This window comes from Marinobacter sp., from assembly GCF_034669625.1.
GTDB lineage: Bacteria > Pseudomonadota > Gammaproteobacteria > Pseudomonadales > Oleiphilaceae > Marinobacter.
The window spans coordinates 57,672-114,785 of the sequence record NZ_JAXMOY010000012.1 but is presented as its reverse complement, the minus strand read 5'-3'; the positions used below and the strand labels follow the sequence as shown (position 1 = coordinate 114,785).

49 protein-coding genes and 1 tRNA gene (1 of these 50 cut by a window edge) are annotated in these 57,114 nt (G+C 54.8%); 31 read left to right on the top strand and 19 right to left on the bottom strand.

From position 1 onward, the window contains the following. Window positions 1-243: 243 nt before the first annotated feature. A complete protein-coding gene (tyrS, locus tag VOI14_RS11715) occupies window positions 244-1,446 on the bottom strand; it encodes a tyrosine--tRNA ligase (RefSeq protein ID WP_323752232.1) in 1,203 nt (400 codons plus the stop codon). Between the two features lie 311 nt (window positions 1,447-1,757). Here tyrS and VOI14_RS11710 point away from each other — a divergent pair, with 311 nt between their 5' ends. Both VOI14_RS11710 and VOI14_RS11705 read left to right on the top strand, forming a co-directional pair. Next, window positions 1,758-3,164 (top strand): OapA family protein, encoded by a 1,407-nt coding sequence (locus VOI14_RS11710; protein ID WP_323752231.1) that lies wholly within the window; start codon window positions 1,758-1,760, stop codon window positions 3,162-3,164. Window positions 3,165-3,166: 2 nt separating this feature from the next. Continuing rightward, complete coding sequence (locus tag VOI14_RS11705) at window positions 3,167-4,267, top strand: anhydro-N-acetylmuramic acid kinase (protein ID WP_323752230.1); 1,101 nt, start codon at window positions 3,167-3,169, stop codon at window positions 4,265-4,267. A 3-nt stretch (window positions 4,268-4,270) separates the two neighbouring features. On the opposite strand, the gene erpA is transcribed toward VOI14_RS11705, so the two are convergent. The 4 genes from erpA to argC form a co-directional block, all read right to left on the bottom strand. Continuing rightward, window positions 4,271-4,603, bottom strand: a complete 333-nt coding sequence (erpA, locus tag VOI14_RS11700; protein WP_323752236.1) for an iron-sulfur cluster insertion protein ErpA — start codon at window positions 4,601-4,603, stop codon at window positions 4,271-4,273. Window positions 4,604-4,686: 83 nt separating this feature from the next. Then, the gene (locus VOI14_RS11695) at window positions 4,687-5,130 is read right to left on the bottom strand and encodes a polymer-forming cytoskeletal protein (protein ID WP_323752229.1); all 444 of its coding nucleotides are present in this window, start codon (window positions 5,128-5,130) and stop codon (window positions 4,687-4,689) included. A 1-nt stretch (window position 5,131) separates the two neighbouring features. Further along, entirely contained in the window at window positions 5,132-5,872 is a 741-nt protein-coding gene (locus VOI14_RS11690; protein ID WP_323752228.1) for a DUF6776 family protein, read from the bottom strand. Between the two features lie 9 nt (window positions 5,873-5,881). Beyond that, entirely contained in the window at window positions 5,882-6,919 is a 1,038-nt protein-coding gene (argC, locus tag VOI14_RS11685; RefSeq protein WP_323752227.1) for an N-acetyl-gamma-glutamyl-phosphate reductase, read from the bottom strand. Between the two features lie 144 nt (window positions 6,920-7,063). Here argC and VOI14_RS11680 point away from each other — a divergent pair, with 144 nt between their 5' ends. From VOI14_RS11680 to VOI14_RS11655, 6 genes are all read left to right on the top strand, one after another. Further along, window positions 7,064-8,839, top strand: coding sequence for a chloride channel protein (locus VOI14_RS11680; protein WP_323752226.1), 1,776 nt, complete (start codon window positions 7,064-7,066; stop codon window positions 8,837-8,839). A 3-nt stretch (window positions 8,840-8,842) separates the two neighbouring features. Continuing rightward, a complete protein-coding gene (hemJ, locus tag VOI14_RS11675) occupies window positions 8,843-9,265 on the top strand; it encodes a protoporphyrinogen oxidase HemJ (RefSeq protein ID WP_323752225.1) in 423 nt (140 codons plus the stop codon). Window positions 9,266-9,306: 41 nt separating this feature from the next. Beyond that, a complete protein-coding gene (locus tag VOI14_RS11670; protein ID WP_323752224.1) occupies window positions 9,307-10,068 on the top strand; it encodes a hydroxymethylpyrimidine/phosphomethylpyrimidine kinase in 762 nt (253 codons plus the stop codon). Next, window positions 10,056-10,724: a thiamine phosphate synthase gene (thiE, locus tag VOI14_RS11665; protein ID WP_323752223.1), complete on the top strand. Its 669-nt coding sequence runs from the start codon at window positions 10,056-10,058 to the stop codon at window positions 10,722-10,724. Before VOI14_RS11670 ends, thiE begins: the two co-directional genes overlap by 13 nt. Window positions 10,725-10,736: 12 nt before the next feature. Next, complete coding sequence (hemL, locus tag VOI14_RS11660; protein ID WP_323752222.1) at window positions 10,737-12,017, top strand: glutamate-1-semialdehyde 2,1-aminomutase; 1,281 nt, start codon at window positions 10,737-10,739, stop codon at window positions 12,015-12,017. Between the two features lie 220 nt (window positions 12,018-12,237). Further along, a complete protein-coding gene (locus VOI14_RS11655; RefSeq protein WP_323752221.1) occupies window positions 12,238-13,155 on the top strand; it encodes a DUF4382 domain-containing protein in 918 nt (305 codons plus the stop codon). 47 nt (window positions 13,156-13,202) lie between these two features. Here the strand turns inward: VOI14_RS11655 and VOI14_RS11650 are convergent, their stop codons facing one another. Then, window positions 13,203-13,781 (bottom strand): tetratricopeptide repeat protein, encoded by a 579-nt coding sequence (locus VOI14_RS11650; RefSeq protein WP_323752220.1) that lies wholly within the window; start codon window positions 13,779-13,781, stop codon window positions 13,203-13,205. Continuing rightward, a complete protein-coding gene (mrcB, locus tag VOI14_RS11645; protein ID WP_323752219.1) occupies window positions 13,778-16,087 on the bottom strand; it encodes a penicillin-binding protein 1B in 2,310 nt (769 codons plus the stop codon). The genes VOI14_RS11650 and mrcB overlap by 4 nt, the downstream gene beginning before the upstream one ends. A 120-nt stretch (window positions 16,088-16,207) precedes the next feature. Here mrcB and VOI14_RS11640 point away from each other — a divergent pair, with 120 nt between their 5' ends. Together VOI14_RS11640 and VOI14_RS11635 are read left to right on the top strand one after the other, a co-directional pair. Beyond that, entirely contained in the window at window positions 16,208-17,794 is a 1,587-nt protein-coding gene (locus VOI14_RS11640; protein ID WP_323752218.1) for an AAA family ATPase, read from the top strand. Further along, on the top strand, window positions 17,794-18,165 hold the full coding sequence (locus VOI14_RS11635; protein ID WP_323752217.1) for a Rieske (2Fe-2S) protein: 372 nt from the start codon (window positions 17,794-17,796) through the stop codon (window positions 18,163-18,165). The genes VOI14_RS11640 and VOI14_RS11635 overlap by 1 nt, the downstream gene beginning before the upstream one ends. Here the strand turns inward: VOI14_RS11635 and sfsA are convergent. Next, the gene (sfsA, locus tag VOI14_RS11630) at window positions 18,149-18,880 is read right to left on the bottom strand and encodes a DNA/RNA nuclease SfsA (protein WP_323752216.1); all 732 of its coding nucleotides are present in this window, start codon (window positions 18,878-18,880) and stop codon (window positions 18,149-18,151) included. The genes VOI14_RS11635 and sfsA overlap by 17 nt on opposite strands. 166 nt (window positions 18,881-19,046) lie before the next feature. On the opposite strand from sfsA, the gene dksA reads away from it, so the two are divergent. The 10 genes from dksA to pgi all read left to right on the top strand — a co-directional run bounded on the left by dksA (window position 19,047) and on the right by pgi (window position 31,062). After that, a complete protein-coding gene (gene dksA / locus VOI14_RS11625; RefSeq protein WP_114334772.1) occupies window positions 19,047-19,490 on the top strand; it encodes an RNA polymerase-binding protein DksA in 444 nt (147 codons plus the stop codon). A 52-nt stretch (window positions 19,491-19,542) separates the two neighbouring features. After that, window positions 19,543-20,460, top strand: coding sequence for a tRNA glutamyl-Q(34) synthetase GluQRS (gene gluQRS / locus VOI14_RS11620; RefSeq protein WP_323752215.1), 918 nt, complete (start codon window positions 19,543-19,545; stop codon window positions 20,458-20,460). A 4-nt stretch (window positions 20,461-20,464) separates the two neighbouring features. Beyond that, window positions 20,465-20,641, top strand: a complete 177-nt coding sequence (locus tag VOI14_RS11615; RefSeq protein ID WP_323752214.1) for a hypothetical protein — start codon at window positions 20,465-20,467, stop codon at window positions 20,639-20,641. Then, window positions 20,631-23,591: an ATP-binding protein gene (locus VOI14_RS11610; RefSeq protein WP_323752213.1), complete on the top strand. Its 2,961-nt coding sequence runs from the start codon at window positions 20,631-20,633 to the stop codon at window positions 23,589-23,591. The genes VOI14_RS11615 and VOI14_RS11610 overlap by 11 nt, the downstream gene beginning before the upstream one ends. A gap of 7 nt (window positions 23,592-23,598) precedes the next feature. Next, window positions 23,599-24,993: a sigma-54 dependent transcriptional regulator gene (locus VOI14_RS11605; protein ID WP_323752235.1), complete on the top strand. Its 1,395-nt coding sequence runs from the start codon at window positions 23,599-23,601 to the stop codon at window positions 24,991-24,993. Between the two features lie 721 nt (window positions 24,994-25,714). Beyond that, complete coding sequence (pcnB, locus tag VOI14_RS11600) at window positions 25,715-27,085, top strand: polynucleotide adenylyltransferase PcnB (RefSeq protein ID WP_323752212.1); 1,371 nt, start codon at window positions 25,715-25,717, stop codon at window positions 27,083-27,085. Then, window positions 27,082-27,582: a 2-amino-4-hydroxy-6-hydroxymethyldihydropteridine diphosphokinase gene (gene folK / locus VOI14_RS11595; RefSeq protein ID WP_323752211.1), complete on the top strand. Its 501-nt coding sequence runs from the start codon at window positions 27,082-27,084 to the stop codon at window positions 27,580-27,582. The genes pcnB and folK (VOI14_RS11595) overlap by 4 nt, the downstream gene beginning before the upstream one ends. Window positions 27,583-27,706: 124 nt before the next feature. Then, the gene (gene panB, locus VOI14_RS11590) at window positions 27,707-28,501 is read left to right on the top strand and encodes a 3-methyl-2-oxobutanoate hydroxymethyltransferase (RefSeq protein ID WP_323752210.1); all 795 of its coding nucleotides are present in this window, start codon (window positions 27,707-27,709) and stop codon (window positions 28,499-28,501) included. Then, the gene (panC, locus tag VOI14_RS11585) at window positions 28,498-29,346 is read left to right on the top strand and encodes a pantoate--beta-alanine ligase (protein ID WP_323752209.1); all 849 of its coding nucleotides are present in this window, start codon (window positions 28,498-28,500) and stop codon (window positions 29,344-29,346) included. The genes panB and panC overlap by 4 nt, the downstream gene beginning before the upstream one ends. A 54-nt stretch (window positions 29,347-29,400) precedes the next feature. After that, window positions 29,401-31,062 (top strand): glucose-6-phosphate isomerase, encoded by a 1,662-nt coding sequence (gene pgi / locus VOI14_RS11580; protein WP_323752208.1) that lies wholly within the window; start codon window positions 29,401-29,403, stop codon window positions 31,060-31,062. Here the strand turns inward: pgi and folK (VOI14_RS11575) are convergent. Together folK (VOI14_RS11575) and folB are read right to left on the bottom strand one after the other, a co-directional pair. Then, the gene (gene folK / locus VOI14_RS11575; RefSeq protein ID WP_323752207.1) at window positions 31,045-31,560 is read right to left on the bottom strand and encodes a 2-amino-4-hydroxy-6-hydroxymethyldihydropteridine diphosphokinase; all 516 of its coding nucleotides are present in this window, start codon (window positions 31,558-31,560) and stop codon (window positions 31,045-31,047) included. The two genes, pgi and folK (VOI14_RS11575), sit on opposite strands and share 18 nt — an antisense overlap. Beyond that, a complete protein-coding gene (folB, locus tag VOI14_RS11570; RefSeq protein ID WP_323752206.1) occupies window positions 31,560-31,916 on the bottom strand; it encodes a dihydroneopterin aldolase in 357 nt (118 codons plus the stop codon). The genes folK (VOI14_RS11575) and folB overlap by 1 nt, the downstream gene beginning before the upstream one ends. A gap of 145 nt (window positions 31,917-32,061) precedes the next feature. Here folB and plsY point away from each other — a divergent pair, with 145 nt between their 5' ends. Beyond that, window positions 32,062-32,655 (top strand): glycerol-3-phosphate 1-O-acyltransferase PlsY, encoded by a 594-nt coding sequence (gene plsY, locus VOI14_RS11565; protein WP_323752205.1) that lies wholly within the window; start codon window positions 32,062-32,064, stop codon window positions 32,653-32,655. Between the two features lie 5 nt (window positions 32,656-32,660). On the opposite strand, the gene tsaD is transcribed toward plsY, so the two are convergent. After that, window positions 32,661-33,716, bottom strand: a complete 1,056-nt coding sequence (gene tsaD, locus VOI14_RS11560; protein WP_323752204.1) for a tRNA (adenosine(37)-N6)-threonylcarbamoyltransferase complex transferase subunit TsaD — start codon at window positions 33,714-33,716, stop codon at window positions 32,661-32,663. A 235-nt stretch (window positions 33,717-33,951) separates the two neighbouring features. On the opposite strand from tsaD, the gene rpsU reads away from it, so the two are divergent. The 9 genes from rpsU (at window position 33,952) to VOI14_RS11515 (ending at window position 47,059) form a co-directional block, all read left to right on the top strand. Continuing rightward, the gene (rpsU, locus tag VOI14_RS11555) at window positions 33,952-34,167 is read left to right on the top strand and encodes a 30S ribosomal protein S21 (protein ID WP_096278179.1); all 216 of its coding nucleotides are present in this window, start codon (window positions 33,952-33,954) and stop codon (window positions 34,165-34,167) included. A gap of 152 nt (window positions 34,168-34,319) precedes the next feature. Beyond that, window positions 34,320-36,074, top strand: coding sequence for a DNA primase (dnaG, locus tag VOI14_RS11550; protein WP_305897106.1), 1,755 nt, complete (start codon window positions 34,320-34,322; stop codon window positions 36,072-36,074). A 118-nt stretch (window positions 36,075-36,192) separates the two neighbouring features. Then, a complete protein-coding gene (gene rpoD, locus VOI14_RS11545) occupies window positions 36,193-38,034 on the top strand; it encodes an RNA polymerase sigma factor RpoD (RefSeq protein ID WP_323752203.1) in 1,842 nt (613 codons plus the stop codon). Between the two features lie 62 nt (window positions 38,035-38,096). After that, window positions 38,097-38,173: transfer RNA gene (locus VOI14_RS11540), tRNA-Ile, on the top strand. Window positions 38,174-38,401: 228 nt separating this feature from the next. Beyond that, a complete protein-coding gene (locus VOI14_RS11535) occupies window positions 38,402-39,544 on the top strand; it encodes a hypothetical protein (RefSeq protein WP_323752202.1) in 1,143 nt (380 codons plus the stop codon). 216 nt (window positions 39,545-39,760) lie between these two features. Next, window positions 39,761-41,467 carry a hypothetical protein gene (locus VOI14_RS11530; RefSeq protein WP_323752201.1) on the top strand — a complete coding sequence of 569 codons (1,707 nt, stop codon included), beginning with the start codon at window positions 39,761-39,763 and terminating at the stop codon, window positions 41,465-41,467. A 278-nt stretch (window positions 41,468-41,745) separates the two neighbouring features. After that, window positions 41,746-43,083, top strand: coding sequence for an alkane uptake protein AupA (gene aupA, locus VOI14_RS11525; protein ID WP_323752200.1), 1,338 nt, complete (start codon window positions 41,746-41,748; stop codon window positions 43,081-43,083). 13 nt (window positions 43,084-43,096) lie between these two features. Further along, window positions 43,097-46,420, top strand: a complete 3,324-nt coding sequence (locus VOI14_RS11520) for an Ig-like domain-containing protein (RefSeq protein ID WP_323752199.1) — start codon at window positions 43,097-43,099, stop codon at window positions 46,418-46,420. A gap of 180 nt (window positions 46,421-46,600) precedes the next feature. Then, the gene (locus VOI14_RS11515; protein ID WP_323752198.1) at window positions 46,601-47,059 is read left to right on the top strand and encodes a DUF2489 domain-containing protein; all 459 of its coding nucleotides are present in this window, start codon (window positions 46,601-46,603) and stop codon (window positions 47,057-47,059) included. Between the two features lie 280 nt (window positions 47,060-47,339). Here VOI14_RS11515 and VOI14_RS11510 read toward each other — a convergent pair whose 3' ends face one another. From VOI14_RS11510 to VOI14_RS11500, 3 genes are all read right to left on the bottom strand, one after another. Continuing rightward, window positions 47,340-48,707, bottom strand: a complete 1,368-nt coding sequence (locus tag VOI14_RS11510; RefSeq protein ID WP_323752197.1) for an aminoacyl-tRNA deacylase and HDOD domain-containing protein — start codon at window positions 48,705-48,707, stop codon at window positions 47,340-47,342. A gap of 116 nt (window positions 48,708-48,823) precedes the next feature. Then, the gene (gene recG / locus VOI14_RS11505; protein WP_323752196.1) at window positions 48,824-50,899 is read right to left on the bottom strand and encodes an ATP-dependent DNA helicase RecG; all 2,076 of its coding nucleotides are present in this window, start codon (window positions 50,897-50,899) and stop codon (window positions 48,824-48,826) included. A 7-nt stretch (window positions 50,900-50,906) separates the two neighbouring features. Continuing rightward, window positions 50,907-51,866 (bottom strand): hydrogen peroxide-inducible genes activator, encoded by a 960-nt coding sequence (locus VOI14_RS11500; protein ID WP_323752195.1) that lies wholly within the window; start codon window positions 51,864-51,866, stop codon window positions 50,907-50,909. Between the two features lie 76 nt (window positions 51,867-51,942). Here VOI14_RS11500 and VOI14_RS11495 point away from each other — a divergent pair, with 76 nt between their 5' ends. Then, window positions 51,943-52,815, top strand: a complete 873-nt coding sequence (locus VOI14_RS11495) for an NAD-dependent epimerase/dehydratase family protein (RefSeq protein WP_323752194.1) — start codon at window positions 51,943-51,945, stop codon at window positions 52,813-52,815. Here VOI14_RS11495 and VOI14_RS11490 read toward each other — a convergent pair. From VOI14_RS11490 to VOI14_RS11470, 5 genes are all read right to left on the bottom strand, one after another. After that, a complete protein-coding gene (locus tag VOI14_RS11490; RefSeq protein ID WP_323752193.1) occupies window positions 52,808-53,194 on the bottom strand; it encodes a RidA family protein in 387 nt (128 codons plus the stop codon). The two genes, VOI14_RS11495 and VOI14_RS11490, sit on opposite strands and share 8 nt — an antisense overlap. Window positions 53,195-53,273: 79 nt before the next feature. Next, entirely contained in the window at window positions 53,274-55,415 is a 2,142-nt protein-coding gene (locus tag VOI14_RS11485) for a RelA/SpoT family protein (protein ID WP_323752192.1), read from the bottom strand. A gap of 174 nt (window positions 55,416-55,589) precedes the next feature. Further along, entirely contained in the window at window positions 55,590-55,802 is a 213-nt protein-coding gene (gene rpoZ / locus VOI14_RS11480; RefSeq protein WP_133006603.1) for a DNA-directed RNA polymerase subunit omega, read from the bottom strand. Between the two features lie 91 nt (window positions 55,803-55,893). Then, on the bottom strand, window positions 55,894-56,544 hold the full coding sequence (gmk, locus tag VOI14_RS11475; protein WP_323752191.1) for a guanylate kinase: 651 nt from the start codon (window positions 56,542-56,544) through the stop codon (window positions 55,894-55,896). Between the two features lie 101 nt (window positions 56,545-56,645). Next, on the bottom strand, window positions 56,646-57,114 hold the 3' portion of the coding sequence (locus tag VOI14_RS11470) for a YicC/YloC family endoribonuclease (protein ID WP_323752190.1). It continues 398 nt past the right edge of the window; only the last 469 of its 867 coding nucleotides appear in the window; its start codon lies beyond the right edge, outside the window; its stop codon occupies window positions 56,646-56,648.

Below are 57,114 nucleotides of genomic sequence, written 5' to 3'. Positions count from 1 at the left end.
CGAAAAACTCACCGGCGTTACTGCTAAATCGTGGGGCGCATTCTACACTGAACCGCCACCTTGTCAACTGCTTTTTGAAGAATCTTTAAAACGTTTTCTTCAGAACTTTCAAGCAGTTACCGCTTCGTTGCTGACCGTGTTTAGCGGCTAGCCCCTCAAGCGAGATGCGCATTCTACAGACCTCGCCGAAGGAGTCAACGGCCAATTTGAAAAAAGTTCGAATTGGTCGTTTTAAGGTGCAAATCAAGCGACAACCAATACGCGCGCTATCTTCTTCTTACCGGCTTGGATAACGCAGTCGTCACCCTCTACCAGCATCCGATCACCCTCAAACTTCTGCCCGTCCAGATAGACAGCGCCGCGCCCCAACACATCGCGAGCCGCTGCACCATTCTTCACAAGACCAGCCAACCGAAGCACCGAAGCCATCGGCATTTCGGCCTGCCCTTCCAAAGACACTTCTACCGTCGGTACGTTTTCGGGGATTTCGCCGAGCGCTACACGATTGCCTGCAGACTTATGCGCAGACTTTGCCGCTTCCTCATTATGGAAACGAGTGATCAACTCTTCCGCCAGCATCTTTTTATAGTCTTGCGGGTTCGCTCCGGTTTCTACCGCCGCACGATACTCTTCGACTTCAGCCATCGGCCGAAAGCTGAGCAACTCAAAATAACGCCATAACAACTCATCAGGCACCGACAACAGCTTGGTGTACATTTCACCCGGCGCGTCATTTACACCAACATAGTTACCCAGGGACTTGGACATCTTCTGCACGCCATCCAACCCTTCAAGGATCGGAACCGTCAAAATCGCCTGCGGCTTCTGGCCGTAATGCTTCTGCAGCACGCGCCCCATGAGCAAGTTAAATTTCTGATCCGTTCCACCCAACTCAACGTCAGCCTCTAGCGCTACAGAATCGTAACCCTGTATCAACGGATAAAGGAACTCGTGAATCGCTATCGATTGCTCTGCCCGGAAACGCTTTGTGAAATCGTCACGCTCAAGCATACGGGCTACCGTGTACTGCCCTGCAAGCTTGATCATTTCGGATGCGCCCATCTTGCCCATCCACTCGGAGTTGAACACCACCCGAGTTTTAGCCGGATCCAGAATTTTGAACACCTGCTCTTTATAGGTGACGGCATTCTGCATCACTTGCTCTTCGTTCAGCGGCGGCCGAGTTGCACTCTTACCACTGGGATCACCGATCATTCCGGTAAAGTCGCCGATCAAAAAGATGACCTCGTGCCCCAGATCCTGAAACTGCCGCAACTTGTTAATAAGGACGGTGTGTCCCAGATGCAAATCCGGAGCCGTTGGATCAAAGCCCGCCTTTATTCTTAAAGGACGACCTTCTTTTAACTTTGCGATCAGATCTTCTTCTGGAATCAGCTCATCTATTCCGCGCTTTATGATGGCTAATGCTTCATCTAGTGATGCCATGAACCCTATATCCCCAGTTTTGACTGCAAAACGGCAGCAGCGACCATTTACACAGCTCTACAAAAGAAAGCTGCGAATTACGAGCGCTACTTGGTAAAGTGTGCGTGATTAGTTTTTGACCAAACCCTGTATATCAGGGCCGACATTATATCAGCGGGCGCGCACTTTGTACGCCCGCCCATATCAGTATCCGTAATGTTCGGCACTGTCCTGATTCTTCTATATACGGTAATCTGGTGGTCTATACTTGATCAGGCGCTTTAATTAGCGGACACAACTACCCGGAATTTCGATCATAATGGGTGAGCACCGTGCTTAAAACTTTCCCCAAATCACATTTAACGCTCGCCGCCGCTGCAACTGTTGTAGTCACTGCGGCCGTGCTTATGAGCCCCAGCGCAGACGTTGAAGCCAGACGCATGTCCTATCCGGTTGACCTTAGCCAAGGCACTGCATCGGGAGCCGGCGAACCTGTCATTTCCGCGCCAACAAGCCAAAACACTGCCGATAACATTACAGAAGTTGCCATACCGGTTAACTCAGTCGAGCAAGCTCTTGCGGCTACACAAGCACCACCGGCAGCCATCGCGGCCCCTGAAGCGCCAAAGCTTCAATGGAAAGCCTTTCGCATTAAATCCGGCGACACCCTGTCTTCTTTGTTCAAGAAAGCCGGCTTTAATGATGGCGTAATGCTGTCCGTTATTCACGGTGAGGGCGAGACCGACAAGCTCCAACGCCTCTATGCTGGCGAAGACATCCGGTTTGGCCTGGACGATGAAGGCGACCTCGTAGCCATAGAGCTTCAGCGCAGCCAGCTGGAGTCACTCAAGATTGAGAAAACTGAAAACGGCTATGCGGGAGAAACCAAGCTTCGGGAACCGGAAATCCGCCCGGCCTTCGCCTCAGGCGTTATCGACGGTTCACTGTACCTCGCTGCACGTGATGCTGGCATGGACGACCGACTCACGATGGAACTGGCCGGCATTTTCGGCTGGGACATCGATTTTGTTTACGACGTTCGCAAAGGTGACCGTTTTGAGGTGGTTTACGAACAACTGTACATCGATGGTGAAGAATTCAATACTGGCCGGATTCTATCTGCCAAATTCACCAATCGCGGCGATGAGAACATTGCGCTGCTTTACACTGATTCCAACGGCGAGAGCGACTATTACACGCCAGAAGGGCAAAGTATGCGAAAAGCGTTCTTGCGCGTTCCGATCAACGCTCGCCTATCGTCTCCCTTCAATCTACAGCGGCGCCATCCGGTACTTGATATCGTTCGGCCGCACGAGGGTACAGACTACGCCGCCCCTCCCGGCACTCCCATCAAAGCCGCGGGCAATGGCCGGGTTAAGTTTGCCGGCTGGAAAGGCGGATACGGCCGCACAGTGGTTCTTCAACATGGTGACAACATAACCACGCTTTACGCGCACATGAGCCGACTGGGCAAAGGGATCAAAAATGGAATTCGCGTCAAGCAAGGCCAAACCATCGGTCATGTGGGCTCTTCCGGCATGGTAACCGGCCCGCACCTGCATTATGAATTCCGGGTAAATGGTGTCGCGAAGAACTCCCGCACCGTCAAACTGCCGGATGCACAGCCTATTCCCAAATCCGAAATAGCTCGATTCAAGCAGGTTACCAACCAAAGTCTGGCTCAGCTCAATGTATTTCTTGAGAGCCAACATCAGCTGGCTCTTGCCACGGACAATTGAAAATGAGCTACTGGCTCGGCCTCATGTCAGGCACCAGCATGGACGCAGTCGATGCCGTGCTGGTGTCTTTCAACCCCCAAAGCCTGACTATTCGTGCCACTCACTCTCTCGCCTATCCGGATAACCTCAGACAGCGCCTAATCTCGGCGACCCGAGACCACGGCAGGCCGGATGAATTGGGCGAACTGGGCTCTTTGGTGGGACAGCATTTCGCGCGAACCGCCTCAGAACTGATTGCGCAGTCCGGCCTTGCCGCCAGCGACATTTCCGGGATTGGCAGCCACGGACAAACCGTGCGCCATCAACCGTCTGGTTCCGCACCTTTTTCTATGCAGATTGGCTCAGCCGCCTTAATCGCGGAAGCGACAGGCGTCACCACTGTCTCCGATTTTCGCAGCCGCGATATCGCGGCCGGCGGACAAGGGGCACCGCTGGTGCCGGCGTTCCACAAGTGGCTCTTCGAATCCAGCCAACAGGACCGCTGCATCCTAAATCTGGGCGGCATTGCCAACATTACCTGGCTACCCGCCGGTAATCGAAAACCTATTGTCGGATTTGATACTGGCCCCGCGAATGCACTTCTTGATGCTTGGTGCCTGCACCAAACCGGCCGTCATTATGATGTAGATGGGCAGCTAGCCAGAGAGGGCGCAACGCACCCGGAACTGCTGGCTAGCATGCTCTCGGATGCTTACTTCAGCAAACCTGCCCCAAAGAGCACCGGCAAAGAGCGCTTCAACCTTGACTGGGTGCTTACGCACCTTCAGCGCTTTCCAACACTGCCACCAGAGGACGTTCAACGAACGCTCCTGCAACTGACGGTCACCACCATTCTTCAGCAACTGCCACAAGAAACAGCAAACATGGCGGTTTATGCCTGTGGCGGCGGGACATTTAACGCGTTACTGATGAACGAATTGCGAGCAGGGCTTGGCTCAGTGGCGCTCGCCACTACAGCGGAACTTGGGCTTGATTCACAATGGGTGGAACCAGTTGCCTTCGCCTGGCTTGCACGACAGACCCTGAAAGGCCTGCCGGGCAACGTGCCGGAAGTGACCGGCGCTTCGGGGGAAAGGATACTCGGGGCCATCTACCCCGCTTGATCGTCAGATGGAGAAGGAACTGCCGCAGCCACAGGTTGAGGTGGCGTTAGGATTCTGAACCACAAACTGGGAGCCTTGCAGCCCCTCTTGGTAGACCACGGTAGCGCCTACCAAATACTGATAGCTCATCGAATCCACCAGCAATTTGATACCGTCACGCTCGATAACGGTATCGTCTTCTTCCTGATTTTCGTCAAACGAAAAACCGTACTGGAAGCCAGAGCAGCCTCCACCTGTGACGAAAACCCGCAGCTTCAGCTCCGGATTCTCTTCTTCTTCGATCAATTCGCGCACCTTGGCAACGGCACTGTCACTGAAAAACAGCGGTGTGGCCATTTGTTGCTGAACTACACTCAAGGGTTGCCTCCGGCACTAATAGATATTTGCTCGATTATGGTATTCCTGACTAAAACAGTCAACTATTCAAACTTACCCTCGACCTCGAATTCCAGATCGCCAGCATCTGTCCGCTCGTGGGAAAGAAGCCCTGTCGTCTCCGTCTGTCGAATCAGGTTGCCGTTCACTGCCGCGCCCATCGCCATCTCTATCAGCTGGTAATAGACACTTCCATTGACACTGGACTTTTCAGCCAGCTCCAAATGACTGGATGAGTGAACATCCCCGTGAACCGTGCCGTTTATGATGATATGCGGCGCAATGACATCCCCTGTAATCTGCCCCACCTCGGACAAACGAAGGACAGCATCACTGCCCTCTTCAGCAATAACACGACCCTTTATTTTACCATCGATGTGCAATCCGCCTGAAAAACGAACATCACCTTCAATGGTCGTCCGCGCCGAAATCAAAGTATCAAAACGATTAGATGAGCGGTTTCGTACCTGCTTTTTCTTATTAAACATTTCAGTTTCCTGTTAATTGGTCCCAATCAAATGTACTTTCTGCCTGCGCCGCTTTCTGGCCTCCTGCCTGAGCAACAACCTGAATTTCCAATGGTTCAAATTTTTCCGGCAAGCTCAGGCTGCCTTCGATATCCTGAAAATAACGGAATTTGAACTTTACCCCCAGATCGTCAATCTCTTCTGACAAATCCCTAAGCGCTACAACCTGCTTTTCGCCGTCAACGTTACCAATGACGTTGACCGCGACCAGCCCGGACACATAGCGATTATTATTACCAACCTGAGTCAGGACCATCTTGAAACTATAATGTCCATCCCCCCGGGCCGGCGTGAGCGTAAAGCTATCCACCTGCAGCCCTTTACTAACTTCGGTCGGCGCCATAATGTTGCGGTAAAAGGTTAAATCCGCTTTAAGCTCGGAAATTTGCGTTTCCAGCTCGACAATCGCATTTCTTGCATCCCGCAACGCCTGCTCATCAATCGCACGACCTCGTTCCAGACTAATCAGTTTCTGGCGCGCGGAACTGAACTGCTCGCGCAGGCCATCAACCTCATGAACCAGCAGATCTTTGGTTTCTTGCGCCGATGAAAAACGAAAGCCACCCTGCGCCATCCCGGCCATGTAACCGGAAATGGCCGCAACAATGGTAAAGGCAAGCAGTATCAAAGTCCGGCGTAAACGATAGCCACGCCGGTGCCGGATAACAATGTATTCCTCTGAGGGTTTAGGCGCTTCGCTCACAATTCAGCCTCAGGGCAGCATCGCTGGCGCATTCAGCCCCAACCGCTCATCCAATCCAAACATGATGTTCATGTTCTGAACCGCTTGCCCGGCGGCACCTTTCACCAAGTTATCAATCACCGACGTGACGATCACCACATTGCTGTGTTCCTGCCGATGCAGCGCCATACGACAATGATTCGCACCACGCACACTTCGAGTTTCGGGGTGACTACCAAACGGCATCACATCGACGAATGGCTCATCCTTATAGCGCTCTTCAAACAAAGCCTGCAAACGATCGAAATCTGCGGTGTCGGTTAATTCTGCGTAGAGCGTCGCTTCGATACCCCGAATCATCGGCAGCAGATGGGGAACAAAGGTCACCCCCACGTCTTTACCGGCAGCCTCGCCCAAGCCCTGACGAATCTCGGGCAAGTGACGGTGGCCGGACGCACCGTATGTTTTGAAGCTTTCGCCAATTTCACCATGCAGCATGCCAGCACTGGCCTGACGGCCGGCACCACTGGCACCGGATTTGGCATCTGCAATCAACCGTGAAGGATCCACTAAACCGTTTTCAAGCAGCGGCAGAAAACCCAGCTGTACGGCCGTTGGATAACACCCCGGATTCGCCACCAGTTGCGCCTTGCGGATTTCTTCACGGGCCACTTCGGGCAACCCATAAACGGCCTTCTCAGCCCACTCCGGGCTCTCGTGGGCCATGCCATACCATTTCGCCCATACATCGAGATCTTTAAGACGAAAATCTGCAGACAGGTCCACCACCCGAGTGCCGGCTTTCATCAACTCCGGCACCATACGAGCAGCCACGCCATGAGGCGTTGCAAAAAATACCAGATCACACGCTGCCAACTGCGCCGGGTCAGGTTCCGAGAATGCCAGATCAAAGTGTCCTCGCAAGTTGGGATACATATCCGCCACGGGCATACCTGCCTCGGAGCGCGAAGTGATGCACTGCACTTCAACCTCGGGATGAACGGCGAGAATTCTCAACAATTCCACGCCTGTATATCCGGTACCACCAACAATGCCTATTTTAATCACGCTCTTCTCCAACGTATTCTGGTCAGAATTTCGGGTTAGTCTAACATGATAAACCAAGGACTTATTGCAGCCTGCAGACCCAAAGCTACAATGGTACCCCAATCTCTCTGAACGAATTGTTCGAACAACCGGAATCCAGCCCACATGCGCAACATCAGGCAACAGGTTACGGAAAATCTGATCCACGTTTTCCGGGGAAGGCTCGCCGGTGTGGATGCCCTGCCCCAACTGGCCGTCCTTGGTCTGCTTTCCGGCATTGTAACCGGCGCTGTGATCCTGTTGTTCCGCTTCGCCATCGAATGGCCTCTGGATTACTTTTTCCCTGGTAACGGTTCGGAAAACTTCGAAGATCTGGACATCCTCACCCGAGGCATTTTGCCTTTGGCCGGCGCCGTGGCGCTCGGGTTGTTTTTGCACAAACTGGGCATTCATGACCGCAAGGTGGGGATTGCCCACGTGATGGAGCGGCTGAACTACCATCAGGGCTATATTTCGCTGAAAAGCGCCATCGTTCAATTCATCGCCGGCGTTACCACGGTGGTCACTGGTCAATCGGCTGGCCGAGAGGGCCCGGCGGTGCATCTCGGCGCGGCCTTTTCAAGCATTCTCGGGCAATGGATGCGCCTGCCCAACAACAGTATCCGGACACTGGTTGCCTGCGGCTGCGCGGCCGCCATCTCCGCTTCATTCAATACCCCGATCTCCGGTGTTATCTTCGCCATGGAAGTGGTGATGATGGAGTACACCATCGCCGGCTTTACCCCCATTATCCTGTCGGCAGTGAGCGCCGCCATCGTCACCCAAGTGGTCTACGGCACCGAACCGGCCTTTAGCGTTCCGGCGCTGACCATGAATTCCTTGCTGGAAATCCCATGGATACTGGCCATAGCGGTGATGATCGGCATTGCAGCCGCCTGTTTGATTCAATTAGTGGACAGCCTTGGGCGCTATCATCATCGCCCGGTCTTTTTACGCATATTCGGCGCCGGCCTGCTCATGGTGCCGTTTGCCATCTTTGTGCCCGAAACCATGGGCATTGGCTACGACACCGTTGGTCACACCATTAACGGCGTACTCGGCTTCTGGCTGCTGTTGGGGGTGGGGTCAGCCAAGCTGCTGATCACCGGAGCCTCTATCGGCCTTGGCATGCCCAGCGGGGTGATCGGCCCCACGTTGTTCATTGGTGCAACCCTGGGTGGCGCCATGGGCCTAATCGGTGCGGCCTTTGCGCCGGACATCGCATCGTCTGTCGGTTTTTATGCCATGCTCGGCATGGGTGCCATGATGGGTGCCGTATTGCAGGCGCCTTTGGCGGCGTTAATGGCGCTGCTGGAACTCACTCATAACCCCAACATCATTCTGCCGGGCATGCTGATTATTACCACCGCGACCCTGGTCACGAGTGAAGCGTTCGGCAAGAAGTCGTTGTTCATCACAGTGCTGAAAAGCCAAGGGTTAAGTTACCAGAACTCACCGGTTACTCAGGCGTTGAGGCGGGTATCCGTTGGCGCCATCATGGACCGGAACATTCTACGCATTGAACGCCAACTCACCCTCGAGGAAGCGCGCAAAGTGCTTTCATCAGAACCGAAATGGCTCTTGGTGGATGGCAACAACGGCCCCACGTCATTACTGCCAGCCGTCGATCTTGCGCGCTACCTTGAGGAGTTTAACGAGAAAAATTTAGAGGATGCCCCTGAACTGCCCGAGAGTCTGGATTTGATGCAAATCCCAGCCAACCGACTGGACGTTGCGCCCGTGCAATATCAAGCCACGCTGGAGCAAGCCCTCAATGAATTCGACCAGTCCAAAGCTGAGGCGCTCTACGTTCAGCGTCACGTAGCCCCAATGATCCAGCGGGTTTATGGTGTCGTTTTGCAATCAGATATCGAAAGTTACTACCAATACCGCCGGAGCTAACACATGCTATGGGTTAAAGCCCTTCACATTATTTCACTGGTATGCTGGTTTGCCGGCATTTTCTATTTGCCTCGCCTATTCGTTTACCACGCGGCGTGCGAAGACAAGCCGGGGCAGGAACGCTTCAAAATCATGGAACGCAAATTGTACCGGGGCATTACCACGCCCTCGATGATTGCGACTCTGATTTTTGGCGTGTGGTTGATCAGCTACAATGTATCCGGCTATTTCAGCCAAGGCTGGCTGCACGCCAAATTGACCCTGGTTGCCCTGCTGATTGTGTATCACCTCTACTGCGGCCACTTAGTAAAAGTATTCCGTGACGACAACAATACCCGCAGCCACGTGTTCTATCGCTGGTTCAATGAACTGCCGGTTTTTATACTGCTTGCGGTTGTCATTCTTGCCGTTGTTAAACCTTTCTAAGGAGGCTCACCATTAATAGCTACACCCGCCCCCACGTTCTCGTGCTGTCCGGGCTGGACCCGTCCGGCGGCGCCGGCATCCAGGCTGACATTCAGGCCATCACCTCTCTCGGCGGCCACCCCTTGCCTGTGCTGACGTGCCTGACGGTCCAAGACACCAACAATGTGTATGGTGCTGAGGCGATTGATCCGACGCTCATCCGGCAGCAGCTCGAATGTCTGGACAAGGACATTCCCATACACGCGGTTAAAACCGGTGCCATGGGCAACGCGGCGGTGGTCAACGTGCTGATGGAGTTTCTCGAAAACCACCCTGAGCTACCGCTGATTGTTGACCCTGTGATCAAAGCAGCCGGTGGCGGTGATTTGGCCGATGATGAACTGGTGAAAGCCATGAAGAGCTCGCTGTTCGCGCGAGCTGAAATGATTACACCCAACGGGGTTGAACTCCTCCAATTAGGTAACTGCGACAGCGAAGATCAAGCCGCCGACAAACTGCTGTCAGCCGGCTGCAAATCGGTACTGGCCACCGGCGGTCACGGAACCGGGCCACAAATCATCAATACTCTATACAGCGCCGGGCACGATCCGATGCATTGGCGGCTTGAGCGTATTGGCGACAATGAATACCACGGTACCGGCTGCACTCTAGCCGCGGCTATTTCGACCGGCATCGCCAGCGGGCTCTCCGCCCGGGCCGCCATTTCCCAAGCTCAGAACTACGTCAGCCGCACACTTCTGAGCGCCTTGACCATAGGCCAAGGGCAACGAGTACCCAACCGGGGCATTCCGTGGGAACGTTGACCCCACATCTTAAGCGCGGCCTGTATGCCATCACCGACAACCGACTTACTCCGCCTGACCGTCTGCTGCAGTCCGTAGAAGCCGCGCTAGCGGGGGGCGCCGTGCTAGTCCAATATCGGGACAAGCTTTCATCGACAACAGAGCGGCTGAGCCAGGCCATCGACCTAGTCAGACTTTGCCAAAATGCAGGTGTGCCGTTACTCATCAACGACGACCCTGAGCTGGCACACCGAGTGGGCGCTCAAGGCGTACATTTGGGGCAAGACGACTGGGCCTTGGCCGACGCCAGAAAGCTGCTGGGGCAGGACGCCATCATTGGTATTACCTGTCACCAGCAGATGGATCTGGCCGAAACCGCCAAAGCCAGGGGCGCCGACTATTTGGCCTTCGGCCGTTTTTATCATTCTGGCACCAAACCCGGCGCACCCCGAGCAGATGTTCAGGTGTTAACCGATGCATGCCGTTTGGCGCTTCCCGTGGCTGCCATTGGAGGCATTACGACCGACAACGCAGAGCCACTGATTCGAGCCGGCGCTGATCTCATTGCCGTAGTGGGTGGACTGTTCGGGGGCAGCCCCGAAGACATAGAAGCGAAGGCCAGACAATTCAGCCAACTGGTCGCTTTGCACCACCCGCTATCGACACATTCCAACTGACAGGAGCAAATCATGAGTCATTCTGAAGAACTGTTCGAACAGGCCCAAAAATACATCCCCGGTGGTGTTAACTCTCCCGTTCGGGCATTTCGCGGCGTGGGCGGCACCCCGGTATTTTTCAAACACGCCGAAGGTGCTTACCTGTACGACGAAGACGACAAACGCTACATCGATTTCATCGGCTCCTGGGGCCCGATGATTCTGGGCCACTCCGACCCACGCATCAAAGAAGCCCTGCACGCCCAAGTGGATCTTGGCGTCGGTTACGGTGCGCCTACCGCCATCGAAACCGACATGGCGAAGAAGGTCTGCGAACTGGTGCCATCGATCGAAATGGTGCGCATGGTCAACTCCGGCACCGAAGCGACCATGAGCGCTATTCGCCTGGCACGCGGTTACACCGGCCGGGACAAAATCGTGAAGTTCGAAGGCTGCTACCACGGCCACGTGGACTCCCTGCTGGTGAAAGCCGGCTCCGGCGCACTGACCTTGGGCGAGCCGAACTCCCCAGGCATTCCCGCCAGCTTGGCCGAACACACCATCACCCTGGATTTCAACGACATCGACGGTGTGCGCGAAACCTTCAAGAAAATTGGCGACCAGATTGCGGCCATCATCGTGGAGCCTGTTGCCGGCAACATGAACTGCATTCCGCCGGTTCCGGGTTTCCTAGAAGGCCTGCGCGAAGCGTGCGACGAGCACGGTACTGTCTTGATTTTTGACGAAGTGATGACCGGCTTCCGGGTTTCCCTTGGCGGCGCTCAGGGTTTCTACGGCATCACCCCTGACCTGACCGCACTGGGCAAGGTAATCGGTGGCGGCTTACCGGTGGGTGCGTTTGGCGGCAAGCGTGAAATCATGGAACACATTTCACCGCTCGGCCCGGTTTACCAAGCAGGCACCTTGAGTGGCAACCCGCTAGCGATGGCCGCCGGCCTGACTAGTTTGAACGCCATTTCAGAACCCGGCTTCCACGATCGACTGATCGAGAAAACCAACAAGGTACGTGATGGCTTCAAAGCGGCGGCTGACGAAGCCGGTATTCCTCTGGCGGTGCAATCAGCCGGTGCCATGTTCGGCTTCTTCTTTACCGACGCGCCATCCGTGACCCGGTTTGATCAGGTGATGGAGTGCGATGTAGAGCGTTTCAAAAAGTTCTTCCAGGGCATGCTGGCCGAAGGCGTGTATCTGGCGCCATCCGCGTTTGAGGCAAGCTTTGTATGCGATGCGCTGTCAGATGATGACATCGAGTTCACTCTGGCTGCGGCCCGTCAGGTGATGGCAACCCTTTAAGCTAGACCGCGCGGTGACTCGGGTTCCACTGAGTCACCGCTTTCTACTTCCTCACCTTCTATCCTTTGAACCACGCCTACCAGCCCGATTCTCTTACCATTCTGTATTACCCCCTTTTAGATGCCTTTGCTAATTTAATAAAAGGAACTCTTCACCGTTGCCGACCGTGATGCAGTTATGTCTCGCAGTCGAATCAGCAAGTTTTCTATCAGGAGGTTTTATGAAGCGTTCAATCAATCTTTTTGCCATCTCGGCTCTAGCCGGCTCACTGGCTGCCTGCGGTGGCAGCGGTGGTGGCTCTTCATCCGCTCAAACTGGCACGGTATCTGTCGGCCTGACCGACGCGCCGGCGACCGATCTGAGCAGTGTTCACATCGCCTTTAACACCATCCGTCTCAAGCACGCCGATGGTGAGTGGCTCGAATACAGTCTTGAGGAAACCGGAAATGTGGACCTTTTAACCCTCCAAGGCGGCATGACCGAGCCTCTGATCACCGACGAAGAGGTACCCGCTGGCGAGTACAAAGAAATTCGTCTGATTGTTGATACCGACAATTCGTGGGTGACCAAAACCTCCGAGGGCGATGCACGATATACCCTTGGGGTCCCTTCTGGTGAGCAGAGCGGCCTGAAACTGAAAGGCGATTTTGTCGTAGCTGCAGACACCAGCACCGATTTCACTATCGATTTTGACGTTCGCAAATCCATTGTTGACCCCCAAGGCAGTGCTCAGGGCGACTTCATGCTCAAGCCGGTGCTACGTTTGGTCAACAACCTTGAAGTTGGCAAGATAACAGGTGAGGTGAATTACGCCACAATAAACCAGTCAACAAGCTGCAGCACAAATTATGAGGGGTCGGTTTATGTCTATGAAGGCTTAGGGGTTGAGCCGGTTGATCTGAACGTGAATCGTGAAGGCACCAACCCACTCATGATTGTTCCAGTCGCAGACGAAGATACGGACAGCCTTCATGAGTGGACCGCTGCGTTCCTTACCGAGGGCGCATACACCGTCAGCTACAGCTGCCAGGTAGACGATAACGAAACGGACGATGCGATGAACTTCTATGGCACCCAAAACGTGGAAGTAAGAGCGGGCGAGACCACCGAAGCAGCCCTGATCCCCCAGCAATCCTGATAGCCCGCAAGAGAACGCCGCCAGAGACCAGGGATGGCCTCTACACACTACAGAGCTCTCGCCCGATCCTCGGCCTGAGAAGCCCCTGCAACATTACCTCGCGCTCGGCGAATATCCGCCAGCAGCAACCAGCCCGACCGCTGCATGCGGTTATCGTTACCCGCCAGCGACAAACCTTTGAGCGTGAACTGCTCAGCCGCGCCCAGGTTATTCCCGGCCACATAGGCTTCTGCCAGCTTGAAATACACTTCCGCTGAACGCGGCGCCACCCGCTGAGCCCGCTCCAAACGCGAGATAGCCCCTGCCGAATCTCCCTGTTGCAATCGTTGATCGGCATCACGGATCAACGCCACTGCCGCTGCAGGCAGTTCGTCACCGGATTCCCGGTAGCTGGGCGAACGGCTCGGCTGCTCAGATTCGGGTTCGTTTACTTGGGGCTGTTCGCTTTTGCGCCACACCTTCGGTTCCGAGGTCTCAGGCGCAGATGTCTCGGGCGGCTCGGGCGCTCTAGGCTGTTCGCTACCGCCCATGGGCACATAAATCGAGCCTCCGCCCGGCGCCGCACAGCCGGCAAGTCCAAGCATCAGCGCGAAGCTGGTCGCGTGCGTTATCGTTACTTTTTTCATCGAAACAATCCTTCAAACCAACCGCGTATTTGCCCACCGAAGTCACCGTTACAACCGGTGTGGGTGTCTGGTTCACTGCCGGCCACAAAAGGAATGAGGCGCGCGTTTCGGCATCCCTCCCCCGTCAAGGCGTTGGCTTCGGTATCCACCCAATGATACTGCACACCGTCCGGCATTACCGGTGAAAACCCATGCTGGGGAATCTGCGCCATCATCGCCGACCAAATCGGCAAAGCACCGGAGGCCCCGGTGAGCGAGGTTGGACCGTTGTCGTCCCGGCCAACCCAGGCAACTGCCAGCAAATCACCGCTGAAGCCGGCAAACCAGGCGTCGCGGCCGTCGTCGGTGGTTCCGGTTTTGCCGGCCAGCGTTAACCGTTCTGGCAAGGTGTAGTAGGTCGAGCGGCCCGTCCCTTCTTGCATGGTTTCTTGCATGGCGTACTGCACCAAGTGCACCGCTGCGGGGTCTGCCACTTGGTCCACTTTCAGGTTATAACGTGAAAGTGGCTCATTGCCGGCATCCGTTACCTCACGAATGGTGCGCAAGGGCGTGTTGAAGCCCGATGTTGCCAAACCCTGGTACAGCTGAGCAACATCCACAGGGGCCAAAGACACCGAGCCCAACAACATGGAGGGATAATCCGAGATCGGGCCAGTGATCCCGAATGCTCTCAGCTTTTCCTGCACCTTGGGTATGCCGACATCCAGCCCCACCCGAACAGCCGGCAGGTTATAGGATTTGGACAGCGCCCGATGCAGAGGCACTTCACCCCGCTCCTGCTTGTCGAAATTCTTTGGCTGCCACAGCTTGCCGTCATCAAATTCCAGCGTGAACGCCTGATCTTTAACCGGCGTGATCAGCGTATACCTGTCCGCTTGTTCAAGCGCAGCCAGATACACAAACGGTTTGATCAGTGACCCCATCGGGCGCTGGGCATCCACCGCCCGGTTGAAGCCGGCAAAGCTCGGATCTTTACCCCCCACCAGAGCAAGCACCTCACCGGTATCTTTCGCGGTGACAACCAGTGCCGCTTCGAGGTCACCCGCGTTCGGCAGTTTGGGCAAGGTTTTACTCACCGCGGCCTCAGACGCGTGCTGAACCCCCGGGTCCAGCGTTGTGAAGATGCGCAGGCCTTCACTTTGGAGATCTTCCTCCTGGTAATCCCGCGCCAGGTGGCGGCGAACCAGATCGATGTAGGCCGGATAACGATTATCAGTGAACGATGGCTTGGCGCTCACGCCTAAAGGCTTGGCCTTCGCCGCTTTCGCATCCGATTCGGTAAGCAGCCCTGCTTCCGCCATTTCATCCAACACCAGATTTCGGCGCGCGGTTGCCCGTTTCGGGTGGCGCCTTGGGTTGTAGTAACTGGGGCCTTTCACCATCCCCACCAGCAATGCAATTTGGTGCGAGGCCAAGTCTTTCAGGCGCTCGCCGAAGAAGAACTGGCTGGCCAGACCAAAACCGTGAATACTGCGGACACCGGCCTGGCCGAGATAAACCTCATTCAGATAGGTTTCAAGAATGTCGTCTTTTTCGTAATGCAGCTCGAGCAGGATCGACATCAAGGCTTCATTGCCTTTTCGCACCAACGTCTGATCACGGGTCAGGAAGAAATTTTTCACCAGCTGCTGGGTCAGCGTGCTGCCGCCCTGCACCACTCTACCGGCTTTGATATTCACCATCATGGCCCGGGCAATCGACAAGGGCGCCAGACCAAAGTGGCTGTAAAACTCGCGATCTTCCACCGCCATAAGAGTGTTGGGAAGCAGTTCGGGCACCTCTTCGAGTTGCACCAAGACCCGATCTTCGCGGTGGGCGGGGTAGATACCGCCGATTTGCGCCGGCTCCAACCGAACGATGGGCGACTTAGGCCCTGATACCACCGAGAAGGACTGAACCTTATCACCACTCACGACCAACGAGAGACGACGGCGAGGTTCTTCACCATCCGGGAACACAAAGCCTCGGGCGCTGATGAGAAAACGGCTGCCGTTGCGCCGATAAGTGCCCAGCTTCACACCGTCACCGGCACGGTAACCGGCCAACTCAAGCTCTCGCGCCAGACCTGAAGCACTGACACTGGCACCGTCATACAATTCCAGCGGGCGGGCATACACTCGGGAAGGCACTTCAAAACGGCGCCCTTCAAAGCGGGAGGTCACCACTGCGTCGAGATACACCATCCAGCCGGCGAGCACCACCAGTCCCAGCAGAACCACTCGGAACAATAAACGCCACAGACCCGACCGGCGGTTCTTTGGCTGACTTTTAGACGATTTTTTACGGGATTTCGTTGATTTACTCATACTGCGATTATAACGAAGCCAAGGAGGCGACTGGCAGGCCTGTTATGTGTTATTTCTGTAATCTGCCGTCTATCATAGAGCAAACAAAATCAACGAGTTCAGGGAACCCAGGAGCAAAATGTGAGCGAGCGCGCCCCCGACACACTGGTTAAAGCACTGCAGAACCCGGAATTATACGATCACCCGGTCAGGGATTTTCAGGTCATCGAGACCCACATCTCTCAGGTTCTTCTGACCGGCGACTACGCCTATAAGATCAAAAAACCCATGGATTTCGGCTTTCTTGATTTCTCTACTCTGGAACGCCGCAAGCACTTCTGTGAAGAAGAACTTCGACTGAACTGCCGGCTGGCCGCTGAACTCTACCTCGATGTACTGCCTATCACTGGCAGCCCCGAGCAGCCCATCCTCGATGGCGAAGGCGAGCCGTTCGAATACGCGATCCGTATGCGCCAGTTTGCCCAAAGCGAACTGTTCGACAGGCGCCAGGAACGTGACGACCTCTCGCCAGACTTGCTCACCAGCGTGGCCCGCCAATCCGCCTTGTTCCACGACAGCCTGCCACCTGTTGCCGAGGACAAACCTCTGGGCACGCCGGAGGCCGTTTATGCCGCGATGCAGGAGAACTTCGACCAGATTCGACCGCTGCTGGAGGACAAATCCTTACTCACCCAGCTGGAGGCTCTGGAAGACTGGACCCGCACTACGTTTGAGCGTAATCGTGACCTGATTGCCGAGCGCCGTGCGAACGGTCTGGTCCGGGAATGTCACGGCGACCTTCATCTCGCCAACATTACCGTGTTCAACGATCAAGTCACGGTGTTCGACTGCATTGAGTTCAACGAGCCCTTCCGCTGGATCGATGTGATCAATGATCTTGCGTTCCTGCTGATGGATCTGGAATCCCGTCAGGAACCCGCGCTGGCGAATCTGGTTCTCAATACCTACTTGGAGTACCGCGGCGACTTTGACGGCCTGGCGCTACTGCCGTTGTACAAAGCCTACCGCGCTATGGTGCGCGCCAAGATCGCGCTGTTCACGTTGGGCAACCCAAACCTTAGTGACAGCGAGCGCGACGGTTTGATGCAGAGCTATCGCAGTTACGCTCAACTTGCTGAAGATTACGGCGCCATCCCAAACCATTACCTGCTGGCGACCACCGGATTGTCTGCCTCTGGTAAAACCTGCGTCAGTGCCGCCATGTCGGCCGAATTGGGGCTGATTCGTTTACGTTCGGATGTAGAACGCAAACGTCTGCACGGGCTTGCGCCGCTGGATGACAGCAAATCCGGCTTGGGCACTGACCTTTACAGCCCGGAAGCTACCGAGAAAACCTACCAACATTTGGCGGATTTGGCTGCCCAGCTGCTGTCTTCCGGTATGTCAGTGATTGTGGATGCGGCCAGCCTGAAGGAAAGCGAGCGCTCTCAGTTCGCTCAGGTCGCGGAGAATCAAGGGGTGCCCTTTGCACTGCTGCATACCGAAGCACCAGAAGCACTTCGACGCGAGTGGGTCCGCAAACGCAAAGGGGATGCTTCCGAGGCAACCGTAGAGATGCTGGACGCCCAGCAGACGTGGTTCGAACCCCTGACGGCGGAAGAAAAAGCCCACACGATTCACCTACATACCGATTCAGAGCATGTGGCGGAAGCGGTGGCGGACAGAATCCGCCAGCACCTTGGTCTCAGCCCTCGATCCAGCACCTGATGCAAACGCTTCAACCCCAATGGCAAACCGCTTGCCCGGCACAAGATCTTATGCCGGGCAAGTTCGTGGAATTCCGCCTGAAAGAAAAAGCCGTTGAGCCGGAAGGGATGCCACTTACCGGCTTCGTATTTCTGGACAACGGAACGCCGCGGGCTTACCTCAACGTCTGCCCACATCTAGGTATCGAGCTGAACTGGATGCCTGGCCGCTTCATGGACCCCGACAACCTGTTCATTCAGTGCTCGACCCATGGCGCCCTGTTCAAACCCGGCAACGGTGAGTGCATCGCGGGCCCCTGCCAGGGCGATGCATTAACAGAGCTGGATGTGCGCGAACGCGATGGTTTTATCGAAGTCAGGGTTCAACATTAACCGGCACCGAATCTATCAAATCAAGCCGCGTGCTCGGGTTTCCGTCAACCCCCATTAATGCAGCACGGTACGCCAACACCTCTACCCCGGCTTCAACCGCCTGCCGAAGTAATTGGCCGTAGCGCGGGTCAATGTGATCCGCCGGCCGCACTTCTTCGATGCCCGTGTGGTTCACCACAAACAACAACACAGCTCGGTCGCCATGGGCCACTTGCGCCATCAACTCCCGCAAATGTTTTTGCCCGCGCTCGGTGACCGCATCCGGGAAATACCCCCGTGCGCCCTCCGCCAGGGTGACGTTTTTCACCTCCACCCAAGCGTCCGGCTGACTCGCGTGGCCAGTGAGCAGCAAATCAATACGGCTTTTTTCTGCGCCGTACCGCACCTCACTCCGGCACTGGCTGTACCCCCCGAGCGCTGAGATCACATCCGCTTCAATCGCCTGCTTAGCCTGAGCATTTGGGCGTGCAGTGTTCACACAAGCAATTGCCCCCGGACTGGTTTCCACCAGCTCCCAGGTGTACCGCAGCTTGCGCTTCGGGTTATTGCTTTCACTCAGCCAAACCCGTGCGTTTTCCGGCTGACAATTTCGCATGGAACCGGTGTTTGGACAGTGAGCAATCACCTCTTCGCCATTCGGCAAGCGCACATCCGCCAGGAAGCGTTTATAGCGCCGAATTAAGCGCCCCTCTATCAATGGTTCTGAAAACTTCATATGCTCTCCACTATAAGCCGATGTCACAGAGCTGGCACCCCTGAGACTTATCTGCTATTTTCCGCAAATTCCCATTACAGGGCGTCTGAATCAAACCGTGCGGCACCGGAGCTGGTACGGATAACAAAGCGCCCAAGTAGAAGTACAAACAAGAGGCCAGGGCTCAATGGCAAAGAAGACTGCACAAGCACCAAGCGAAACCTTTACCGGCTTCACCCCTTACGAAATCAAGAAGGGTGAAGACTACATGAGTGCAGAGATGCTGCAGCACTTCAAGGACCTGCTATTGGATTGGAAGCAGGAACTAATGGAAGAAGTAGACCGCACCATGCACCACATGCAGGAAGACGCTGCAAACTACGCGGATCCCAGCGACCGCGCAACCCAGGAAGAAGAGTTCAGCCTGGAACTGCGCACCCGGGATCGTGAGCGCAAACTGATCAAGAAAATCGACAAAACCATCGATCGTATCGACAAAGACGATTACGGCTTTTGCGATCAGTGCGGCGTAGAAATCGGCATCCGTCGACTGGAAGCTCGCCCGACTGCGACACTTTGCATCGACTGCAAAACGTTGGCAGAAATTCGCGAACGCCAGACCGGCATCTGATCTGCCCCTTACCAGCAAGCTGGCGGTCTAACCGCCAGCTTACAGAGTCCCTATGGAGCACACCCGGTATCGTGGGCGCTTTGCGCCTTCACCAACAGGCCCACTGCACTTTGGCTCCCTCGTCACAGCCTTAGCAACATGGCTGGAAGCCCGCACCGTAAACGGCGACTGGCTGGTTCGCATCGAAGACCTCGATCCCCTGAGGGAACCTCCAGAGGCCACCGATCAGATTCTTCATTCTCTCGACGTCCACGGCTTGCACTCGGATGAACCGATACGGTTTCAATCCCGGCGGCACCCGGCCTATCAGACCGCCATCGTTCAGCTGCTAGAAAACGGTCAAGCCTACCGGTGTACCTGCTCGCGTAAACAGTTGCAGGCCCACAACGGACGCCATCCCAACGAATGCACAAAGCGTCATTCCGCACCCGACGATGCACCTTATGCGATTCGCTTTGCCCTCATGGATCAGAGCGGTCAATGGCAGGATTTATTGCTGGGCCCGCAACACCAAACGGTTCGGGCCGAGCTGGACGATCCGGTCATCCAACGAAAAGAAGGTTTTTTCGCTTACCAGTTAGCGGTCGCCGTCGACGACATCGACCAAGGCATCAGTCATGTCGTCCGGGGCTCCGATTTGCTGGACATGACCGCCCAGCAACAACAGATTTTCCGGGCTTTGGGCGCGCAGCCCCCTCTATGGCTGCACATACCGGTTATCCTTAACGCTCAGGGCCAAAAACTGAGCAAACAAAACCACGCACCAGCGCTTGATGATTCACAACCGGCAACGAATCTTGTTCAGGCATTGCTCGCACTCGGTCAACGGCCACCCGCTGAACTCACCCAAGCGGATGTGAATGAAGTCCTGGCGTGGGCTTGCACGCACTGGCGGCGAGCCGCCATTCCCCTGACATCCCGGCAAGCCCGTGGTATAACCCCAAGTACACAATCGCACTCGGACCACTAACCTGATGTATATCTACCGCCTGGTTTTCCTACTGGTGCTGGCCATCTATATTTTTTCACCAAACATCCTCGATTGGTGGACCGGTCCGGGTAACGCCTGGTACAGCCCGTTTATTTTCTGGGGAGGCCTGATTGCGATCGGTTTCTGGCTGGAATGGCGACGAGATCCCAATGAGTTTTAGCGCCCCGGGCCTGCTACTGGCCAGCCTGCTTTATCTGAGTCTTCTATTCGGCATTGCCTGGGCAACGGAGCGCGGCACCCTGCGTCGGCAATGGGTGCGCCACCCACTGATCTATACACTCAGCCTCGGGGTGTACGCCGGAATTTGGGCCGTGTACGGCGCCATCGGATTCGCGGCTGAATCTGGCTTCGGGTACCTCGCTTATTATCTTGGTATCAGCGGCGCCTTCTTGTTGGCACCTGTGCTGCTCAACCCGGTTCTGCGCATCAGCCGAGCTTATCAGCTCACCTCGTTGGCAGACCTGTTCGCTTACCGATACCGAAGCCAATGGGCGGGCACGCTGGTCACACTTTGTTCTGCAGCGGCGATCATGGCCTTGCTTAGCATGCAGATTCAGGCGGTTTCGGTCTCTGCCAGCCTGCTCGCTCCAGATACTTCACCAACGTTCATCAGTATTCTGTTCTGCCTGATCGTGGTGTTATTCGCGGTGCTTTTCGGCGCCCGCCGGCATCAGACCTCAGGTCAGCATCAAGGCTTGGTACTCGCCATTGCGTTCGACTCACTGGTGAAACTAGCGGCATTGCTGGTGCTTGCTGGTGCGATCCTGTTCGGTGTTTTTAACGGTAGCGCAGGACTGGAAAGCTGGCTGGCCGATACATCACGCATAGAATCTCCTATGGCCATGAAGGTAAACGATGGTACCTGGCGCGCGTTGCTGTTGATGTCGTTTGCGGGCGCGCTGGTATTGCCTCACATGTACCATATGACCTTCAGTGAAAGCCCTTCTCCCCGGGCGCTCGGGAAAGCCAGCTGGGGCCTCCCGCTTTACTTATTGCTACTGAGTTTACCTGTGCCACTGATCGTATGGGGCGGTCAAGCTCTCGGCGTGCCAGGGCCTCCGGCGTTCTTCAGTATCGGCATTGCTCAGGCACTGGAAAGCCCACTTCTCACGCTTCTGATGTACATTGCCGGCATTTCTGCCGCCAGCGGGCTTATGATCGTCAGCACACTGGCGCTGGCCGGCATGGTTCTCAACCATGTCGTACTGCCCTTAAAAACGCCGAAAGATCAGGGCGACATCTACCACTGGCTGCAATGGGTCAAGCGGCTGCTAATTGCTGCGATTCTGTTCATGGCCTTACTGTTTCACGAACTCATCGGCCAACACCTCGACCTCTCCATACTGGGCGCCATTTCGCTCACCGGAACGCTACAACTGTTGCCTGGTGTGCTTGGAGTCATTTACTGGCCCGAAGGTAATCGTCGTGGCTTGATAGCCGGATTGATCACCGGACTGTCGGCCTGGGTTTTCACACTCGTACTTCCGTTTTCCTACACGTTCGACTTGCTGTCCCTCATCGGTCTGCCGGTTACCACAGGCTATGACAACTGGCACGTCGTCACATTCACAAGCCTGGCGGCCAACGTCGCCATGTTCGCGCTTGTTTCTATCCTTAGTCCGGCCTCTCCAGAAGAAGCCAGTGCTGCCCAAGCCTGCTCCATGGGCGCTCTGTCCCGCCCCCAACGCCGGGAGCTGCTTGCCTCTTCATCCGCTGACTTCATTCATCAGCTCGCCGAACCGCTGGGCATGAACGTTGCCCGCCGTGAAGTGGGACAAGCACTATCCCAACTCAAGCTGCCGCCCTCGGAATTCCGCCCCTATCAATTACGGCGTCTACGGGATCAGATTGAAGCCAACCTGTCAGGCCTCCTTGGGCCTTCTGTCGCCAGAGACATGGTGAAACGCCATCTGGGGTTCAAGCCCATGACCCGCGGCGGCACGGGGCAGGACATTCGATACGTTGAGAGAGCCCTCGGCGACTATCAAAACCAGTTGACGGGGCTTGCTGGTGAGCTGGACAACCTGCGCCGCCATTATCGACAAACCCTTCAAAACCTGCCGATTCCTGCCAGTTCCATTGGTGACGATGGCGAGATCCTGATGTGGAACCATGCCATGGAGGCGCTCACCGGCATCTCCGCCGACGAAGTTGTCGGGGCAAAACTGGTGGCCCTCCCGGATCATTGGCACGCACTGCTCGATGACTTCAACCGAGGCAGCGATCCCCACCGTTACAAACACCGACTGGATTTGCGCGGCAAACCACACTGGCTCAATTTGCACAAAGCGGCTTTGAACGGTCCGGATCACCCGGAGGGCGGCTCAATCATTCTGGTGGAAGACCAAACAGAAACAAGACTGCTTGAAGATGAACTGATGCACAGCGAACGTTTAGCGTCGGTTGGCCGTCTCGCTGCGGGGGTCGCACACGAAATTGGCAACCCGGTCACCGGCATTTCGTCGTTGGCCCAGAATCTCAAACTGGAAACAGATAACCCGGAGATTCTGGATACAGCGAACCAGATCCAGCAGCAAACCCGGCGAATCTCGACGATTTTGCAGTCATTGATGAATTTCTCTCGCACAGGCAACCATGCTCACGCCACGCGTTACGAACCGGTCAGTCTTCACCGGTGTGTCGAAGAGTCCGTTAATCTGCTCTCGCTGGGCGATAACAATAAAGGCATAGCGTACAAAAATGACTGTCCGCCGGAGCTGCAGATACTGGGCGACGAGCAGCGATTGGTGCAGGTGTTCGTGAACCTGCTGGCCAATGCTCGAGACGCCTCGCCTGAAGGCGGTACCATACAGGTGACTGGCAAGCGCGATAGCTACTCCGCTATCATCGAGGTAATTGACGATGGTTCAGGAATACCTCTGGATCAGCAAGACCATGTTTTCGAGCCCTTTTTTACTACCAAAGCGCCCAACAAAGGCACAGGACTTGGCCTCTCCCTTGTATACAGTATTATTGAAGAACACTATGGCAATATTCAGATAGAAAGCCCCGCCCACACCACGAGTGGCAAAGGAACTTGCATGAGGTTACGTCTGCCAGCTTACGAGCCTGACACTGATGCTGACAGTCGCCCGAACGAAAGGTCGTGAACGTACTATGCCCCGCATTCTGATTGTTGAAGACGAAGATATTATCCGGTCTGCAGTTCGCAAACTGCTCCAGCATGCTGGCTACGAGGTTGCCGATGCGATCTCGGTCGAGTCAGCGGAAGAACTGGAACCCGACACGTTCGATCTGATCATTACCGACCTTCGCTTACCCGGCGCCGCTGGCACGGAAATGATCAATCGGGCTTCAAATACGCCTGTGCTGATTATGACCAGCTACGCCAGCCTGCGCTCGGCCGTGGATTCCATGAAGATGGGCGCGGTGGATTACATCGCCAAACCGTTTGATCATGATGAAATGCTGGCCGCGGTAGAGGGAATCCTGGCGCGCAAAGACGCCATGCCCGCCAGCAGCGAAGAGAGCGCCGATACAAAGACCGAAGCACCGGATCCATCCAACATCATGTTTGGCCAGTGCGAACCGATGGAAAAAGTGTTCACGCTTATTCGCAAAGTAGCCCCCACCCAAACGACCGTATTGATCAACGGTGAGTCTGGTACCGGTAAAGAGCTGGCCGCCAGAGCGCTGCATCTTCTGAGCCCTCGTGCAACCAAACCACTGATTTCGGTAAACTGCGCCGCGATTCCCGAAAGCCTGATCGAATCCGAACTATTCGGCCACGAAAAAGGCTCCTTTACAGGCGCTGTATCCGCCCGCACCGGCTTGATTGAAGCCGCTGACGGCGGCAGTTTGTTTCTCGATGAGATCGGAGAGTTGCCCGCAGAAGCTCAGGCTCGCTTGCTCCGGGTACTGCAGGAAAGCGAAATTCGAAAGGTGGGCGCGACCCAAAGCCGGAAAGTGGATGTCCGCATGATTGCCGCCACACACCGAAACCTCAAAGCCATGACCCGTACCGGCGAGTTTCGGGAAGACCTCTACTATCGGTTAAACGTGATGCAAATCCGGCTCCCTCCGCTGAGAGAGCGTCGCGCAGATATCCTTGGGCTTGCCGGGCGTTTTCTGAAACGGCAAGCCCAGAGACTCGATCGGCCAGACCTGCACCTAAGCCCCGAAGCCATGCAAGCCCTGCAGCGTTATCGCTGGCCCGGCAACGTCCGGGAACTGGAGAACGCCATAGAGCGGTCCTCAATCCTTGCGGACGGCGATACCATCACGCCATCGGTTCTCGACCTCGAAAGCGATTCAGGCGACGAATACATTCCTGAGACCCTGGTTGAAGGCAACAACGAGAGCACACCTACCCGGGATTCAGATTCAGCGAACGATTTGTCTTTGGAAGACTACTTCCAGCACTTCGTCATCGAGAACCAGGATCGCATGAGCGAAACCGAGCTGGCACAAAAGTTGGGCATTAGCCGCAAATCCCTTTGGGAGCGCAGACAACGTCTGGGCATCCCTCGCAAGAAAACCTCCGGCAGCTAACCCCCCCCCTTCGGTAACAAATGAACCCAAACTCATTTGTTACCGCACGTTCCCCTCGGTAACACTTCCCTTCCAACTTTTGTGATACAGGTAACACTTCACCGGAGTACGGGGTAACACTTATTTCTTCTCAAATCTTAACTCACTGTTAATAAAGGTTTTTCAAATTCTGGCACGGCCTCTGCACTCTTATTAGCGCACAACAACAAAAACAAAGTGACAACGCAGCGTTAAAACAAAAACAAAAAGCTGCAAGAAAACGTCCAGTAACAAAAACAAAAATAGGACGTAAGCGAACTGAGTGTTTTGGGTGCTAGGTTTTTTTGTGGTCCCTCAGCATGCGCGAGTTGTAGATGTGGAGAAGAATCGTCTTCCAGACGACGCTACACCTGCCTTGATAACCCGCTCCATGCTATTGACTGCACCATGTATTCAAAGCTTTCCGCTTGCATAATATTGATGCCCGAATGTTGGGCACACAGTGGGGCAAAACACTAAAAAGAATCCCGACACAAAACAAAAATAAATGCAGATCGTCGAAGCTTTCAGGGCGGATTCGTGAGAACGGATCCGCCTTTTGATTATTGGTCTTCACAAAAACTTCCCGGCACCAAATCAGATTCAAAGACCATCATTTCCTACCTAATATCAACCAAACATGTGCAATTCCTGCGCAAACCGTTAAAATCCACGTTTTTGCTCTGCGCAAACACGGAATTCCATGCCTAAAAGACTTGTAGATAAACTGCGTTCTTTCATGCCCGGCACCGGGAAAAAGAAAGCCAAACATTACCAGCGCCAAGAGATCCCGAGAGACCAACACAACGTGTCTCGCTCGATGATCAGCGAACCCGCCAAAAAAGTGCTGAACCGACTGAACAAGTCCGGTTACGAAGCCTACTTGGTGGGCGGCGGCGTTCGGGACATCGTTCTGGGCGGCAGGCCCAAAGATTTCGACATCGCCACCAACGCAACGCCGGAAGAAGTGCACGACCTCTTTCGTAATTCCCGGCTGATCGGTCGCCGCTTCCGAATCGTGCATGTTGTCTTTGGCCGCGAGATCATCGAGGTGACCACCTTCCGGGGTAACGCCGAAGCATCCGAACAAAATCACTCTGACCACGAGCACAAAACCAGCGAACACGGTTTGCTACTGCGCGACAACGTCTACGGCAATCTGGAAGACGATGCTCTACGCCGCGACTTCACCATCAATGCTCTTTATTACTGCATCCGCGACTTCACCATCATCGATTTCGCCAACGGCATGCAGGATCTCGAGAACCGACAGATCCGTCTGATTGGCGACCCAGCAACCCGATACCGTGAAGACCCTGTGCGCATGCTTCGCGCGATTCGATTTGCGGCGAAGCTTGGTTTCGATATTGAACCGGAAACTGAAGCGCCCATTCGGGAGCTGGCCCCACTTCTCGGCCACATTCCAGCGGCCCGTCTGTTTGATGAGGTCCTCAAGCTGTTTTCAGCCGGTTACGGCGAAGCCACCTATGAACTGCTGAAAGACTACGGCCTACTGGAGCTACTGTTCCCGGAAACCGTTCGCGCCATCAATAACGGCGAATCTGACGAACTCATTCACCAGGCTCTGCGCAACACGGATGCTCGTATCGCTCAAGGCAAGTCGGTCACACCTTACTTCCTGTTTGCCGCCATGTTGTGGCCGGCACTGCAAGCGGAATGGCGCTTGCGTCAGGATAACGGCGACCCGGTTCAGCCTGCACTGCATGGCGCTATTGGCAAAGTGATTGGCCGACAGGTTCAAGCCACCTCGATTCCTAAGCGTTTCTCAGGCCCAATGAAAGAAATCTGGGAACTGCAAATTCGGCTTCCCAGACGTCAGGGTAAGCGAGCGTTTGGCACGCTGAGCCACCCCCGCTTCCGCGCTGCGTATGACTTCTTGCTGGTGCGTGAATCTGCCGGAGAACTGGAACCCGGCCTCGGCGCTTGGTGGACCGACTTCCAAAAAGCAGACGAACGTGGGCAGGAAAAAATGCTGTCTCAGCTTGGTGCCGCTTCGGCCCCCCGCAAGCGTGGTCGCAAACGCAGCCCGAACAAAAAACCGTCTCAGTCGTGAGCGTGATCGCTTATGTCGGCCTGGGCAGCAATCTCAAAGATCCTGCTGCCCAGCTGGCCCGCGCAGTGATGGAGCTGGCGTGTTTGCCACAGACAACCCTGCTGGCTCAATCCCCGTTCTACGCCAGCCGTCCAGTCGGCCCTCAGGACCAGCCCGACTTCGTAAACGGTGCAGTGGAACTGCGCACCAGCCTGAAAGCCCACCATCTGCTTGACCATCTACAGGCCATCGAACACGCCCATGGCCGGGAAAGACTTCGACACTGGGGGCCACGCACGCTGGATCTGGATTTGCTTGTTTTCGGCACCGAAACCATCGACGACGAACGGCTAACGGTTCCCCACGCTGAGCTAGCCAACCGGGATTTCGCCCTTCAACCACTGCTGGACCTGAACCCTGAGCTGGAACTGCCGGATGGGCGCCGAGTCATTCAGCTACGCACCCAATGCCCGGACAATCAATTGCGCAAGCTGCCACCAATGGCCGGCACAGACTAACCCCCGAAGGGGAACTCCATGTTACTCTTGTGCCTGACATGCCTCAGCATTAATCTTATACTTCCCTGAGCACCGGAAAACCCCGGTTTACTACTGGCCCATCCACCCAAAAGGCAAGGATCTTATGGCAGTTACCATCAATACCCTGCGGGAACTAAAGCAGAAAGGCGAAGCCTTCTCGGCGCTTACCTCCTATGACGCCACCTTTGCACAAGTGGTCAGCGAAGCAGGCGTGGATGTAATCCTGATTGGTGACTCACTCGGCATGGTACTGCAAGGTAACGACAGTACATTGCCCGTGACCATGGAGCATATGATCTACCACACCAGCTGCGTGGCTAAGGGCAACCAAGGCTCACTGATCATGGCCGACATGCCCTTCATGTCATACGGCACTGTCGCCGATGCACTGGACAATGCCGCTGAGCTGATGCGTGCTGGCGCCCACATGGTCAAGCTGGAAGGCACCGACTGGATGAAAGACACCATCGAAGCCTTGAGCGAACGGGGTGTGCCCGTGTGCGCACATTTGGGCCTGACCCCCCAGTTTGTGAACAAGCTCGGCGGCTACAAGGTCCAGGGCCGTGACGACAAAGCCGCGGAAGCCATGATAGAGCACGCGTGCGAGCTGGAAGCCGCAGGAGCAGACATCATATTGCTGGAATGCGTTCCCGCGCCCCTTGCTGCCCGTATCACTCAGGCTGTAAAGGCTCCGGTTATTGGCATTGGCGCCGGCTCCGACACCGACGGTCAGGTTCTGGTGCTGCACGACATGCTGGGCGTCACGCCGGGCCGCAAGCCCCGGTTCGTCAAAAACTTCCTGGCAGAAACCGCATCCATCCCGGAAGCCATCGAAGCCTACGCCAAGGCTGTTAAAGACCGCACTTTCCCCGCCGAGGAGCATACGTTCAAGGCATGAGAACTGTACATTCACTCAAAGAACTTCGCCGCATCCTGAGATCCTATCGCCAACAGGAAAAAACCATCGCGTTGGTGCCAACCATGGGCAACCTTCACGAAGGCCACATTTCGCTTGTGCGCAAAGCCTCGGAAGCGGCAGACATTGTCGTCACCAGTATTTTTGTAAACCCCATGCAGTTTGGCGCCAATGAAGATCTCGACTCGTACCCGCGCACCCTCGCGGAAGATCAGGACAAGCTTGCTCCTGCCGGTAACACACTGATCTTCGCACCGCCGGCTTCCGAGATTTATCCCGACGGCCTCGCAAACCAAACCAAGGTGGTAGTGCCGGAAGTCAGTGAAGGCCACTGCGGGGCCAGCCGGCCCGGCCACTTTGAAGGCGTGGCAACCGTGGTCACTATGCTGTTCAACATGATTCAGCCAAACATCGCGTTTTTTGGCGAAAAAGACTTCCAGCAGCTTGCGGTGATTCGCAAAATGACCCGCGACCTGATGATGCCCATCGAAATCATTGGCGCGCCTACCATCCGGGAAGACGACGGTTTGGCGAAGAGTTCTCGCAACGGTTATCTGTCAGATGAAGAAAGAGCGATTGCGCCCATTGTCTATAAAACCCTGACCCATGCTGCCCAGCAACTCGAAGCGGGCAGCAATGATTTCGCAGCACTGGAGCAGGAAGCTCGCGACACTCTCACTGACGCTGGCTTGCGCCCGGACTACTTCAACATTGTGAACAGCTTGACTCTGAAGCCAGCAGCCGAAGCCGACACTGAGCTCACCTTGCTAGTGGCCGCCTTCTTGGGCACTACCCGGCTGATCGACAATATCTCGGTGACTCGCTAAACTCCGGAATCGCTGCCTCCCGCTTGTCAGGCAGCGAACAGAAAGGATGCTCTGATGCCAACTGCCTCGTCAGCCCTGACTCAAAAGCCAGAATGGCAAACGCTTCTCCAGCATAAAAAACAGCTGGAGAACGTGGCGATGCGCGATCTGTTCCAAAAGGACCCTGAGCGCGCCGATCGATACCTGATCAAAGGGGCGGGAATGACACTGGACTTCTCGCGTAACCGCCTGACCAGCGAGACCCTGTCTGCATTATCCAATCTGGCCATCGGCTGCGGCCTGCCGCAACGCATTTCAGACTTATTTACAGGTGCCACGGTCAATCGCACCGAAAACCGGCCCGCACTGCATACTGCGTTGCGTCAGCCTGCGGGCGCTTCCGTGCTGGTGAATGGCCGAGATATCATTCCTGAGATCCACGCAACTCAGGCCCGAATGGCGCAACTCGATCAAGACATTCAGAACGGTATCAAAACCGGCCATACCGGCCGCGCCTTCACGGACATCGTCAGCATAGGCATCGGCGGCTCCTTTCTCGGACCAAAGCTCGCGGTTGAAGCCCTCAAGCCGTACTGGCAAGGGAATTTGAGAAGTCACTTCGTCGCCAACATTGACGGCTCCGATATCGCCGAAACACTGAAATCGCTAAACCCTGAAAGCACGCTGTTCCTAGTGCAATCCAAATCGTTCCGCACCCAGGAAACCCTTGATAACAGTTTGGTCGCCAGAGAGTGGTTCCTTACGAATGGCGGCAGCGAAAACGCTGTCGCCAACCACTTTATGGCGGTTACGGCCAATACCGATGAAGCGATCCGCTTTGGCATACACCCAGACAACATATTCCCGATGTGGGATTGGGTCGGCGGCCGTTACTCGCTCTGGTCTGCCATTGGTTTGCCCATCGCGCTCATGGTCGGCATGGATAACTTCCGTGCACTGCTAGCCGGCGCACACGCCATGGACTGCCATTTCAAAGACGCGCCGACGGAGCGAAACCTACCGGTGGTTATGGCGCTCCTGAGTGTTTGGTACAACAATTTCTGGAATGCCCAAAGCCACGCAGTACTGCCCTACGACGAGTATTTGAAACATCTGCCTGAGCATCTTCAGCAGTTGGACATGGAGAGTAACGGTAAGAAAGTAACCCAACACGGTGCTCCGGTGGATTACGAAACCGGCCCAATTCTCTGGGGCGGTGTTGGCGCCAATGGCCAGCATGCTTATCACCAACTGATTCACCAAGGCACTCGACTGGTTCCTGCTGATTTCGTGATGCCACTGACGTCACACAACCCTGTAGCTAATCACCATGCCACCCTATTTGCCAACTGCCTGAGTCAAGCGCGAGCCATGATGACCGGGAAAACCCTAGCAGAGGCTCAGCAGGAGCTGACCGACAGTGGTCTGGATCAGAACGCCGCTGCCGCACTGGCCCCACACAAGGCCATTCCCGGCAACAAGCCCAGTAACATTCTGATGATGGATAAGGTGTCGCCTGAAACACTGGGCGCATTAGTGGCGCTCTATGAGCATCGAACCTTCGTGCAGAGCGTAATTTGGGATCTGGACTGTTTTGATCAGTGGGGCGTTGAACTCGGCAAGCAAATGGGCAATGAAATTCTGCCCCTCCTGATTGATGATGGGGAAGTCGGCAGCGCCGGGGACAGCGCAACCGACAATTTGATCGCCCTGTTCCGCTCAGCGAATCGCCGCTGAAATCGGCCGTCCCTGCCAGTTAAAGTCCACTGGCCAGAGTTTCTGGTCGGTGGTGTAATCTTGCCACAGCTCACGGTAGCACTTCCGGTTCACGGGGTGCTCCGCCTTCGGCGCGATATCGGCCAAGGGCTTCAGTACAAAGGCGTTCTTCAGGATTTCACCCCGAGGCAGCTCTACACCCGCCACGACGCCCACCTCATCACCGTACGTCAGAATATCCAAGTCTAAAGTCCGCGGACTGAATCGGGGCGCATCCGGGCGACGACCGAAATCCAGCTCCATCTGTTTTAACCGCCGCGACAACTCGGCTACCGGCAACTCGGTATCAAAGCCCACCGCCATATTCAAAAAGTTTGAACCGGAAAAACCAACGGGCTCGCTCTCGTAGACCGGCGACACCGACAGCTCGCCAAACGCCTCCCTCAAGGCATCCAACGCCAACCCGACATGCCGATAGCGCTCAACATTACTGCCGATACCGAGAAACACCCACGCCATCAGCGCTGACCTCGTTCAATTCGAACACCAACCGAGGTAGCCGCTGGAACGGCACCAGGTTTGTTGAGAGTAAGCCGCAACCAGCTCACACCAAAGTCCCGCTGCAGCATAGTGGCCACGGCTTCTGCTGCTGTCTCGAGCAACTGAGGCTGCAAGGTTTGAATGCACTGGCTGACCCGCTCGCTCACGCTTGCGTAATCGAGCGCATCTGCGACATCGTCACTCGCGGCGGGCACTCGGTTATCCCAAGCCATTTCCAGATCCACCAAAAGGCGCTGGGTAATCTCCCGCTCCCAGTCATAAACACCAATAACCGTTTCTACCGTCAATCCTTCAACTAACACCACATCTGCCAAACCAGACTCCCTAGACTTACACTCTTGGCTGATTGAATATTAAACAGACAAGCGATACTGTGGCCGTTCGCCTGCTCGCCTGAATTTGGGGCGACTATTTTCTCACAGAATACCTGATGCCGTCTGCGCGCCTAGTGAAACATCTATGGAAACCGCCAATCACCCGATATTGATCGTTCTGCTGTGCTTTGGGGCTTATCTAGCCGGATCGGTACTGTTCGCCATCCCGGTTTGCAGGGCCTGGCGCCTTCCTGACCCCAGAGCTCAGGGCTCCAGCAATCCGGGGGCAACGAACGTGTATCGCTCGGGGGGGTGGCAACCTGCGCTAACCACCCTCGCGCTCGACGCACTCAAAGGCTGGCTACCGGTTTGGCTAGCGCATCAGGCAGGGATGTCGATCATGGTTCAGGCCATCGTCGCCCTGAGTGCGGTTACCGGCCACATGATCCCCATTTTCTTCCGGTTCAAGGGCGGAAAAGGCGTCGCAACGGCGCTCGGTGCCGGGTTAGCGCTCGCGCCTCTATCCACACTATTGATGGCAACCATTTGGCTTTTAGTGATTTGGCGTTCGCGGATTAGTGCACTGGCGTCTATCGTTGCCATTGGTTCCGGCCCCATTATCAGTGCAATTCTGGAGCCGGAAACCTTGCCGCTTTTTGGTCTACTGACGCTGCTTATCGTAGTCCGCCACCGCAACAATCTGATTCGGCTGGCCCAAGGCCGGGAAACGGGACTTTAGCCCACTCAGTCAACCAAACCGCTGGTGCGAGGCTCGTTCACTGACGGCAAGGTATTCATCGGCCAGCGCGGCACCGACACGATACGCTCGCCGTCCTTTTGCCCCGCTCTCAAACGCTGCGCACCGGCATACGCAATCATCGCGCCATTGTCGGTACAGAATTCAGGGCGAGCGTAGAACACAGAACCGCCAAGTTTCGCGGTCATCTTCTCAAGCCCAGTTCGCAGACGTTTATTCGCACTCACGCCACCGGCAATCACTAAACGCTTGCAACCGGTCTGCTCCAACGCTCTGCGACATTTGATAGTCAACGTATCCACCACCGCGGCTTCAAATGCCAAAGCGATGTCCGCCTTCACCTGCTCGTCAAACTCATCAGCATCCTTCGCTGCATTCACGGTGTTAAGGGTAAACGTTTTCAAGCCGCTGAAGCTGAAGTCCAAACCGGGACGATCCGTCATTGGCCTTGGAAAACGATAGCGCCCTTCCCTTCCAGTTTCTGCCAAGGCGGCCACTCTGGGGCCACCGGGGTAGTCCAGTCCAAGCATCTTCGCGGCCTTATCAAACGCTTCGCCGGCCGCGTCATCCACCGATTCACCCAGCATTTCATATTCGCCAATGGCATCCACTCGCACTAGCTGGGTGTGCCCACCGGAGACCAGCAAAGCCACGAACGGGAAGGCCGGAGGATTGTCTTCCAGCATGGGCGCTAACAGGTGCCCCTCCATGTGATGTACTCCCAACACAGGGATATCAAGAGCAAACCCCAACGCATGGGCCACCGAACCACCCACCATTAACGCACCAACAAGCCCCGGGCCTGCAGTGTAAGCAATTCCCTCTACGTCGGTTCGGGTCTTGCCAGCATCGGCCAACACCTGATCACACAACGGCAGCAGCTTTCGAACATGATCCCTCGATGCCAGCTCCGGCACGACACCGCCGTAATCAGCGTGCACCTCTACCTGACTGAACAGGGCATGGGCCAGCAAGCCCTGCTCGTCGTCCAACAAGGCAACGCCAGTCTCATCGCAAGAAGTTTCAATACCAAGAATCAGCATAAAGTCAGGGCCGTGTCCGCGGGGTTGTAAGAATCGGTGATGATTTTACCAGAAAGCCGGCCACCCCCGTCACTTTCGTTGCACAATGATTGACCTGAAGTGTCCGAGCCGTTATCATTGCCGCCCTTAATTATGCACTGGTCGAGTTATAACCAATCTGACCAGGGATCGAGCCGCGAGAATCTATTCCAGCGGAACAATTTGAAACCGAATCTATCAGGTAGGTGATTGTCGAATGCCAGCTGTTAAACTGAAAGAGAACGAACCGTTTGACGTAGCACTGCGTCGCTTCAAGCGTTCATGCGAAAAAGCCGGTGTACTTTCTGAAGTACGTCGTCGTGAGCACTACGAAAAGCCGACGGCTGTTCGTAAGCGCAAAGCTGCTGCTGCCGTTAAGCGTCATCTCAAGAAGCTTCAGCGTGAACAGCGTAAGTTCGAGCGTCTGTACTGAGTTCAGACCGCTTCGACAGCAAGACTGATTGCCGGAACGGCGTTTCGCCTTATCCGGCAAACTGAAAATGCCGCCGAGGCCTGGCTTCGGCGGCATTTTTGGCTATGGTGAATAACGTTTGTATCCGGCGCCCCGGATGAAGTGGAGCCACCATGAGCGGACTGATCCCTCAACGCTTTGTTGAAGACCTTCTGGATCGAATTGATCTGGGAGAACTGATTGGATCACGCATCACTCTCAAAAAAGCCGGCGGTAATTACAAAGCCTGCTGCCCATTTCATGACGAGAAAACACCCTCGTTCAACGTTCGGCCCGACAAAGGCTTCTACCACTGCTTTGGCTGCGGCGCTCATGGCGATGCCATCAGCTTTATCCGCGAATTCGAAGGCCTTGGCTTTACCGAAGCGGTAGAAGAACTGGCGAAACGTGCCGGCATGGAAGTGCCGTACGACAAAGTCGCCAAACAGGAAATGCAGCAAGCCCGGACTCTGACCGACGCGCTGGATTTCGCTAGCAAGTTTTATCACTCGTCGCTAACCAGCCAACAAGGCGCGTACGCACGGGATTACCTGAAACAACGCGGTCTGGACGACGACATCATCGCACGTTACCAGATCGGCTTTGCACCGGGTAGCGGCACCGCCCTGTATGACGCGGCACCGAGAGATCTGAAAAAGCCCTTGCTGGAAACCAAAACCGTTTCCGACAAGTACGGCAAACCAAGAGACCTGTTCCGCAACCGGGTGATGTTCCCGATCCGGAACACCCGCGGCAAAACCATCGCATTTGGTGGCCGCACACTGGGCGACGACAAAGCCAAGTACATCAACTCGCCGGAATCGGACGTATTCCATAAAAGCCGCGAGATTTACGGCCTGCACGAAGCCCGGCAAGCCACGCGCCAGCTGGACAAACTGCTGGTAGTAGAAGGCTACATGGATGTCATCGCACTGGCCCAGCACGGCATCGATTATGCCGTTGCAACACTGGGCACCGCGACCAATCAAGACAGTTTGACCGCCCTGCTCCGGCAAGTCCGGCATATTGTCTTTTGCTTTGACGGCGACCAAGCAGGCTTCCGAGCCGCTGATCGCGCCATGGAAAACGCACTGGAACTGATCGCCGACGGCCTGCATTTACAGTTCCTGATGCTACCCGAAGGCGAAGACCCGGACACGCTGGTCCGAAAGGAAGGCCCAGAAGCTTTCCAAAAACGAATTGAAGGCGCCACACCGCTCTCGCGTTTTTTGTTTGATCGCCAGAGCGAAGGCCTGGATCTTGAGCTTCCGGAACACCGGGGCGAACTCAGGGCCAGAGCCGAACAGCTGCTGAACAAAATGCCCCGCTGCACACTGCGGGATGCCATGTGGCACGAAATGTTGCGCTTATGCGGCGGCCGTAACCAGTGGCAGGGCCGCCAGCAGAGCGGCAAAAACTTCAAAGCCAAAGGCTGGCGCGGAGAACGACAGCCCCGCCCGACCGAAGAACGGGTGGATGTAAAACTCAGCAAAGACAGCACATTGTGCCTTGCTTTGCTGGAAGCGCCGGAGCTGGCCACTGAAATCAAGGCCCAGGCGGATAGCACCCGGCAACTGGATCAAGCCGGGCGATTTGCCCGCTGGCTCCTGGATAAAGATATTCAAACCCGCAAAGCACTGATTGCGGAGTTGGCAACAGACAAACAGGCCCGCGACCGGTTCTACAACCTGTTCGACGGACTGGAGCATATCCCGGCACGGGAGAGCACACTGGCAGCAGCCAGAGAGCTACTAAGCCCGAACGAAGAAGCCGCGCGCCAGCAAAGACTGGCAACACTGCTCCGGAACCTGGCCAAGCTCACCCCGGAACAACGGGAGGAGCTACGAACGCTCAGCGCGGGTACGTTAAACCCGAAAGCCGAGCATTGAGCACTTGAAACTAATGCCATTGATCACCATCTAACCGTTCATTGGCAGACCAGATAAGCGACAGCTATAATGGCTGTTTAACTTTTTTCCTCTTTAAAAGCGAGTTCACAGGGTGTCTATGTCAGGCAATTCGCAGAAATCACGTTTAAAAGACCTCATCGCTCGAGGCAAGGAACAAGGTTACCTGACTTACGCCGAGGTAAACGACCACCTGCCGGAAGACATTGCTGACCCGGATCAGGTTGAAGACATTATCCGGATGATCAACGACATGGGTATTCAGGTGTGCGAAGAAACACCGGATGCCGATACCTTGTTGATGACCGAAGGTGACTCCACCGCTGACGAAGCTGCAGCCGCCGAAGCCGCTGCGGCTCTGGCTGCCGTAGAAACTGACGCTGGCCGCACCACCGATCCGGTGCGCATGTACATGCGTGAGATGGGTACCGTTGAGCTGCTGACTCGTGAAGGCGAAATTGTTATCGCCAAGCGGATCGAAGAAGGCATCCGCGACGTGATGGCCGCCGTGGCCCACTTCCCGGGCACCGCAGGCACCGTTATTCAGGCCTATGATCGCATCATCGAGAACGAAGGCCGCATCAGCGACATCGTCACCGGTTTCCTTGATCCTGACGACGCCGAGCCGTTCATGGGCGAAGAAGTCGTCGAAGAAACCAAAGCTGACAGCAACGAAGCTGATGATGCGGAGGACGATGAAGAAGAGGAAAAGGAAAGCGGTCCGGATCCCGAAGAAACTCGCCTGCGCTTTGAGCTGCTGAAAGAAAAACTGGAAGCGGCGAACGAAGCACTGGCGAAGCATGGCCGCGGCCACAAGAAAACCCAAGAAGCCCTGAACGAACTGGGGGCCGTGTTTGCTCCGTTCAAACTGGGCAATAAAGCCTTCGATGAGCTGGTTAACGTTGTTCGCTCCACCAACGACATGGTGCGTGAGAACGAGCGGACCATCATGCAAATCTGCATCCGCGAATGCAAAATGCCACGCAAAGACTTCATCAAAGAGTTCCCGGGCAACGAAGTGAACCTGGACTGGGCTCCGAAGATCGCCAAGAGCAAGAAGCCATACGCAGCAGCCATCGCTGAGCGTCTGGATGAAGTCGTCCGCTTGCAGAAACGCATTCACAACGTACAAGTGGAAGTCGATCTGGACGTCGTTGATATCAAAGAGATCAACCGCCGCGTGTCCATCGGTGAAGCGAAAGCCCGCCGCGCTAAGAAAGAAATGGTTGAAGCTAACTTGCGACTGGTTATCTCCATCGCCAAGAAGTACACCAACCGTGGCCTGCAGTTCCTTGACCTGATCCAGGAAGGCAACATCGGCTTGATGAAAGCGGTCGACAAGTTCGAATACCGTCGCGGCTATAAGTTCTCGACTTATGCCACTTGGTGGATTCGTCAGGCCATCACCCGCTCTATCGCGGACCAGGCCCGCACCATCCGTATTCCGGTGCACATGATCGAAACGATCAACAAGCTCAACCGTATTTCCCGCCAGATGCTGCAGGAAATGGGCCGCGAGCCTACTCCGGAAGAGCTGGGCGAGCGCATGGAAATGCCGGAAGAGAAGATCCGCAAGGTGTTGAAGATCGCTAAAGAGCCGATCTCTATGGAAACACCGATCGGGGATGATGAAGACAGCCATCTGGGCGATTTCATCGAAGACATTCAGGCCCTGTCACCGGTGGATTCCGCTACCGCCGAAGGCCTGCGCGAAGCCACTCGCTCTGTGCTATCGGGCCTTACGGCTCGTGAATCTAAAGTACTGCGCATGCGTTTCGGTATCGAAATGAACACCGACCACACCCTTGAGGAAGTTGGTAAACAGTTCGACGTAACCCGTGAACGTATCCGTCAGATCGAAGCCAAGGCTCTGCGCAAACTGCGCCACCCTTCCCGCTCCGATCACCTGCGCGGCTTTATTGACGACCAGGGCAACGCATAAAACCGAAAACACAGTAGCGGGCGTCAACCCTCACGGGTATAATGGCGCCCGCTTTTGTTATCGGGCCTATAGCTCAGTTGGTTAGAGCAGAGGACTCATAATCCTTTGGTCCCTGGTTCGAGTCCAGGTGGGCCCACCACAAGATTCTATGACATAACCCGCCTCGCCGCGGGTTTTGTTGTTTCTGAGTGCGCACTTGGGGCGCCGCTGCAACGTTTAGCCTCAAACCTCACCGCCTGCCTCTTCCTTGAAATCACCGCGTAAAACAGGCCTTTTTGGCCATCACCTCTTATATATTACTCGATGTTCATCTATATTTTGCCAGTGCTTCGAAAAAGCTGTACGTAGCCCTCCAAAGGATAAGCTGATGACATCAAAGGCATTTCACCACGGTGATAACTCTGGTTCGTTTCTTAGCAATGAGACTGAGTTAATTCAATGCCTTTACGACTCATTAGAGCACCAAGCTGGTTTTCACGGATTCCTTTCCCTGTTGGCTGGTTCTGTCGGGGGATGTGCAGCACAGCTTTCGTTTATCCGCCGAAACCCCAGAGCTATTGAACATATGTGGCATGCGGGCTTATCGGATGAATTTTTAACCTGGTATCTCGATAACAACATGATCGAGCACGACGCCGTCACCAATCACGCAGTCACTCAGGAGGCCGGAAACTTCAATTCAGCTTTACCGCTCCTCTGCGATGGCCCACCCGGGGATGAATACGAGCGCTGGGAATCCGATCAAGACATGCTTGATTCAGCCTGGCTGGTTGTCGAAGCCAGCGATTCTCATATTACCTTGCTGACCGTTCAGCGGACGTATGCTCAGGGCGCGTATCAACCGGAAGAAATTGCAGCCATGAACCGCCTGGTGCCGTTCATTAAACAAACGGTCGCTTTGGCAAAAAAGATTCACCAACACCCCGAGGCCGCCCAAACCCTCAGCAGTATCGCCGATCTCATTACCGACCCTGCGCTCATCCTCAATAACCGGGGAACACTGGTTACCGCCAATCAGCGAGGCAAACAGCTTCTGGACCAGGAACCGTGCATCAACCTTCGGCATGAACGCTTGCACTTTGAGGTTGATACGCTGCAGGACTCTTTTTTCAAAGCGATGGCGCGGGCAGCAACAACGGTATGCACCAATGGCTTAGCCATGCCAGAAACGCTGATCATTAAGCGACCGGGTCTGTCACCTCTGGTCATGACCATACGACCCCTTGAACACAATGAGATACTCTCCGGTGGCGTACTGGTAACGATCGTTGACCTCAAGGCACGCGCACTACCCAAAGCCTCCGAAATCGCAGAGTACTTCCCGATTTCAGCCGCCGAAGCAAAACTTTGTGAAGGGCTTGTGGCGGGTTTAAGCCTGAAGGAAATAGCGGAACATCGCCATAAAAGTGAGTTAACCGTGCGCAGCTATTTGAAACAGGTCTTTCAGAAAACAGGATACAACCGACAAGGACAACTAATCAGCGCGATACTTTTAACCACATTGCGTTGATGTAAAGAACATTCCCGCCCGTTACTGCACCACCTATCGAGCACCCCGGAACTCGGTAATGTCACCTTTAATTACCCTCAAATGAGGGTGGTTTGCTTCAGGACACCTTGCGTAATCTATTGATTGCCTGCCCCCTTTGGTTTAACGAATTCCCACTTGGAGCTGTAATCAATGTCTACACTTACCCGCTTGTATAAGGCGCATTCATTCGTGTCCTTGCTGTTTCTGGCTTTAACTCTGTCCGCTTGTGGAGGTGGAGGTGGAGGTGGAGATTCTTCCGGAGGAAGCTCAGGCACTGGAGCCAACGGCTATAATTGGCCAGATGACCCCAAAAACCTTCAAATTGAGATGACGGTTAAGTCTTCCTCCAGCACCGGAACGAATGTAGGCAAAATGGTTCTGTTTATGGCGCCGTCATCCACTGAGGCTTCAGGCTACGGACCCGCCGGATTCAATACCCGTGACCGTCGAAGGTTCAGCGGTTCCGACTTTGACAGCTACAGCTGGAAACCTAAGGTTAGCTCGCAGTATGAGATTACACTCAATCACGCCACCGGCCTAATAGAGACCTTCCTACTGACAGCCCACACCGCAGACTCAGGCACTTATACGGCGACGGTTAACGCTGGTGGTGGAAACTCTGGTACATACAAAATAATCGGCATGCCGCTGAGTGACGGCCCGATGATTGCACCGGGATCTGATCCGAAAGTTGCAGCATTCCCAGACAAACTGGACAAAAATCAAATTCTCAATAATCAGTTCGCAAGCAATATGAACATTGACTGGTTTTATGATACCCAACCCGGAGACCCGAAATTTTACATGTTCAGCGCAACAGGCTCCTCAACCGGGGAAGATGGTATCTATTTAGGCCGGGTCAATTCTGCGGGTGAACCTATCGACCAAGTGAAGATCGACGATGCAGACCTTACTTCGGCTGGGTTAACCAACGCTGAAGCTAAAAACCTCTGGAGCAGTTCGGCGCAAAAACCGTACAGCGCTGTAGAGGGAATGCAACGAATCCGACATGACCAAGTGAGTGGACAATATACTCTGAGCGGCGGAGGGCTTGGCTTTAAAAGCAACGGACCGGTTGCGATTTACACAGCAGACTCATCCGGATTTCAACAAGCAGATCACCGATCCTTCGACCGAAAGAAATCCAGCTTCTTGGCAGAAGATATGATATTCACTGCGAACGCTGGGATTCTGACGCTGCAGGGACCTAATAGCTGCTCCGCCCCCATGGGGGCGCCGAATTCACACCGATACATGCCACTCAATTACAGTGGAGCGAGTTCCAGTTGGTGGGCACGTATTGCCTCGCCTAAAGAAGAGGGAACGGTGATTGTTGGGGATGACGGCTTTATCTACTCCTTTACGTTCAGCGGCAATGCCGGGCTGGTGAGCAAAATAAGCCCGACATGTGCAGTTAGCTGGGCCACCCCCATCGAGGTTCTGCGTGATACAAACGAGATAGTTGCGTCGAGCTTTTTCCGTAAGCTTGGCGACCAGCTTTACTTCAGTATCCACGACAATATTGTCTCCGGCGCAGACTCCATCACCCGTTACAGCGTTTATCGCGTAGACACCAACAGCGGAAATGTCACCGCGCTTATTGATCAGCGCTGGCGCTATGGCCGGGACGTACGCTCTGACATTTTCGACCTGGCACTCGATACACAGGGCCGATTGCTGGTCGTGACCGCGGGCGCATTGCAGCGGCGAGATCCTGAAACATTTGAAGTGTTATGGTCTGTTGATGTCGAAGGCCCGGCAGGATTCCCAACTGAACTCAGCAATAGCTCAGTGTCACTGGCACCGCTAACCGCTTTGGATGATGGTTCCGTTGAAGTGGCTTCGATGTATGTTTTTAGCGCGGCCAAACTGGCAGAACTAGATCAGTTAGTCGGTCTATAAAAAATCGGGGCTAGCAAGCGCTAGCCCCCTCTCTTCCCCCTTGTACCAGAAACATTCCGCAACAAAAACCACACACGCTGTCGCCTTTCTCGACTACACAATCGCACTGGTAACAACGCATACTGCGCATACGTGGTATTACAGACATAACATACTGTCAAAAATGCCAACGTCCTAAAGTGACAAGTACCCTAAACTGCAACTTGCATAATCGTACCAGTCTCCTTGCGCACTCGCCGGGGCTGTACACAACAACAAAGAGCGAACGGAGTGTATTAATGGTTCTTCCTTCCCGATTTTCTGTACGGGCAACGACCCTTGCTGTTGCAGCAGTATCCGCCACCCTATCTATGTCCGCGACTGCGAGCATGGGCAACCTAGGCACCACATACGGTGTGATGCCCATCGACGTTGCGACCGCTCAATCGCTTTCCATGTTTAACGACCAGGTCTCGGCGACTTATTACAACCCGGCATCCCTTACCCGTGATACCCGTGGGGAACTGACCTCCGGCATCCTGCACGCCGAACAAGAACTCCGTTCCGCCAACCCCAATGCCAACGGTGATGTGGTTTCAAGTTCACCGAGCCAGCACGTTCTGATCGGTATGAAAACCAATTTGGGCTCACTGACTCGATTCAAACATCCCATTTATCTTGGCTTCATTGCAGGTGTTGAAAAGTACGGCAAAGAAATGCTGGCTTTTAAATCCGAAACCTCCGAAACCGGCCAGTATCTGCAAAACGGTAAAGAACCACTGTTCCTGAACATTGGTGGCGCAACCCCAATTTGGCGAGGTATTTCTGCCGGTGCGTCTGTACGTGTAACGCTAGAAGCAGCAGCTCAGCTGGAAGCGGTCTCCACCTTGGGCGGCGAAACAAGCCGTGAAAAATTGTCGGTCAACGCAGAACCCACCCTGAAAACCATTCTCGGTACCAACATCGACTTCGGCAGCACTTTCTGCGCTGAAGACGGTTGTTTCCTTGACGGCTGGGAAGCAGCACTGACCTACCGCACCAAGTCCTCAGCCAAAACTTCCGTGGGCTCTAACATTATTGTGACCCAGACCATTCCTGACCCAGGCCTTAGCCTGACCGTGGCAACCATCGACTCCTTCCAGCCTGAAACCATTGTTCTCGGCACTCAATATGCCGGCAACGGATGGCGCGTAGGCGGCAGCATCGAACAGCAGAACTGGTCTGAGCTGGAAGATGAGTTCAGCCGCGACAGCATCAAAGACCAAGAGTCGGTCTCAGCAGGCAACCGCATCGGCTTCGACGACATTCTCGTTCCTCGCGTGGGCGCTGAGTACCAGCTGAATGAGAACTTTGCCGTTCGCGGCGGCATCGCTTACGAAGAGTCGCCTCTGAAAACGACCCGCAACCCGGAACTCAACTACCTGGACACCGACAAGATCATCGTTGGTCTGGGCGTAAGTGCCACCTACAACCGCACACGCCTTCTAGCCTTCCCAGTTCGCCTGGATCTGGGCTACCAGTATCAACAACTACAAGAGCGGGACTTCACCCTGGTCGACTATGACGGTAACGAAACCAACGTGACTGCCGACGGTGATATCCATGTAATCAGCGGCTCCATCACCCTGAAGTTCTGAGGAGAAGCAGGTCATGAAACAATTTAAGACACTAGCGCTGATCCCCGCCATGCTGCTTGCAGCATGCGGTGGAAGCGACGATCAAGACATCAAGCAGAGTGTTCAAGATAACGCACAGTCTGTTTCATTGGTTTACTCCTACCCAATGGACGGCCAAGGGGATGTCAGCCCCAAAGCCGATCTCGTACTGCGTTTCTCTCATGCTATTGGGGACGACGACGCGACGCTTGCTGAAAAAATCCGGATCGACTCCAGCACCGGCAGCTTGGCATTTACGGTTACAAAAATTGATGGTGGGAAAAGCCTCAACCTAGAAATTTCCGAAGGCCAATCTCTCGCCAGCGGTGAAAGCTACTCAGTCACCTTTAACGAACCTCTTCTAACTGAAGGCGGTCGCGAAATCAGCACGCCAAACGCCGTAGGCGAGTCTGGCATTCAGTTCACCACCCGCGGAGACTTCAGCGGCATTGCCGAACTAGCGCAAACTTCCGACGAGTTCGGTGTCGCCTGGCAAGTTCCTGCGAATGGGACAGCGTTCGAAGCAGCAAACTTTTCAACCTTCCGCCTTGCTATGACCCACCCGGTGCACCCAGAGTGGCAAAACCTGGGCGGTTCCATCGAGCTTTTGGATAAGAACGGCACCGCAGTACCTTCCACCGTATTGGTGAAGGGCAACCGCATCACCGTTGACCCTTGTGTCACCGAAGATCCGAAAGCATGCGGCAGCAAGAATGACACCCTGAATGCCGGCCAAGCTTACACGCTTAAGCTGAACAATCTCGCGAGCCTGACCAATGGCTCAGATGGCGAACGCTTAAGTACAACGTTTGAATTCATTCCCCGCGAGACTGGCCCGACGGTGGTGCTGGAACAGGAGGCAGTGGATTCCAATGGCGGCAATATCACCTCGGTACTAAACGGCCAAGCGATCAATGGCGTTGTACTGAACTCTGTTCTCCAAGGTATCACTGACTCGTCCCAACAAACTGGTTCATTATTTGCTGAACTCGCATACGCTCCTTCTTTTGAAGCAGATGAAGCTTTGCCTTTGCGCATTCCGAAGGGCAGCGTACTGGAAAGCACGAGCCTGAACATTAAGATCGGTGGACAAGTTCAAGTGCTGAACATCGACGATGCCAGCAATCAGGAAACCGGTACGATCAAAGTAACCATGCTTTCAGACGCATCTGGTTACATGAGCCCGAACGCTTATACCGACGACATCAATGCACCGCGCCACATCACACTGTTTATGGACGTATCCATGAACACCGCTGAGGCAATGCCGAACGCAGCTCTTTCCCAAGATCTGATGGGCGTAGAGCTTCGTGGTATTGCCCTTGTTGAGGATGGCGTTCTGACCATCGATGCCATCGGCATGGTTGAACCCAACCTACTCGGCCAAGAGTTCACAGACTCCACCATCGCGTTCCACCTGCAAGCTGCGACAGATGTCGACTCCGTGCTTGATGCCGAAGTGCTGCGCGAGATAGACAACACAGCTCCCCAGCTGCTGAGTTGGATGCCTGGCGCTGAGAATGCTTCCCCTGCCACGCGACAGTCTATGCAGCGCCCGGGTGACCCCGTGATTCTGTTCTTTGACGAGCCTCTGGATCCGGCTTCCATTACATCGAATGTGAGCCTCTTTGAGACCCGTGAAACCTCTATAAGCCCAGTAGACTTCGATTACTTTTTGGACGGCACAACGCTAACACTGAATCCTATTGGCGGTCTTAAGCACGGCGTCACTTATGATCTAAACGTCGATGGGGTAACAGATCTGGCCGACAACCCGTTTTCTGGTCCTAATTTATCATTCAAACTCGATGACATTGGAACAGATGACGCGGATGTAAACCTCCGCTCTCCCCTTGCGCTAACCACATACCCTGGCTTCCCTTGCGTAACGACTGCGGTTGACCTTAGCTCGCAAGCCCCCAACCACGGGCAATGCATTGATGCCGCGCCAGATGGACCCAAGGGACCACTGCTGCCCATCACAACCCTGCCTCAAGACAGACCTATCGTCGTCGTCTTTTCCCAGTCAATGAACTTGGACTCTATCAACGACCAAACGTTCATTGTCGAACGAATTGAAGATAGCAGCACAGCCATTGGCCAAGGGGCACAGGTTGACGGCCGCCTCGAAAAGAGCAATCAGCGCATTCGCTTCATCCCTGAGCATCCTTGGTCAACCGAGGACGGTGTGTTCTATAGATACACGATGAAATCTCAACAAGGCGCAACTTGCGGTGATGGCGACGTAATCTGTGCTGAAGGCGATTCAGGACTTGCCCTACAAACGGACCTACTCCGCGACCCGGAAGATACCGGCGGTCCAGATATGACCATCTACTTCCGTGGCACCGACGCTGTTAACACAGTGTTCACTCCGCTTCGGAATTTGCCTATCCGGGACACAAACTCGAACTACGAGATTGATTGTGATGACCCTGAAGGTACCGACTGCCTGGAGCCCTTCGATCATGGCGAACCTAATCAGAACGGCGAATACATGCCGTCAGCAAACGCAGCGAAACTCGCTCTGAAAGGCCAAGCCTATCTCCTCGGCAACGAGAACCTAAAGCTACCAACAGGCCTGGGCTGCGAATCTGGAGAATCTTGCGAGAAGAATAAGTTCATCTACCAAACCTATGGACTCAACACTGAGGTTATTGGGAAAGCTACGGATCCAGAAACAGGCAAGGAAGGTATTCGTGTACTTCTCTATCCAACCATGCTGGCAACCACGTCCGCCAGCGTTTACCTCTCACCACTTGGCGAGCAGAAGACGGGCCCACAAATTCTCAGGATGACCTATGGTGAAAGTGATCCTGACAATGGCAACCCGTTAGGCCTGATTGAAGGCATTATCGTTACGGGTGATAACGGACAACCAACGTTCAAAACAGAAGCGGATCTGTTACTGGACGCGCCAAACCTGGATCTCCCCATTGAGGGACTGCTGACACACAACCTTTATAGCTACCCCTTTACGCTGGACCTGAAAGGAGACATTACCTTCTTTGACGATGGCCGTATGCAAATCGAGCAACGCAATATAAACCCGCGGGTTCCCGCTGACATTACCGTTCAGGTCACAGTAAATGCACCATTGATCACTGATGTCCTCAACCTTCTCAAAGATCCGGGGGGGTCGATCACAGACCTTTTGTGCACGCTTGATTTGCTGAATGTTATTGAAGCATGCCAAGCGGAGGACCCAGAGGTCCCTGCCGGCGATATCGAAATCCCGTTGACTATCCCGGAGGATGGCGTTTACCTGAACTTCATCACGAACCCAGTAAAAGACCTACCGGTTCAATACGAGTACTAAGTCGCTCCTTTGTAAGCTAACCAGTACTTTGACCTCTCAGGCCAGCCCTCTCGGGCTGGCCTTTTATTTCGCCGTCCGAAATCCCCACAAGCACCCAACCTCAATCTCTGGCAAACTAGCTCCAATTTCGAGCAAGCCTGAAAAACTCAGGCGAAATCCTGCGCATTAGGGAGACTTACCATGCCCATAGGGCTTCAGTTTGCGTTTATTGCGATCGGTTTGGTGATTATCGGGCTGTTGCTGATTTATATCTGGCGGCAATCACGGGTTCTGACACAAGAGCGACTGCGCCAGAAGAAAGCCGAAGAATTCCAGGCTAAGCGCAAGGATGAAATGGTGGAGAGCATCCGGATTATCGCTATCGCCGTTGAAAAAGAGCAGGTTGAGTATTCCGAGGCTTGCTTGCGACTGAAGGGATTGCTGGATTACGTCGCCCCTGAATTACTGTCCCAGGAGCCCTACAGCGTATTTCAAGTGGTACACGAGAAGCTTGAACACATGCCCACGCACAGAGCGAGAAAGGCCGCGGATACAGAGATGGTGCAACAGATGGATGTCGAGCGATTTGCCATTGAGAAGGAATATGCCGAACGTATTCGACAAGCGGCAAGCGCTATTCGCCAGGCTCGTTTTGAATGAGGCAGTATCTTTGTAATAATTTGTTACTATGAAAACGAAGTGCTCTGGCTTTAGTTAAGCAATTCAACGCCTTTGACCGAGCCAGAAATTTGAGAACTGTGTCACATCTTGTTTTCTGCGATAGCACCTTTCCTTTTGGGGAGCTTTGGCTAACTTTAAAGCAGGGCCACGGACTTTTTCACTTCGTTCACAGCCCTGTACTTGTTTTCTCCTGATTTGTGAGACGGACTCTGCAATTTGCGGATATCATTACCGGCCCCAACTGGGCCGGTTTTTTTTATCAGTTGGGCTTCATCATTCCAGCCATCGCCATCACACTGTCTTTATTTTCAACCAGCTCATCAAACCGGCTCTCAACCGTGTCACGATCCAATCCCAGCTCTTCGAACACATCATCACCCAATGGCTCCCCGGCCCCCAGCGCAACGCCTCGGACGGTCAGCAGCTGCCGCCCCAGCCAGAGCAGGCGGGCATACTCGTGGTGTTCACCGTCGTAGTTCAGGTTTTTCTGGTAGCGAATCGCCATCACCACTTCTTCCGGCATGCCCCAGTTTTCCATCAATGTCGCGGCGATCTGCTCTCGAGTAATGCCCAGCAGATGATGCTCAATCACACTGGAATCGATGTTGGGGTTCACTTCCAACGAACGGCACACCAGTTTGAAGTGCGGCGGAAACACCTGCGCCAACACCAAATGGCCAAAGTTGTGCAGTAAGCCAGAGAGGTAGGCCAAGCCGAACAGAGGGCGCCGGCCTCGGGGCATCATGCTGGAGAGAATGCCCGCCGACTGCGCCTGCCAGACCGCCTGCTGCCAATAGTCAACGTAGCCGTCAGGATGGTCCTTTGGGTGGTTGAGCGCACGTCCAAGCGACAGCCCCATGGCAAGGTTCATCACCAGATCGAAACCCAGTACGCGCGATACCGCATCATGAACCGAACGCACCTGCCCCGCTGCGGCATAGAATGAAGACGACGCCCAGCTCACCACCTGAGCCGCAAGGCTGGGGTCGCTTTCCACGATATCGACCAAATCTCCCATCACGGCATTGGGGTTCACCCGCAAATGGATGATGCGTTGGGCGGTTTCAGGTAACGGCGGGAGTTCCAGCGTATCTTCAAGACGTTGCTGTATTCGGCGGCCAGTGAATTTCTTCAGAGCGTTGTGCAGCTCATCCCGGTCGGTATGCCCGCAGTCCAGGTTAACGGATACCGCTTGAGCATCGATGGCGAAACTGCTTCGGTCTGCTTTGGCCGTTAGCTTCCGGAAGTCTTCCAAAGGCATGGTGACCGCCAAGTTTTGCTCCACCAGATCAAGCGCAATGGATTCCAGCTCATCAACCCTGCGATCAATTACCGTAGGCCAGCCGGTCAGTGATGGCAGTGCGGGTAGCTCCTGCAGGCCGGCTCGCTGGCGCACCCGCACTTGCTCGGTGCGTTGCATCAGTTTCAGATCGCGGCCCAGAATTTTGTTCAGAACGTCCAGATCAAGCATGTCATCACGGCGGAGAATCGCTTGCAGGTTTCCATCGCTATCGGTTAGAAGGACCATCCGCAGCATGTGCTTTGGTTTGATCTGCCCCACGCTGCGCAGCGACACATCCAACGCACTTTCGCCTAACGCCTGCTGTACCACCCCGGGGAGTTCCATCAATGCCTCCTTGTAAACCCTAGAAACTCGTATACGTTCATTTTGAAGCTAATGTGTTTTTTTAATAGGCCTTTATTGCCAACACCATGATCCACGTATCATCCCGCCGAACTTAATCAGACGTCACCATAACGAATCTTCTCGCCTAACCACCGGCGTATTAGCGCTTCGACCACTCTCGGCTGCTGCATGAGCGCGGGGGCCATATTTTTTATGGGCTCGATCCAGCCTTTATCTCTTTCAAAATTAGCCAACCGGAACTGCATCAGGCCTGTTTGGCGAGTACCCAGCACTTCACCGGGCCCACGTATTTCCAGATCTTTCTCAGCGATCACAAAGCCATCTTGGCTATCCCTGAGCGCTTGCAGTCGTGCTTTACCATTCATTGACAAGGGTGGGTGATACATCAACACACAAAAACTCGCCTGTTCGCCCCGCCCTACCCGGCCACGGAGCTGATGCAGTTGCGCCAAGCCCAAACGTTCGGGGTTTTCGATGATGATTAACGACGCATTGGGCACATCTACCCCAACTTCAATCACCGTTGTAGCTACCAACAAATCCAGCTCACCGTCTTTAAAGCGGGCCATAACGTCAGCCTTCTCTTGAGCTTTCAGGCGACCGTGCACCAAACCGACTTTGAGATCCGATAAGCGCTCTGTAAGCTCCTGAGCGGTTACTTCTGCGGCCTGGCACTGCAAGGCTTCAGACTCTTCAATCAACGTGCATACCCAATAGGCCTGTCGGCCCTCACGACACGCACTGCGCACTCGTTCGATGATGTCTTCCCGTCGGCTGTCTGGCACCACAATGGTTTCTATCGGTTTACGGCCCGGCGGCAGTTCATCAATAATAGAAGTGTCCAGATCAGCATAGGCACTCATCGCCAGTGTTCGCGGTATCGGAGTCGCAGTCATAATCAGCTGGTGCGGTGCCAATGCCCCCCCCACGCCCTTTTCTCTGAGCGCCAGGCGCTGGTGCACACCAAAGCGGTGCTGTTCGTCCACAATCACTAACGCCAGGCGGCGGAAGACCACATCATCCTGAAACAATGCATGAGTGCCGATCACTACTTGGGCTTCTCCGCTCGCGACGGCTTCCAGCGCCTGCTGACGAGCTTTGCCTTTGACCTTCCCGGATAACCAGGCAATGGGAATCCCTAAAGGCTCCAGCCAACCTTTGAAATTAGTGTAGTGCTGTTCGGCGAGTATTTCAGTGGGAGCCATCAAAGCAACCTGAGCCCCTGCGCTGAGTGCCTGCAGAGCCGCCAGTGCTGCGACGACGGTCTTGCCCGAGCCAACATCGCCTTGCACCAACCGCAGCATGGGCACGGGCTGGCTGAGATCCTGGCGGATCTCGCTCATGACCTGGCGTTGCGCCCCGGTCAGTTTGAACGGCAGCTCTTCGAGAAAGCGCTCTGTCAGACTACCGGTCGGTAACAGGGGCAGAGCTTCTCGCGCCTGAATCTGTTCTCGTACCTGCAGCAAACTCAGTTGATGCGCCAATAACTCTTCCATTACCAAGCGCTGCTGAGCGGGATGGCGCCCCTCAACCAAGAGGTGCACAGGCGCCCCGGCTGGGGGTGAATGTGCCAGTTTCACCGCTTCCGTGATGCACGGTAGCTGATAATCCGCCAGTAACTCCGGTGGCAGCCAGTCTTTAATCGGATGGCGTTCAAGGTATTTCAGAGCTTGCTGACACAAGCTGCGAACCCTCGGCTGCTGAATGCCTTCGGTCAACGGGTAAACCGGGGTCAGCGTGGCCTCATTGGCGGCTGGCATGGGTGGCGGATTGGTCTGGTATTCGGGGTGGTAAAACTCGTAACCGGCCCGTCCGGGGCGGACTTCTCCGAAACATCGTACTCGAGTGCCGTCACTGAGCTGATTTTTCTGGGCGGCATTGAAGTGGAAAAAACGCAGTACCAAAAACCCGCTGTCGTCCTTCAAGGTGACCTGGAGGCTGCGGCGCCGGCCCATCACCAGATCGGCTTTCATCACCTCGCCTTCGACCACAGCAACATCTCCCACCCGCAGACTACCCATCGGCACCACTCGTGTGCGGTCTTCGTAGCGATAGGGCAGGTGGAACAAGAGGTCTTGCATGGACTGGATGCCCAGCTTGGCCAGCTTCTCGGCCAAAGCGTTCCCTACGCCCTTGATCTCGGTAACGGAGATGTCATCCAGTGACGCCATGCTTACCTCAGCGTTTGGGCACTGCTGCGGGTGTTTCCGCTGTGGCCCGTTCAATCACCCGACACTGACTGGCCGCCAGCGAAAGCATATCAATCGCCTTCGGGCGCGGGAAAGTTACCCGCCACGCCAACGCCACAGTCCGGAAAGGTACTGGTGCTGCAAACGGGCGTACCGCCAGAATATCTTCCTGATACTTGATCGCGGTGGCCGCCGATAAAGGCAAAACCGTTATACCCAGACCTGAAGCCACCATGTGCCGAATGGTTTCCAATGAGCTGCCTTCTGTTACCAAACCCGGCTGGTTCTGGCTGGATCTTTGTGTAATGGCATCGACCAGAGGCGGACAAGACTCCAAAACCTGATCCCGGAAGCAGTGCCCCGGCCCGAGCAACAGCAACTGCTCTTTGGCCATTTCTTCCGCCGTTATCTCATCTTTCTCAGTCAGTGGGTGGCCTGCCGGTAACAGCACAACAAAGGGCTCGTCATAAAGCGGCAAGGTCACTACTTCAGGCTCTTCGAACGGCAGCGCAATAATGATGGCGTCCAGGTCCGAGTGCCGCAGCTTCTGACGAAGATTCGCAGTGTAATTTTCTTCGATGAACAGCGGCATCTCTGGCGCTGCTCGACGCAACTCCGGCAATAAATGCGGAAACAAGTAAGGGCCAATGGTGTAGATAGCCCCCACTTTCAGCGGCGAGTTCAGCTGATTCTTACCGTCTTGGGCCAGATCTTTAATCACGCCCACTTGGTCCAGAACCGTCTGGGCCTGATCAATAATCCGCTGCCCGACTTCAGTCACCCGGATGCTGCTTTTGCTGCGTTCGAACAAAGAGATGCCGAGCTCTTCTTCCAGTTTTTTTACCGCCACACTCAAGGTGGGCTGACTCACGTGACAACGCTCCGCAGCGCGGCCAAAATGCCTTTCCCGGGCAAGCGTAACAACGTATCGTAACTCGGTGAGGGTCATCGTCGGCTCCGGTCGGATTGTTCAGGTCGAAGTTGCACTTAGTTTATCAATCAAAGGATAAGGATTGAAATTGTCTATGGCAATGACAAATCATAAGCAATTATCACGAATCCTGGTCGCCGGTTGCGGCAAGCTCGGCGGAGACATTGCCACGGCACTGTCTGAAAACAACGCTCAGGTATTTGGTCTACGCAGAAACCCCGAAAAAGTTCCGATGGGCATCACCGGAATCGGCGCTGACCTGACCAAGCCCGAGACCTTAAAGGGCAAGCTGCCCGCAGATCTCGACATCGTTATTTATTGTCTTACGCCGTCTTCGTACGACGAGCAGGGCTACCACGATGCCTACGTCACCGGCTTACAGAGTTTACTCCATGCCATTGGTGACACCCCTTTGACCCGACTGTTCTTCGTCAGCAGCACGAGCGTTTACTCTCAGAATGATGGCAGCTGGGTAGATGAAATCAGCAGCACAGAGCCCAACCGCTTCAGCGGACAACGTATTCTGGAGGGTGAACAAACAGCCCTGCACAGCATTCACCCCGCGACGGTTGTCCGTTTCAGTGGTATTTACGGCCCTACTCGCCAGCGCTTTCTGGAAGAAGTTCTTGAAGGCCGGATGAACCCCCAACCGCCTGCGCCGTTCAGCAACCGGGTTCACGAACAGGATGCGGTGCGGGCTGTGACTTACATGAGCGAGATGGCGCTAAGCGGCAAAGATCTCGAAGACGTCTACATCGTCACCGATTGCGAACCGGTTAGGCTGAATGATGTGGTGGAATGGGTTCAGCAGCAGGTACCGTGCAAAGCACCGGTAGAGGGCGCACGCAAAGGCGGCAGAGCGGGAAGTAAGCGGTGCAGCAACCAGCGATTGCTGGCCAGCGGGTTTGAATTCCGATACCCCGACTTTCGGGCAGGGTACCGGGAGATGATCAACAGCCTTAGCTGAGCACCATCACAGCTTCCATTTCAACCGGTACGCCTTTCGGCAGCGCTGCAACGCCAACGGCGGCGCGTGCCGGGTACGGCTGCTGGAAGTACGTCGCCATCACTTCGTTAACGGTGGCGAAGTTGGCCAGGTCGGTCATGTAGATGTTCAGCTTGACGATGTCCTTCAGCTCGCCACCGGCGGCTTCACACACGGCTTTGAGGTTCTCGAACACCTGACGGGTTTGAGCAGCAAAATCACCGGCTACCACTTCCATGGTTTGCGGGTCGAGCGGAATCTGGCCCGACAGGTACACGGTATCGCCCGCTTTAACTGCCTGAGAATATGTACCGATCGCTTGCGGAGCGTTTTCGGTCTGGATGACAGATTTGTTCGTCATGACCTTCTATTTCCTCTGAAGAAAAACGACCATCGTCACCCTTCTGCGTAGCGACTGTCAACTACGCCAAAGGTCTCTATCAGTAACGCACTCTACCGATGTGCGTAACCGCACGAATATTGCGCACCCGGCGCATCACTCGCGCCAGATGGCGGCGTCCGTTCACATGGACCACCAAACTCACAATGCCGAATCGTGCATTTTGATCTTCCACGTTAATACGTTCGATGTTGCCGTCCGCCATGGCAACAGCGTTGGCAATCTCGGCAATCACTCCGCGCTGACGTTCCAGCTCGACTCGCAGTTCAACCGAGAATTCGTCTGTGATGTCTTTCGCCCACTTCAGGTGGGTCAATAACGCTCGGCCTTCATCATCTTCTGGCAAACGCGAACAAGTGTCAGAGTGAATGACCATGCCATTACCGGAATCCATCATGCCCACCACCGGGTCGCCCGGAATCGGCTTACAACAGGAAGCGAATCGAAGCAGAATGCCTTCCGCACCACGAATCATGACCGGGCCAGACGCTTCGATCTGTTGCTCTTCGGTGCTTTGCTCTTCCTCTGGCGCTTCATAGCCGGCGACCAATTGACGTGCCACCAGATAAGCCATCCGGTTACCCAGCCCAATATCGCTGATCAGGTCTTCAAAGCTGTTGACCTGATTGTGATTCACCACGGCCTGTTTCTGGGCATCACTGATATCCGCCAATGTGGTATCAAAACCATTCAGCGACTTTTTGAGGAGGGTTCTGCCAAGCGCCACTGACTCCGCGAGTTTGCGTGTTTTCAGAGCATGGCGAATGCTGCTGCGCGCTTTACCCGTCGTCACAAAGCTGAGCCATGCAGGGTTTGGCCTTGCACCCGGCGCGGTAATAATTTCTAACGTCTGCCCGCTTTGAAGCGGCTGACTGAGTGACGCCAAGTTGCGGTTCACGCGGCAGGCAACGGTCGCATTACCAATATCGGTATGGATAGCGTAGGCAAAATCCACTGGAGTAGCGCCCTGCGGCAACTCCATGATTCTCCCCTTGGGCGTGAACACGTAGATTTCATCCGGAAACAGATCCACCTTCACGTTCTCGATGAACTCCATGGAGTCATCCGCCCGTTCACGCATTTCCATCAAACCTTTCACCCAGCGGTCGACGCGGGTCTGATTGACCTTACCGACACCCGGCTCTTCGGTTTTGTACATCCAGTGGGCAGCAATACCGTTATTGGCGATGTGCTCCATTTCTTCCGTACGAATCTGAATCTCGATGTTCACATGCATGCCAAACAGGGTGGTGTGCAACGACTGGTAGCCGTTGGCTTTAGGCATGGCGATGTAATCTTTAAATCGGCCGGGCAGCGGTTTATAGAGGCTGTGCACGGCACCCAGGATGCGATAGCAGTCATCTTCGTTATCGGTGATGATGCGGAACGCATACACATCCATAATTTCGTGGAACGACTTCTGCTTGAGCTTCATCTTGCTGTAGATGGAGTTCAAATGTTTTTCTCGCCCCAAGATCCGCCCCGGCAGGCCCCGCTCTTCCAGCTTTTCCTGCAACTTACCCCGGATATCTTCAATGATCTCCCGGTGATTACCGCGCAGCTTTTGTATCGCCTTGGAGATGTACTTCGAGCGCATGGGATACAAAGACGAAAAGCCCAGATCTTCCAATTCGGTGGAAATCGAGTGCATACCCAAACGGTTAGCAATCGGGGCGTAGATATCCAGCGTTTCCGTGGCTATGCGCTGGCGCTTTTCGAAGGGCATGGGGCCGAGAGTGCGCATATTGTGCAAACGGTCAGCCAATTTCACCAGAATGACACGGATATCTTTAGCCATCGCCAAGGTCATTTTCTGGAAATTCTCAGCTTGAGCCTCAGCCCGAGAGCGGAATTCAATTTGGGTAAGCTTGGATACACCATCCACCAGTTCGGCCACATCATCACCAAACTGATCGGCCAGTGCGTCTTTGGGGATACCCGTGTCTTCGATGACATCGTGCAGCATCGCAGCCATCAGGCTTTGATGATCAAGCCGTAATTCAGCAAGAATATGGGCAACAGCCAGGGGGTGGGTGATGTAGCGGTCACCACTTTTTCGCATCTGCCCTTCGTGAGCTTGTTCGGCGTAATAGTAGGCCCTTCGCACCTGATTGATGCGACTGGTATCTAAATATGAACTGAGCTCTGTAGCCAGTTCTTCAACCGTTGCCTCTATCGACACCGCGCCTCCACTAAGTTCTGTTTGTCAGGGACAAAAAAGCCCGAATGCGAACATCCGGGCTCTTCCTTGTCTTTCCCGCTGACTTCTATAGCTACACTATAAAACCGCAGAGACAGATTTCAATGCTTCTCGCTCACCAACAGGTAATTCTTCGTATACCTGTTGGTTCAGAGCTTAGTCTTCTTCGGTTTCGGTAAGCAGACTACGAGAAACTTTTCCTTCGGCGATTTCGCGCAATGCGATAACCGTTGGCTTGTCGTTTTCTTCCGGCACCATTGGCTCAAAACCCTTGGTGGCGATCTGGCGGGCGCGCTTGCTAGCCAGCATAACCAGCTGGAAGCGGTTATCTACATGTTCCAGACAATCTTCAACGGTAACTCGTGCCATTATGTTCCCCGAAAATAACAAGTACTTTAACTAGACCGTGTAGTTTACTGCTAGCGGCTCAATTTGTATACAGCGGCTAACCGCTATCTGCTCATATTCCAGCGGCTCTTACATTGGCCCCGGTCAACCCTTGCAGCAAATCAGAAAAACGTTCCCGCTGCACCGCCATCTTCAAACGACAACTACGAGTAATGGCCAACAAATCCGACAAGGCCACATCGAAATCATCGTTCACCACCAAATAATCAAATTCGACCGCATGACTGCACTCTGCTTCAGCTTCAGCCAAACGGCGCTCAATCACTTCAGGAGCATCGGTGCCTCGGCCAACCAAACGCTGGCGCAGGATTTCCGCTGACGGCGGGACGATAAAGATGCCCACGCATTCCGGAATCAAATGCCGAACTTGCTCGGCTCCCTGCCTGTCAATTTCAAGAATGACATCCCGACCTTTTGCGAGCGTTTCCCGCACCCATACCTGAGACGTGCCGTAATAATTCCCGAAAACATCGGCATGCTCGAGGAAGTCGCCGCGATTGATCATTTCCTCGAACTCTTCCCGGCTAACAAAATGATAATTCACGCCATCTTGTTCACCTTCACGCATCGGGCGAGTGGTGTGCGACACAGAGACACCCAACAGAGGATCCGCACGGAGCATTTCTGCCACCAGACTGGTTTTACCCGCACCCGAGGGCGCCGAAATCACAAACAGGGTTCCCTGCCCACCGGCCTGACTCATGATTCAACCTCTCCTGCACATCAAATGGCGGCCGTTGAAACGGCCAGAAAGCGCGCAATTATACGGATTTTAACGTATCACCGCACCCCACCAGATGGCAGCTATTCCAAGTTCTGCAACTGTTCACGCATTTGTTCAATCAGCACTTTCAAGTCGACGGCAGCACGGGTTACCGCAGCGTCAATACTTTTACTGCTGAGCGTGTTGGCCTCACGATTCAGCTCCTGCATCAGGAAGTCCAGTCGACGACCGATGGCGTCATCGCTCTGCAGGGTGTCCCTCACTTCGCTGACATGGGCATCCAACCGATCCAACTCTTCAGCCACATCGCTCTTCTGGGCCAGCATCAGCATTTCCTGTGCCACCCGTTCCGGCTCCAGTTCAACCTTGGCTTTTTCAAAACGATCACGAAGAGTCTGCTCTTGAGCCGCCAGCAGTTCCGGCATTCGCTCACGCACCTCAGCCACCAACGTGCTCATGATCACCAGACGATCTTCAAATAACGGTCGCAACCGCTCGCCTTCGCGCTCCCGAACACTCACCAACTCGGCCACCGTCTCCGCGAACAGC

Bases quoted from the DNA above. Each gene is read 5' to 3' on its own strand.
- tyrS (WP_323752232.1), bottom strand. From the start codon at position 1,446: ATGGCATCACTAGATGAAGCATTAGCCATCATAAAGCGCGGAATAGAT.
- VOI14_RS11705 (WP_323752230.1), top strand. From the start codon at position 3,167: ATGAGCTACTGGCTCGGCCTCATGTCAGGCACCAGCATGGACGCAGTC.
- erpA (WP_323752236.1), bottom strand. From the start codon at position 4,603: ATGGCCACACCGCTGTTTTTCAGTGACAGTGCCGTTGCCAAGGTGCGC.
- VOI14_RS11695 (WP_323752229.1), bottom strand. From the start codon at position 5,130: ATGTTTAATAAGAAAAAGCAGGTACGAAACCGCTCATCTAATCGTTTT.
- VOI14_RS11680 (WP_323752226.1), top strand. From the start codon at position 7,064: ATGCGCAACATCAGGCAACAGGTTACGGAAAATCTGATCCACGTTTTC.
- hemJ (WP_323752225.1), top strand. From the start codon at position 8,843: ATGCTATGGGTTAAAGCCCTTCACATTATTTCACTGGTATGCTGGTTT.
- hemL (WP_323752222.1), top strand. From the start codon at position 10,737: ATGAGTCATTCTGAAGAACTGTTCGAACAGGCCCAAAAATACATCCCC.
- VOI14_RS11655 (WP_323752221.1), top strand. From the start codon at position 12,238: ATGAAGCGTTCAATCAATCTTTTTGCCATCTCGGCTCTAGCCGGCTCA.
- VOI14_RS11650 (WP_323752220.1), bottom strand. From the start codon at position 13,781: ATGAAAAAAGTAACGATAACGCACGCGACCAGCTTCGCGCTGATGCTT.
- mrcB (WP_323752219.1), bottom strand. From the start codon at position 16,087: ATGAGTAAATCAACGAAATCCCGTAAAAAATCGTCTAAAAGTCAGCCA.
- VOI14_RS11635 (WP_323752217.1), top strand. From the start codon at position 17,794: ATGCAAACGCTTCAACCCCAATGGCAAACCGCTTGCCCGGCACAAGAT.
- sfsA (WP_323752216.1), bottom strand. From the start codon at position 18,880: ATGAAGTTTTCAGAACCATTGATAGAGGGGCGCTTAATTCGGCGCTAT.
- dksA (WP_114334772.1), top strand. From the start codon at position 19,047: ATGGCAAAGAAGACTGCACAAGCACCAAGCGAAACCTTTACCGGCTTC.
- gluQRS (WP_323752215.1), top strand. From the start codon at position 19,543: ATGGAGCACACCCGGTATCGTGGGCGCTTTGCGCCTTCACCAACAGGC.
- VOI14_RS11615 (WP_323752214.1), top strand. From the start codon at position 20,465: ATGTATATCTACCGCCTGGTTTTCCTACTGGTGCTGGCCATCTATATT.
- VOI14_RS11610 (WP_323752213.1), top strand. From the start codon at position 20,631: ATGAGTTTTAGCGCCCCGGGCCTGCTACTGGCCAGCCTGCTTTATCTG.
- VOI14_RS11605 (WP_323752235.1), top strand. From the start codon at position 23,599: ATGCCCCGCATTCTGATTGTTGAAGACGAAGATATTATCCGGTCTGCA.
- pcnB (WP_323752212.1), top strand. From the start codon at position 25,715: ATGCCTAAAAGACTTGTAGATAAACTGCGTTCTTTCATGCCCGGCACC.
- panB (WP_323752210.1), top strand. From the start codon at position 27,707: ATGGCAGTTACCATCAATACCCTGCGGGAACTAAAGCAGAAAGGCGAA.
- panC (WP_323752209.1), top strand. From the start codon at position 28,498: ATGAGAACTGTACATTCACTCAAAGAACTTCGCCGCATCCTGAGATCC.
- pgi (WP_323752208.1), top strand. From the start codon at position 29,401: ATGCCAACTGCCTCGTCAGCCCTGACTCAAAAGCCAGAATGGCAAACG.
- folK (WP_323752207.1), bottom strand. From the start codon at position 31,560: ATGGCGTGGGTGTTTCTCGGTATCGGCAGTAATGTTGAGCGCTATCGG.
- plsY (WP_323752205.1), top strand. From the start codon at position 32,062: ATGGAAACCGCCAATCACCCGATATTGATCGTTCTGCTGTGCTTTGGG.
- tsaD (WP_323752204.1), bottom strand. From the start codon at position 33,716: ATGCTGATTCTTGGTATTGAAACTTCTTGCGATGAGACTGGCGTTGCC.
- rpsU (WP_096278179.1), top strand. From the start codon at position 33,952: ATGCCAGCTGTTAAACTGAAAGAGAACGAACCGTTTGACGTAGCACTG.
- dnaG (WP_305897106.1), top strand. From the start codon at position 34,320: ATGAGCGGACTGATCCCTCAACGCTTTGTTGAAGACCTTCTGGATCGA.
- rpoD (WP_323752203.1), top strand. From the start codon at position 36,193: ATGTCAGGCAATTCGCAGAAATCACGTTTAAAAGACCTCATCGCTCGA.
- VOI14_RS11535 (WP_323752202.1), top strand. From the start codon at position 38,402: ATGACATCAAAGGCATTTCACCACGGTGATAACTCTGGTTCGTTTCTT.
- aupA (WP_323752200.1), top strand. From the start codon at position 41,746: ATGGTTCTTCCTTCCCGATTTTCTGTACGGGCAACGACCCTTGCTGTT.
- VOI14_RS11520 (WP_323752199.1), top strand. From the start codon at position 43,097: ATGAAACAATTTAAGACACTAGCGCTGATCCCCGCCATGCTGCTTGCA.
- VOI14_RS11515 (WP_323752198.1), top strand. From the start codon at position 46,601: ATGCCCATAGGGCTTCAGTTTGCGTTTATTGCGATCGGTTTGGTGATT.
- VOI14_RS11510 (WP_323752197.1), bottom strand. From the start codon at position 48,707: ATGGAACTCCCCGGGGTGGTACAGCAGGCGTTAGGCGAAAGTGCGTTG.
- recG (WP_323752196.1), bottom strand. From the start codon at position 50,899: ATGGCGTCACTGGATGACATCTCCGTTACCGAGATCAAGGGCGTAGGG.
- VOI14_RS11500 (WP_323752195.1), bottom strand. From the start codon at position 51,866: ATGACCCTCACCGAGTTACGATACGTTGTTACGCTTGCCCGGGAAAGG.
- VOI14_RS11495 (WP_323752194.1), top strand. From the start codon at position 51,943: ATGGCAATGACAAATCATAAGCAATTATCACGAATCCTGGTCGCCGGT.
- VOI14_RS11490 (WP_323752193.1), bottom strand. From the start codon at position 53,194: ATGACGAACAAATCTGTCATCCAGACCGAAAACGCTCCGCAAGCGATC.
- rpoZ (WP_133006603.1), bottom strand. From the start codon at position 55,802: ATGGCACGAGTTACCGTTGAAGATTGTCTGGAACATGTAGATAACCGC.
- gmk (WP_323752191.1), bottom strand. From the start codon at position 56,544: ATGAGTCAGGCCGGTGGGCAGGGAACCCTGTTTGTGATTTCGGCGCCC.